The 57,671-nt window shown below is 43.7% G+C and carries 45 protein-coding genes and 1 tRNA gene (2 of these 46 only partly in view); 14 read left to right on the top strand and 32 right to left on the bottom strand.

From position 1 onward, the window contains the following. Positions 1–658, bottom strand: partial view of a hypothetical protein gene (locus ACEN82_RS27385; RefSeq protein ID WP_090534752.1) — the 5' portion only. It extends 152 nt beyond the left edge of the window; 658 of the gene's 810 nt are visible here — the first part of the coding sequence; its start codon is at positions 656–658; its stop codon lies beyond the left edge, outside the window. A 224-nt stretch (positions 659–882) separates the two neighbouring features. Here ACEN82_RS27385 and ACEN82_RS27380 point away from each other — a divergent pair, with 224 nt between their 5' ends. The 3 genes from ACEN82_RS27380 to nadD all read left to right on the top strand — a co-directional run bounded on the left by ACEN82_RS27380 (position 883) and on the right by nadD (position 3,080). Then, positions 883–1,758: a YicC/YloC family endoribonuclease gene (locus tag ACEN82_RS27380; RefSeq protein WP_413321204.1), complete on the top strand. Its 876-nt coding sequence runs from the start codon at positions 883–885 to the stop codon at positions 1,756–1,758. A 79-nt stretch (positions 1,759–1,837) separates the two neighbouring features. Then, positions 1,838–2,419, top strand: a complete 582-nt coding sequence (gene gmk, locus ACEN82_RS27375) for a guanylate kinase (RefSeq protein WP_090534749.1) — start codon at positions 1,838–1,840, stop codon at positions 2,417–2,419. Positions 2,420–2,507: 88 nt separating this feature from the next. After that, on the top strand, positions 2,508–3,080 hold the full coding sequence (nadD, locus tag ACEN82_RS27370) for a nicotinate (nicotinamide) nucleotide adenylyltransferase (RefSeq protein ID WP_091173065.1): 573 nt from the start codon (positions 2,508–2,510) through the stop codon (positions 3,078–3,080). A gap of 71 nt (positions 3,081–3,151) precedes the next feature. On the opposite strand, the gene ACEN82_RS27365 is transcribed toward nadD, so the two are convergent. The 4 genes from ACEN82_RS27365 to ACEN82_RS27350 all read right to left on the bottom strand — a co-directional run bounded on the left by ACEN82_RS27365 (position 3,152) and on the right by ACEN82_RS27350 (position 7,529). Beyond that, positions 3,152–3,613 (bottom strand): MaoC family dehydratase, encoded by a 462-nt coding sequence (locus ACEN82_RS27365; RefSeq protein WP_090534746.1) that lies wholly within the window; start codon positions 3,611–3,613, stop codon positions 3,152–3,154. Between the two features lie 64 nt (positions 3,614–3,677). Beyond that, complete coding sequence (locus ACEN82_RS27360; RefSeq protein WP_413321205.1) at positions 3,678–5,294, bottom strand: ATP-dependent DNA ligase; 1,617 nt, start codon at positions 5,292–5,294, stop codon at positions 3,678–3,680. Then, positions 5,291–6,388, bottom strand: coding sequence for a ligase-associated DNA damage response exonuclease (locus ACEN82_RS27355; protein WP_413321206.1), 1,098 nt, complete (start codon positions 6,386–6,388; stop codon positions 5,291–5,293). Before ACEN82_RS27355 ends, ACEN82_RS27360 begins: the two co-directional genes overlap by 4 nt. Positions 6,389–6,590: 202 nt before the next feature. Further along, the gene (locus ACEN82_RS27350; RefSeq protein ID WP_413321207.1) at positions 6,591–7,529 is read right to left on the bottom strand and encodes a S66 peptidase family protein; all 939 of its coding nucleotides are present in this window, start codon (positions 7,527–7,529) and stop codon (positions 6,591–6,593) included. A 121-nt stretch (positions 7,530–7,650) separates the two neighbouring features. On the opposite strand from ACEN82_RS27350, the gene metG reads away from it, so the two are divergent. Continuing rightward, complete coding sequence (gene metG / locus ACEN82_RS27345; RefSeq protein ID WP_413321208.1) at positions 7,651–9,720, top strand: methionine--tRNA ligase; 2,070 nt, start codon at positions 7,651–7,653, stop codon at positions 9,718–9,720. A 138-nt stretch (positions 9,721–9,858) separates the two neighbouring features. Then, positions 9,859–9,930 (top strand) — tRNA-Arg (locus tag ACEN82_RS27340). A 161-nt stretch (positions 9,931–10,091) separates the two neighbouring features. On the opposite strand, the gene ACEN82_RS27335 is transcribed toward ACEN82_RS27340, so the two are convergent. The 3 genes from ACEN82_RS27335 to ACEN82_RS27325 all read right to left on the bottom strand — a co-directional run bounded on the left by ACEN82_RS27335 (position 10,092) and on the right by ACEN82_RS27325 (position 16,655). Then, positions 10,092–13,181 carry an ABC transporter permease gene (locus tag ACEN82_RS27335; RefSeq protein ID WP_413321209.1) on the bottom strand — a complete coding sequence of 1,030 codons (3,090 nt, stop codon included), beginning with the start codon at positions 13,179–13,181 and terminating at the stop codon, positions 10,092–10,094. A gap of 761 nt (positions 13,182–13,942) precedes the next feature. Continuing rightward, a complete protein-coding gene (locus tag ACEN82_RS27330) occupies positions 13,943–15,577 on the bottom strand; it encodes an ABC-F family ATP-binding cassette domain-containing protein (protein WP_413321210.1) in 1,635 nt (544 codons plus the stop codon). Between the two features lie 313 nt (positions 15,578–15,890). Further along, positions 15,891–16,655, bottom strand: coding sequence for a DUF4382 domain-containing protein (locus ACEN82_RS27325; RefSeq protein WP_413321211.1), 765 nt, complete (start codon positions 16,653–16,655; stop codon positions 15,891–15,893). 217 nt (positions 16,656–16,872) lie between these two features. Between ACEN82_RS27325 and ACEN82_RS27320 the strand changes: the two genes are divergently transcribed. From ACEN82_RS27320 to ACEN82_RS27305, 4 genes are all read left to right on the top strand, one after another. Further along, positions 16,873–17,466: an FMN-dependent NADH-azoreductase gene (locus tag ACEN82_RS27320; RefSeq protein WP_413321212.1), complete on the top strand. Its 594-nt coding sequence runs from the start codon at positions 16,873–16,875 to the stop codon at positions 17,464–17,466. Between the two features lie 8 nt (positions 17,467–17,474). Beyond that, positions 17,475–17,813: a YciI family protein gene (locus ACEN82_RS27315; RefSeq protein WP_413321213.1), complete on the top strand. Its 339-nt coding sequence runs from the start codon at positions 17,475–17,477 to the stop codon at positions 17,811–17,813. 20 nt (positions 17,814–17,833) lie between these two features. After that, the gene (locus tag ACEN82_RS27310) at positions 17,834–19,060 is read left to right on the top strand and encodes an RNA polymerase sigma factor (RefSeq protein WP_413321214.1); all 1,227 of its coding nucleotides are present in this window, start codon (positions 17,834–17,836) and stop codon (positions 19,058–19,060) included. Between the two features lie 179 nt (positions 19,061–19,239). Next, complete coding sequence (locus tag ACEN82_RS27305) at positions 19,240–20,280, top strand: methyltransferase (protein ID WP_176628812.1); 1,041 nt, start codon at positions 19,240–19,242, stop codon at positions 20,278–20,280. A gap of 46 nt (positions 20,281–20,326) precedes the next feature. Here ACEN82_RS27305 and ACEN82_RS27300 read toward each other — a convergent pair whose 3' ends face one another. The 3 genes from ACEN82_RS27300 to ACEN82_RS27290 form a co-directional block, all read right to left on the bottom strand. Continuing rightward, the gene (locus ACEN82_RS27300) at positions 20,327–21,103 is read right to left on the bottom strand and encodes an SDR family oxidoreductase (RefSeq protein ID WP_413321215.1); all 777 of its coding nucleotides are present in this window, start codon (positions 21,101–21,103) and stop codon (positions 20,327–20,329) included. An 84-nt stretch (positions 21,104–21,187) separates the two neighbouring features. Next, a complete protein-coding gene (locus ACEN82_RS27295; protein WP_413321216.1) occupies positions 21,188–21,508 on the bottom strand; it encodes a DUF7677 family protein in 321 nt (106 codons plus the stop codon). 107 nt (positions 21,509–21,615) lie between these two features. Continuing rightward, positions 21,616–21,873 (bottom strand): hypothetical protein, encoded by a 258-nt coding sequence (locus tag ACEN82_RS27290; protein ID WP_188834707.1) that lies wholly within the window; start codon positions 21,871–21,873, stop codon positions 21,616–21,618. A gap of 158 nt (positions 21,874–22,031) precedes the next feature. On the opposite strand from ACEN82_RS27290, the gene ACEN82_RS27285 reads away from it, so the two are divergent. Then, positions 22,032–22,646 (top strand): DUF1349 domain-containing protein, encoded by a 615-nt coding sequence (locus ACEN82_RS27285; protein ID WP_354486983.1) that lies wholly within the window; start codon positions 22,032–22,034, stop codon positions 22,644–22,646. Positions 22,647–22,888: 242 nt separating this feature from the next. Beyond that, positions 22,889–24,478 (top strand): ribosomal protection-like ABC-F family protein, encoded by a 1,590-nt coding sequence (gene abc-f / locus ACEN82_RS27280; protein ID WP_413321217.1) that lies wholly within the window; start codon positions 22,889–22,891, stop codon positions 24,476–24,478. Between the two features lie 67 nt (positions 24,479–24,545). Here abc-f and ACEN82_RS27275 read toward each other — a convergent pair whose 3' ends face one another. Continuing rightward, positions 24,546–27,203 (bottom strand): ligase-associated DNA damage response DEXH box helicase, encoded by a 2,658-nt coding sequence (locus ACEN82_RS27275; RefSeq protein WP_413321218.1) that lies wholly within the window; start codon positions 27,201–27,203, stop codon positions 24,546–24,548. 84 nt (positions 27,204–27,287) lie between these two features. Between ACEN82_RS27275 and ACEN82_RS27270 the strand changes: the two genes are divergently transcribed. Then, complete coding sequence (locus ACEN82_RS27270; RefSeq protein ID WP_413321219.1) at positions 27,288–27,956, top strand: hypothetical protein; 669 nt, start codon at positions 27,288–27,290, stop codon at positions 27,954–27,956. 165 nt (positions 27,957–28,121) lie between these two features. Here ACEN82_RS27270 and ACEN82_RS27265 read toward each other — a convergent pair whose 3' ends face one another. The 4 genes from ACEN82_RS27265 to nagB form a co-directional block, all read right to left on the bottom strand. Then, positions 28,122–30,983 carry a M16 family metallopeptidase gene (locus ACEN82_RS27265; RefSeq protein WP_413321220.1) on the bottom strand — a complete coding sequence of 954 codons (2,862 nt, stop codon included), beginning with the start codon at positions 30,981–30,983 and terminating at the stop codon, positions 28,122–28,124. Positions 30,984–31,054: 71 nt separating this feature from the next. Further along, the gene (locus ACEN82_RS27260) at positions 31,055–31,600 is read right to left on the bottom strand and encodes a DUF2059 domain-containing protein (protein WP_413321221.1); all 546 of its coding nucleotides are present in this window, start codon (positions 31,598–31,600) and stop codon (positions 31,055–31,057) included. Between the two features lies 1 nt (position 31,601). Further along, complete coding sequence (locus tag ACEN82_RS27255) at positions 31,602–32,714, bottom strand: acyltransferase family protein (RefSeq protein WP_413321222.1); 1,113 nt, start codon at positions 32,712–32,714, stop codon at positions 31,602–31,604. Between the two features lie 203 nt (positions 32,715–32,917). Next, positions 32,918–34,837: a glucosamine-6-phosphate deaminase gene (gene nagB, locus ACEN82_RS27250; protein WP_413321223.1), complete on the bottom strand. Its 1,920-nt coding sequence runs from the start codon at positions 34,835–34,837 to the stop codon at positions 32,918–32,920. Between the two features lie 442 nt (positions 34,838–35,279). Between nagB and ACEN82_RS27245 the strand changes: the two genes are divergently transcribed. Continuing rightward, positions 35,280–36,473, top strand: a complete 1,194-nt coding sequence (locus ACEN82_RS27245) for an anhydro-N-acetylmuramic acid kinase (RefSeq protein WP_413321224.1) — start codon at positions 35,280–35,282, stop codon at positions 36,471–36,473. Positions 36,474–36,555: 82 nt separating this feature from the next. On the opposite strand, the gene ACEN82_RS27240 is transcribed toward ACEN82_RS27245, so the two are convergent. The 9 genes from ACEN82_RS27240 to ACEN82_RS27200 all read right to left on the bottom strand — a co-directional run bounded on the left by ACEN82_RS27240 (position 36,556) and on the right by ACEN82_RS27200 (position 50,118). Continuing rightward, positions 36,556–37,458: a glycosyltransferase family protein gene (locus ACEN82_RS27240; RefSeq protein WP_413321225.1), complete on the bottom strand. Its 903-nt coding sequence runs from the start codon at positions 37,456–37,458 to the stop codon at positions 36,556–36,558. A 122-nt stretch (positions 37,459–37,580) separates the two neighbouring features. Continuing rightward, complete coding sequence (locus ACEN82_RS27235) at positions 37,581–39,533, bottom strand: OmpA family protein (protein WP_413321226.1); 1,953 nt, start codon at positions 39,531–39,533, stop codon at positions 37,581–37,583. A gap of 1 nt (position 39,534) precedes the next feature. Continuing rightward, on the bottom strand, positions 39,535–40,533 hold the full coding sequence (locus ACEN82_RS27230; RefSeq protein WP_354486972.1) for a PorP/SprF family type IX secretion system membrane protein: 999 nt from the start codon (positions 40,531–40,533) through the stop codon (positions 39,535–39,537). Continuing rightward, entirely contained in the window at positions 40,530–43,364 is a 2,835-nt protein-coding gene (locus ACEN82_RS27225; protein WP_413321227.1) for a T9SS type B sorting domain-containing protein, read from the bottom strand. The genes ACEN82_RS27230 and ACEN82_RS27225 overlap by 4 nt, the downstream gene beginning before the upstream one ends. Positions 43,365–43,899: 535 nt before the next feature. After that, positions 43,900–45,384: a lipopolysaccharide biosynthesis protein gene (locus tag ACEN82_RS27220; RefSeq protein ID WP_413321228.1), complete on the bottom strand. Its 1,485-nt coding sequence runs from the start codon at positions 45,382–45,384 to the stop codon at positions 43,900–43,902. Then, complete coding sequence (locus ACEN82_RS27215; RefSeq protein ID WP_413321229.1) at positions 45,381–46,517, bottom strand: glycosyltransferase; 1,137 nt, start codon at positions 46,515–46,517, stop codon at positions 45,381–45,383. The genes ACEN82_RS27220 and ACEN82_RS27215 overlap by 4 nt, the downstream gene beginning before the upstream one ends. Before the next feature lies 1 nt (position 46,518). After that, positions 46,519–47,286 carry a class I SAM-dependent methyltransferase gene (locus ACEN82_RS27210; RefSeq protein WP_413321230.1) on the bottom strand — a complete coding sequence of 256 codons (768 nt, stop codon included), beginning with the start codon at positions 47,284–47,286 and terminating at the stop codon, positions 46,519–46,521. A 442-nt stretch (positions 47,287–47,728) separates the two neighbouring features. After that, positions 47,729–49,744: a TonB family protein gene (locus ACEN82_RS27205; protein ID WP_413321231.1), complete on the bottom strand. Its 2,016-nt coding sequence runs from the start codon at positions 49,742–49,744 to the stop codon at positions 47,729–47,731. Positions 49,745–49,746: 2 nt separating this feature from the next. Beyond that, positions 49,747–50,118, bottom strand: a complete 372-nt coding sequence (locus tag ACEN82_RS27200; RefSeq protein WP_090534685.1) for a BlaI/MecI/CopY family transcriptional regulator — start codon at positions 50,116–50,118, stop codon at positions 49,747–49,749. A gap of 156 nt (positions 50,119–50,274) precedes the next feature. Here ACEN82_RS27200 and ACEN82_RS27195 point away from each other — a divergent pair, with 156 nt between their 5' ends. Then, positions 50,275–51,678, top strand: coding sequence for an MBL fold metallo-hydrolase RNA specificity domain-containing protein (locus ACEN82_RS27195; protein ID WP_413321232.1), 1,404 nt, complete (start codon positions 50,275–50,277; stop codon positions 51,676–51,678). Positions 51,679–51,820: 142 nt separating this feature from the next. Here ACEN82_RS27195 and ACEN82_RS27190 read toward each other — a convergent pair whose 3' ends face one another. The 7 genes from ACEN82_RS27190 to ACEN82_RS27160 form a co-directional block, all read right to left on the bottom strand. Then, positions 51,821–52,675: an NAD(P)-dependent oxidoreductase gene (locus tag ACEN82_RS27190; protein ID WP_413321233.1), complete on the bottom strand. Its 855-nt coding sequence runs from the start codon at positions 52,673–52,675 to the stop codon at positions 51,821–51,823. Positions 52,676–52,762: 87 nt separating this feature from the next. Next, complete coding sequence (locus ACEN82_RS27185; protein ID WP_413321234.1) at positions 52,763–53,335, bottom strand: Crp/Fnr family transcriptional regulator; 573 nt, start codon at positions 53,333–53,335, stop codon at positions 52,763–52,765. A gap of 151 nt (positions 53,336–53,486) precedes the next feature. Continuing rightward, positions 53,487–53,912: a hypothetical protein gene (locus tag ACEN82_RS27180; protein WP_413322244.1), complete on the bottom strand. Its 426-nt coding sequence runs from the start codon at positions 53,910–53,912 to the stop codon at positions 53,487–53,489. A 107-nt stretch (positions 53,913–54,019) separates the two neighbouring features. Beyond that, entirely contained in the window at positions 54,020–54,772 is a 753-nt protein-coding gene (locus ACEN82_RS27175) for an SDR family oxidoreductase (protein WP_413322243.1), read from the bottom strand. 146 nt (positions 54,773–54,918) lie between these two features. Then, a complete protein-coding gene (locus tag ACEN82_RS27170) occupies positions 54,919–55,659 on the bottom strand; it encodes an SDR family oxidoreductase (RefSeq protein WP_413322242.1) in 741 nt (246 codons plus the stop codon). 440 nt (positions 55,660–56,099) lie between these two features. Beyond that, positions 56,100–57,035 (bottom strand): helix-turn-helix domain-containing protein, encoded by a 936-nt coding sequence (locus tag ACEN82_RS27165; protein WP_413322241.1) that lies wholly within the window; start codon positions 57,033–57,035, stop codon positions 56,100–56,102. Positions 57,036–57,156: 121 nt separating this feature from the next. After that, positions 57,157–57,671, bottom strand: the 3' end of a protein-coding gene (locus ACEN82_RS27160) for a DUF4097 family beta strand repeat-containing protein (RefSeq protein ID WP_413322240.1). The gene runs 946 nt beyond the window's last position; 515 of the gene's 1,461 nt are visible here — the last part of the coding sequence; the start codon falls outside the window, past its right edge — the gene reads right to left on this strand; the stop codon is at positions 57,157–57,159.

Raw genomic sequence — 57,671 nt, 5'->3', positions numbered from 1 at the left:
GCTTTATCAGGTCATAATCAGTCCAGGCTTTGATATCCTTATAGGTAGGCGTATAATAATTCATGAACTTACGGGCAAGGCTATCGGTAGCCAGTCCGGTATATTGCTTCACAAATGGGATATTGTAATGTTTGTGAATTTCGGCCTGTTCCAATTCGCTTTGGGCGTTTTGAGCAAAGCGACGTGCGCGATTGGGAGTTGTTCCTAAAAGCTCGTAAAGGCCGGTTACTGGATTACTTAAAAAAGATAACGCGGGCGGCTTGCCATTATAATAAGTTCCCTGTTTCTTATAATCGTTTAACACCTGGTTTATCTCCTGCCTCTTGGTTTGGCCAACAACTTTTACCTCGTCAAGTTTTATAATGGGCTGCATGTAAACGGGCATGTCGCTATTGTTCAGTACCACTACTTTTTGAGGGGTATAGTCATCGCGGGAAAAAAGCAGGGTATCGCCAACACGTGTCTTTATGCTAAACCAGCCAACATCATCACTAAGTATCAATGTTTTGGTATTCAGATCTTTAACGAAAACCTGCCCCACGCGCTCGTTGGTTACCTTTTTTGAGATAACCCCTTTTACCGTAAACTCCTGGGCCGAAACATGAACGGTTATAAGGCATAGAACGCCTGTTACAAGCAGGTATAAATAGTTGCGCATCAGTGATAATTGAACGTAAATATAGGAAGTGTATTTTATTTGAAATGTGAAAAAGTGTTAAAGGGCTGCGCCCTGGTGGTTAGAGGTTAGAGAATGGAGGTTAGTTTTACTTTTTTTGAATGATAGATTCTCTCTAGTGAATTTATTTCAAATCCGAAATTTAACAGTGACCTAACCTCTAATCTCCGATCTCTAACCTCTAACTAAATTTGCTATCTTTGCGCATGATAAAATCCATGACAGGGTATGGAATTGCCAGTTTTGATTCGGGCAGTACGAAATATACCGTAGAGGTTAAATCCCTGAACAGCAAATTTTTAGAATTATCGCTTCGTTTGCCGAAGATTTTTGCCGAAAAAGAGTTTCAGCTGCGTAATGACTGCAGCAAACTTATCGAACGCGGTAAAGTTAATTTATCTATCAATACCGAGCAGGTAAGTCAATCAGTAAAAGCGGCAGGCATTGATAAAGATCTGCTCAAACATTATTACAACCAGCTAAAATCAGTAAGCGAAGAGCTCGGCGAGCCAACCGGCAACCTGCTTCAGCTGGCATTGGGCTTACCCGAAGTTGTTAAATACGAAGAAGATACCATATCCGAAGATGAGTGGAAAGCCGTTGAAAAAACTTTTCAGCAGGCGATGGCCGCTTTCCAGGACTTCAGGGCTCAGGAAGGTAATGTTATTGAACAGGAAATCAAAGGTCGTATCAATACCATATTAAAAAACCTTGAGCTTGTTGAACTGGAAGATCCAAAACGTGTTCCTTTGGTCCGCGAGCGCCTTAATACGTTTTTAGCCGAAGCCGCAAGCCGCGAAGCTATAGATCAAAACCGGTTTGAACAGGAACTGATCTACTATATCGATAAGCTTGATATTACCGAAGAAAAGGTAAGGCTGAAAGCGCATTGCGAATACTTTATCGAAACATTAAAAAACGCCGATGCAAACGGCAAAAAGCTGGGCTTCATTTCGCAGGAGATTGGCCGCGAGATCAATACATTAGGATCAAAAGCCAATGATGCCAACATCCAGAAACTGGTAGTAGGCATGAAAGAAGAGCTTGAAAAAATTAAAGAACAACTGTTAAACGTATTGTAAAGTTCATAGATGATGGTTCATAGTTCATGGATTACTTCCATTGCCCTATAACCAGCTATGAACCATGAACTAATGAACGATGACCAAAGAAGGTAAACTCATCATATTTTCGGCTCCCTCAGGTGCTGGTAAAACCACAATAGTACATCATTTGCTGGGGAAAATTCCTGATCTTGAATTTTCCATTTCGGCCACCACGCGTGAGCGCCGCGGCGATGAGGTGCATGAAAAAGATTACTATTTTATAAGCAAAGAAGAGTTTTTGCACCGCATTGCCAAAAAACAGTTTGTTGAATTTGAAGAGGTTTATACCGGTACTTTTTATGGCACGCTCCGTACTGAAATTGAGCGCATTTGGGCAAAAGGCAAAACAGTAATATTTGATATTGACGTTGAGGGTGGCCTTCACCTTAAACGCAAATACGGTCCCCAGGCTTTGGCTATATTTGTACAACCGCCATCGTTGGAGGTTTTAATTGAAAGGTTGACCGGCCGTGGCACCGATAGCGAAGAAAAACTAAAAGAACGCTTTGCTAAAGCAGAAAAAGAGCTTAAATACGCTCCGCAATTTGATATTATACTCAAAAATTACGATCTTGAAACGGCTTGCGCAGAAGCGGAGGAATTGGTGAGTAACTTTATTAGCCCCCCGGCCCCCTGAAGGGGGAGTGCAAAAAACTCATTTTGTACACCGGGAGCATTTAATCTACAAAACTTTTAATTTCCCCTTTAGGGGTTAGGGGCACAACATGAAGATAGGCTTACTGTTTGGTTCATTTAATCCTATACATATAGGGCATTTGATTATTGCCAATTATATGGCAAACCATACCACGCTTGATAAGGTGTGGCTGGTTGTATCGCCCCAGAATCCGTTAAAAAAGTATGGCGATCTGATCAACACTTATGACAGATTGGAGATGGCCCGCCTGGCTACTGATAATGCGACCAATATTAGTGTGAGCGATGTTGAGCTGAAGTTGCCCCAGCCATCGTATACCATTGATACCCTTGCCCATTTAAAGGAAAAATATCCCGAGCATGAGTTTGCCCTCATCATGGGTTCGGATAACCTTGGCTCCCTGCATAAGTGGAAAAACTATAAGCTTATCCTGCGCGATTATCGTATTTACGTGTACCCGCGCCCCGGCTATGAAAACGCCGAACTGGCCGACCACCCTTCGGTTACCATCACTATGACGCCGCTTATGGAACTTTCAGCAACGTTTATCCGCAAATCAATAGCCGAAAAAAAGAACGTACAGTTTTTTGTACCAGACCCGGTATTGAAATTTATTGAGAGCAAGAGCTTGTACAGGTAACTCTGTAAATCTAAATCGCCCATCATTGCTTCGTACCTTACAGCAATGACGGGCGATTAATAAGTGTGGGTTTACCCAATAAAATGATACAAAAACACTACTTCGCCGGTGAAAGCCGGTTTGCGTTGGTCTTTTATTTCAAGTTCGATGGCCATGGTGGATTTCGTTGTGCCACGAAGGTTAAGCAAGCTGGTTAGCTTTACTTTTAACCGTACCTCATTATCAACCAGCACCGGTTGTGCAAAACGAAGGTTTTCGATACCGTAATTAATTTCCATTTTCAGGTTTTCGATCTTTACGATCTCTTTCCATAGGTGAGGGATAAGTGAAAGTGTAAGGTAGCCATGTGCAATGGTTGACTTAAACGGACTTTCAGTTTTTGCCCTCTCCGGGTCGGTATGGATCCATTGATGATCGAGCGTTGCATCGGCAAATTTGTTGATCTGCTCCTGCGTAATGGTGTGCCATGATGATACGCCAAGGTCGTTGCCTACCTGCTGTTCAAACTCCTGAAAACTGCTGATTACAATCATATTGGGTTATTGATAGTTAGGTTTTTTTTAATATTGAAGCCGCAAAGGTATTAAATTATAGTGTTTATTCGCCCAGTAATGCCTTTAAGCTTTCCAGTGTATCAGCCTCTTCTTTGGGTTTATCATGCCGCCACCTCAATATCCGCGGGAACCGCAATGCTATGCCCGATTTATGACGGGTGGACTTATTGATCCCCTCAAAACCTATCTCAAACACTAACTCGGGCTTTACGGTACGTACGGGACCAAATTTTTCGATGGTATTGCGTTTTATAAAATAATCAACCTTGTTGATCTCCACGTCGGTAAGGCCCGAATAAGCCTTGGCAAAAGGCACCAGCTTATCGCCATCCCAAACGGCAAAAGTATAATCTGTGTACAGGTCGGCCCGGCGGCCATGCCCCTTTTGCGCATAGATCATCACAGCATCAACCGATAGCGGATCGATCTTCCATTTCCACCAATCACCCCTGCGGCGGCCTACCTGGTAGGCCGCGCTTTTGCGTTTCAACATGATCCCCTCGGCTATCATAGCGCGCGACTGATCCCTGATACTTCCAAGCTGCTCCCAGCTTTCAAACTGAATCAGCGATGAAATACGGAACACTTCGGAATATAGTGTTGCTGTTTGTAACTGTTCCAAAATTTCCCGTCTTTCGGTTTGGGTTTTATAGCGGATATCTTCACCTTTATGTTCCAGGCAATCGTAAGCAATAACGGCTACCGGGCTTTCTTCCAGAATTTTTTTGCTAAGATTTTTTCTGCCGATCCGTGTTTGCAACACATTAAACGGCATAGGCAAGCCATTTTGGAAACTGAGGATCTCACCGTCAATCACCGTACCATCGGGGAGGGCATTTAAAAAGAGATGCAACTCAGGAAACTTTTCAGTAGCCAGATCTTCGCCGCGGCTCCAGATAAATATTTCCCCATTACGCTTTATCATCTGCGCACGGATCCCATCCCACTTCCACTCAGCCTGCCAATCGGATGCATCACCGAGGGCGATCCCTACTTCGGCAGGAGTTTTTCGTTTTTCGGACGTTTCCTGGATAGGATAAGCCAGGAAAAAAGGGTAAGGCCGGGAAATATTTGCTTCGGCATCCTGCTCTGCCATCAATTGCGAAAACTGGTAAGTTTCGGGCAGCCAGCTCCCCATAATGCGATGGGTAAGTACTGCGGGTTCGAGTCCGGAAATATCCGCCAGCGCCTTGATTACCAGATTTTGCGATACCCCAACCCTGAAACTGCCGGTAAGCAGTTTGTTAAAAACAAAGCGCTCCTGGCTATCCAGCATGGCCCATGAATCCATCAGCCATTCTTTTTTCTGCTCTTCGGTTTTATCGTTAAGGGCATTGATCTCGGCTATCCATTCGGTGAGTGTTTTGCTGCTGCTTGCGTCACTTTGGGGCATAAGCAGCGCCATAGTTTCTGCCAAATCTCCCACTACATGATAGCTTTCCTCAAACAGCCAGGCAGGAATGTGTGATGCCTCGATGGCCCAGTTTCGTACCAGCGTTGAATTGATCTGCCGCTTTGGCCGGCGACCGGTAAACAAAGCAAGCATGTGCATTTTATCGGTATCGGGCACCGTATTAAAATAGTCTTTTAATACTTTAACCTTTTCGTTGGTTTTATTGGTTTCGTCAAGCGAAAGAAAGAGTTGGGCGAAGGCTTTCATGAATCGGCCCCTCCAACCTCACCTAAATCCTCTCCAAAGGAGAGGACTTCCTTTTCTGGTTCTCCGGCGCTTGGAGCCTCCCCTTCGGGGAGGTTGGAGGCTTCTTCTTCGCCTCCATACAAAGTATGCACCTCCCGGGCATTAAAACCGATCTCATTTAAATATCTCGAAAACGTGGCTGTGTATCCATGGGTTAGATAAACGCATTCACAGCCAGTAGCGTCGATAGCACTAATCAAACCGTCCCAATCAGCATGATCGGACAGAACAAAACCCCTGTCGGCGGCACGACGGCGTTTAGCCCCGCGGATAGCCATCCAACCCGAACAATAACCAAAACTATACGGCTGAAACTTACGCATCCAGGGCGTACCTACTGATGAGGGTGGCGCTATGATGATGCCTTTCCTAACTTCTTCTTTTGAGCTTTCCTGCGTAATTCTTTCGGTTGGGTTTAACAACACGCCATTACGGCGCAGGGCTTCATTGGTATTTTCGATAACACCATGAGTATAAACCTTGCCATTAAACAGATCGAGGTTTTGCAATATTCGTTGTGCTTTTCCTAAAGAATAACCCACCAATACGGTGGCCAGTCCGTTATCAAGGTTATTACGCCACCAGCTATTGATTTCGTTAAAAGTTTGTACCTGCGGCTTCCATTGGTAAACCGGCATCCCAAAAGTACACTCTGAAATAAAGTGATGGCATTTAACCGGCTCAAAAGGTTCGGAAATTCCGTCGTTCTCTACTTTATAATCGCCGGATACTACCCAAACCTCGCCTTTGTATTCAACCCGGATCTGCGCTGAGCCAATCACGTGGCCTGCAGGGAAGAGTGACACAGTAACACCATTCTTGTGTACTGTTTCATCATACTCAACAGTTTGCAGGTTGATTTCGCCAAGTCGGTACAGTAAAACCTCACGTGAGAGATGGTGGGCGAGATAATGTTTATGCCCCCAATAAGCATGATCGGCATGGGCATGGGTTATTACAGCATCATCAACCGGCTTCCATGGATCGATATAAAATTTGCCCTGCGCGCAGTAAATCCCTCTATCTGTAAATTCAAGCAGCGGTTTTTTAGCCATGATATATAAACTACTGATAAGCAAATTGGTTTGCCCCCCGGCCCCCTAAAGGGGGAGCTTTAAAGCGGGGGTATGCGCGATTCCCCTCTTGAGATGGGCGGAGGGGTGTGTTTATGCAAAGCGCTGATGAACGCAGCCGAAACACACCCCTGCTACCGCTCATTCCTTCGCGCACCCTCTCAAGAGGGGATTTTAAAAAATCTCACTTAAACCACAACCGCGCCTGCTTTTCATCCACCTGCAGCCCTACTTCCCGCCCCAATACCAAACTGTTATTATCCGGAATATGCCCGGCCGGGAAATCGAAACATACAGGGTAGTCGTATCCTTTAACTATATCCATCACTATTTGCGAAACAGTTTGACCGAAAGGGATATCATTATCTTTAATATCAGTAAAGCCGCCTACTACCAGGCCGGCAAGATTTTTTAGTTTACCGGCCCTGCCCAACATGCGCAGCATCCTGTCTACCGAGTAAAGATATTCGCCGACATCTTCAATAAAGAGAACCTTATTGTTATAATCCAGGTCGGACACCGAACCTGCCGCTGCTACCAACAGGGATAAATTACCGCCAACAATAACGCCGGTGGCTTCGCCGGACTTATTGGTATCATGTGTTGTAAATTCATAACTCAATTCTTCGCCAAATAACGCCCGCCTTAAAGTATCAATCGAATGTTTGGATGCATCGGGAATATTAACCGGCATTTGCCCATGTATGGTTTGTGCGCCATAATTGGTAAACAGGTGAGTGTGTAACAGGGTTATATCACTAAAGCCAATAAGCCATTTTGGATTTTGTGCAAAGCGACTGAAATCAACCTTGTCAATCATCCTGACTGTTCCGTAGCCTCCCCGGGCAGCAATGATGGCTTTGATACTGTCGTCATCAATAAACCGCTGCATATCGGCAGCCCTAAAATCGTCATCGCCGGCAAATTGGTGAAATGAGGCTTCTACAGTATCTCCCAAAACAACTTCCAGTCCCCAGCTCCGCAGAAGCTCGATAGCATCTGTCATGGGGTTGGGCAGTTTTTTGGCAGGGCAGGTGATGGCTATTTTGTCGCCTTTTTTGAGGTATGGAATTAGTCCGCAAGTCCGCAAGTCCGCAAGTCCGGAAGATTTTATATTATTCATTTGTAAATTATAGTAAAACTATGTGTTCGGTCTTCAGACTTTTCCGACTTTCGGACTTCCGACTTCCTCACTCCCACTTAAATCAATTATCTTTGCACACTATTTACCAAGGCGATATTTAATGTCACAACTCAACAAATATAAACGATTCACCATTACATCGGCCCTGCCTTATGCCAACGGCCCCTTACATATTGGTCACCTGGCGGGCGCTTACTTGCCGGCAGATATTTTTGTGCGGTATTTAAGGCTGAAAAAGAAGGACGTGGTGTACATATGCGGCTCGGATGAGCATGGTGCTGCTATTACCATCAAAGCCAAAAAAGAAGATACTACCCCGCAAGCCATTATCGATAAATACCACAAACAGATAAAAGATAGTTTTGAAGGGTTCGGTATCGCATTTGATATTTATCACCGTACCTCGTCGCCTATTCATCATGAGCTAAGCCAGGAGTTTTTCCTGAACCTGTATGAAAAGGACGAGTTTGTTGAGAAATTCTCTGATCAGTATTTTGACGAAGACTATCAACAATTCCTGGCCGACCGCTATATCATCGGTACCTGCCCTAACTGCGGTAATGAAAATGCCTACGGCGATCAGTGCGAGCGCTGCGGTACCTCCCTTAGCCCTACCGACCTTATCAACCCGATCTCGACCCTAAGTGGCAAAACGCCCGTGCTTAAATCAACCAAGCACTGGTACCTGCCCTTGGATAAATACCAGCCATGGCTGGAGCAATGGATAGATGCCAAAGAAGGCAGCTGGAAAGTGAATGTTTTTGGCCAGTGCAAATCATGGCTAAAATCTGGCCTGCAACCCCGCTCCATGACCCGCGACCTTGACTGGGGTATCGACGTTCCATTAGCCGAAGCCAAAGGCAAAAAGCTTTACGTGTGGATGGATGCGCCTATCGGTTATATTTCGGCTACCAAGCAATGGGCTATTGATAACAAAAAAGACTGGAAGTTATACTGGAAAAAACAAGCCGACGAGCAGGACGATGCTTGCTTATTGCATTTTATCGGTAAGGATAATATCGTATTCCATTGTATTATTTTCCCATCGATACTGCATGCGCACGGCGAATATATTTTGCCGCAAAACGTACCGGCCAACGAGTTTTTGAATTTAGAGGGTGATAAACTTTCCACTTCACGTAACCACGCGGTTTGGCTGCATGAGTACCTGGAAGAGTTTCCGGGCAAACAGGATGAATTACGCTATGTACTAACCTCCATCCTACCCGAAACCAGCGACAGCGAATTTACCTGGAAAGATTACCAGGCCCGTGTTAACAACGAGCTGGTAGCCATATTAGGTAACTTTGTGAACCGCGTAATGATATTGATGCACAAATTTTACAATGGTAAAATTGAGGCGGATACCGACAGGATTGAATTTACCGACGAAAGCCTGAGCAACGGCATCGGCGAATATTACGACGAGATAGAGAAGAACCTTGAAGCTTACCGCTACCGCCAGGCTTTGCAGGCGGTAATGGATATGGCCCGCTTAGGTAACCGCTACCTGACCGAAAAAGAGCCGTGGAAAACCATTAAAACAGACCCTGCCGCTGCCAAAGAAGCGCTGCACAACTGTTTGGTACTGATTGGTCATTTGGCTACTGCTGCGCAGGCGTTTTTACCGGCTACAGCTAAGAAGATCATTACCATGCTTAACCTGCCAAATGAGCCAATTGCTTATGAGCAGGAAATGTATTTCAACAACGGTCACCAGTTGAACCCGGCTGCGCTGTTGTTTGAAAAGGTAGAGGACGATGTGATAGAAGCCCAGCTTAAAAAACTTGCAGATAAAAAGGTAGTAGCTCCACCAAAATCGGCCGATGTGCTGCCAGCAAAGGAAAACGTTAATTACGAAACCTTTGCCACCATGGATATCCGTACGGGTACCATTTTAGCTGCCGAAAAGGTTGCCAAAACCAAAAAGCTGCTTAAGCTCACAATTGATACCGGTATCGACGAACGCACCGTAGTATCAGGCATTGCCGAATATTACGAGCCGGAGAACATCATCGGTCAAAAAGTGAGCATCCTGGTAAACCTGGAGCCAAGGGAGATCAAAGGCATTGTATCGCAAGGCATGATCCTGATGGCCGAAAACAGCGAAGGCAAGCTGAGCTTTGTTGCCCCTACTGAAGATTTCCACAATGGCGCAGTAATCCGTTAAATGTGCAGATTTCAGATGCGAAGATGCGCAAATGAGCAGTTTTTAAATTTTGAATTTTAGGGTGTGATTTTTCATCGAAAAATTGCACCTTTGCAAACTAAATAAAAGATCGGCCTTTTTTGAGGCTGATTTTTAAACGGTCCCGTAGTTCAACGGATAGAATAGGAGTTTCCTAAACTCTAGATATGAGTTCGATTCTCGTCGGGACCACGTATACTTATTTCAAGAGCAATCATAAGCCTGTAAATGTTTAATTTACAGGCTTTTTAGTTTTGGTAAAATGACCATTTTAACATCATTTATTATAAACCCTGATTGCCTTAACTTTTACCCGTAGATTAAGCTATGCAATCGTTCTTTTTGGTACAAGCCTATTCAGAACGGAGTGTTTTCACCGGATTAGCCATTGCAGCCTTTATCGCCTGAAAGCTTACGGTAATCAGCGCAATGGCTAAAGCGGCAAATCCAGCTATGGCGAACATCCAATATTGTATTGTTGTCCGGTATGTATAGCTCTGCAGCCAGTTGTGCATCAACCACCATGCTACCGGAAAAGCAATAACACATGAAACAGTTACCAATTGCAGAAATTCTTTAGCCAGTAAACCGGTTAGTGCTGTAACAGATGCGCCGAGTACTTTCCTTACACCAATCTCTTTTGTACGGCGTTCGGCCGTATATGCAGCCAATCCAAATAAGCCCAAACAGGAAATAAAGATGGCGAGCATGGCAAACAATCCTGCAAGGCTACCAATAAGCGTTTCGGAGGAAAACAGATCATTAAAATCTTTGTCGGCAAACCTGAATTCAAAGGGGAAACCCGGGTTTTCCTTCATCATTACCTCACGGGTTTTTTCCAACCCCTTCGACAAGTTTACGTTTGGTTTAAAGCGCAAGGCCATCACAGTGGCTGAATAATTACCGTTAAACATTACTAAAGGGGCTCCACTTCCATATACATCATTGTATATAAAATCTTTAATTATGCCAACTATGGATAGTTTGTATCGTCCCGTGGCTATTATGCTTCCAAGTTTACCTTCTTTACCCATCAATCTGGCCATGCTTTCATTGATAATCACACTTGTACTATCCACCATACCGGGGTAAAAATCCCGCCCTTCAACCAATTGCATATGCATGGTCTTCACGTATTCAGCACTAACCACGTTTGAATGAATTGCAAGTTTAGCATTTGGATTTTTTCCCTGCCAACTAAAGCCGTCGCCAACACTATACACGTGCAATGCATCGTGTAAACTTGTTGCTGCGTTTTCAACATACCCCGTTGCAGTAAGATCGTTTTTTATGGTGCTGAAGTGGTCTTTCATGTTGCCTTGCATATCCATATAAATGAGGTTATTCTTATTATAACCCAAATCTCTTTCCTTTATATGCTGAACTTGCCTGTAAACCACTATAGTGGATATAATCAAAATAACGGATGAGGCAAATTGTATGATCACCAGCCCCTTGCGAATAAAAATAACACTTGCGGCGCTTTTTACTTTAATGCCTTTTAAAGCTGTTATCGGATTAAATGACGATAAATAAAAGGCCGGATAAAGTCCGGCAACAATCCCGGCTATTATACCGATACCCAGCAGTCCCCCGAGATGGGTAAGGCCAAACAAGTTAACTGATAGCTGTTTTTGTACAAGGTTATTGTAAAATGGCATTAATATGTACAACAGGGCTACGGCCATTATTATTGCAATAAATGACATCAGCATTGATTCGCTGATAAATTTTCCTATTAAATTTACCTTGTTTGCTCCTATGACCTTAAGCACGCCTACCTCTTTACCACGCTGCTCCGAACGTGCTGTGGATAGATTCATAAAATTGATGCAGGCTATAAGCAGAACAATAATCGCTATCATTGAAAAAAGCTTTACGTACTTTATACTGCCTCCGTTTTGCATGCCGTTTACAAAATTGCTTCGCAAATGCCAGTCATTCATGCTAAACAAAAAACACTGATTGGTTGCTTTATCAACTTTAGTGGCTAAATAGGTTTTTAATTTTTTATTAATGGTTGCAGTGTCGGCCGTTGGCGAAAGCTCAACAATGGTTTCTGTAAGGTTATTGCCCCAGGGCTTTAACCAGGTATTTGCATTTTCCCATGTGGTATACGGAGAAAGCCATTGAAAATGATAATAGCAATTTGCAGGCAGATCTTTGTATACACCGGTAATCTTATAAAGCCCGTCAACGCTATATGCTCCTTTAGCATTCATTCTGATGGTTTTCCCAACTGGATTACTGTTACCAAAAAATTTGCGGGCCCTGGTCTCACTGATTACCACATCATTAGGATTGTTCAATGCTGTTGTAAGGTCCCCATAAATAAAGGTTAACGAATACATAGAAAGTACCGAAGGATCAGCGTACATACCGTTTTCTTTAACAGTTTTTTCACCTAATACAACAAGTTCATCCATTGCCCAACTGAGCCGCCCGCTATTAACAATCCCGGGGATCTCCGCTTTCAAAGCTGCAGCGAGCGGCCCCGGCGTTGAACCGTTAGTATTTATGCCTGCATCGCTTTTTTCATTTTGCATAACATGATACAAGTGGTCGCGCTTCGCGAAATTGTGGTTGAAATTCAATTCATCTTCAACCCACATAAAAATTAGCGCGGCACTAACTATACCTGTCGCCAAACCCACAATGTTTAAGGAGCTATAAACCTTATTCTTTTTTAAATTTCGCCATGCGGCTTTGAAATAATTTTCAAACATATTGTTGCGATTTAATTTGTAAGCAGGCCACTTAGTTAGCGGATCATGACTCAAAATTAACGGCGCAAGTTGGTTGCTACCTCCCAGGTTATAAGATGGGAGTACTTTTTGAAGGTGATTTTTATATTCAAGCGGGCTTTTTCCGGTTAGCTGCTTAAAAATACGGTGAAAGCTACTTTGCGAATTGAAGCCCGATTCAAAAGCGATTCCGAGAACGGTTATATGATCATAAGCAGGGTCTTGCATTTTACGGGTCGCCGCCCTAACACGGTACGCATTGATGAAATCATTAAAGGTTTTTTTTAGCGCCTGATTGAGGATCCGCGATAGTTCGTGTGCGGTAATGCCCAGCTTTTCTGCAAGAGAACTTAAACTTAATTCAGGGTCCTCGTAATACCGGTTCTGTTCAACAACCCTTTTAAGCCAGATTCCTTTTTGCTTAAGATCCGATGTTAGCAAAGGCGTTAAATTTAAAACAGCGGTTGACTGTACTTCAATTTCCTGTCTTAAAAATGCCCTGGCTGCCATACATATCAAAGTCACCATCAAGAGAAAATTGATGGGATAGTAGGCTTGAACGCTTAATTCGTAACGGTAAAAGCAATAGTCGGCAACCGTAAAAGGTATCCACAGCAACCATATTAACCCCAAGCCCGAAAGTAGGTTTTGAAGCCATCGAAACTCGTGCCGGTACCGGTCCCCGCCATTGAATTTCATTTCCTTATAAAAGTTTTGGCTCAAAATATAACATCGGTATAAGTAAACAATGACCGAGATGAATGTTAAAAAATGAATGCCAGAGTTTGATAATTGAAATAGAAGTGAATTGTAATTTATCAGCCCTGTTTTAAGGGCTTTGTTTGCCTGTAAAAGATAAAAGCTTAATTCCAGCAACGAGGGAACAAAGTGTAGTAAATCCTGGCGTTTGAGTTTTTGTTTAGGATAAATTATGCTTCGTGCGTAGAAATAAAGCAGAGGCCCCAGCGCCAGTGAATAGTGCAGGGGCAGCAAGTTCCAAATCGGATTATAGCTGAAGAGTTTACTACCTATCCCAACAATTTGCCCCATCCACAACGCTGCTATAGTAACGAGAATTGCCAAAAAACGGTTTGCTAACTGATTGCCTCTCCTAACGAACAATAGGAGGAACGCCAAAGTAAATGCGATGAATAGCATTCCGAAAAAGGCGAGATCATAAAGGGTAATATGAAACGTATAGGTTTTCAACTAATACAAAATCTCAATTCACGATCCAGAAACGCAATTATCTAACCAGCAAAATGTTATCTGATATTTCAAGTATAAACTGTATCGAAAGCGAACAAAATAATGTCCGTTTTTGAATTAACTTTTAATCACATTGCTTGTATCCTCTGAAAAGGTATTCGGCTCTCATATTTTAACGGCTATTAAAATAAACAAAAGCCTGCAAATGTTGATTTGCAGACTTTTATTTATTCATCAAAGCAATAAAAATTTTACCCCTGCTCAATCTGCTTCAAACTATCCATCTTCTTATACGCCAAAAACCCTTTGATGTCCTCAAAATGTTCACGTACGCGTTTATTGCCAAACTCGAATACCTTTTGCACCAGCCCGTCCAGGAAATCCCTGTCGTGAGATACCAGGATCAGCGTTCCGTCAAAATCTCTTAGGGCATCTTTGATGATATCCTTGGTCTTCATATCCAGGTGGTTGGTTGGCTCATCCAGGATCAGTACGTTTACAGGCTCCAGCAATAGCTTGATCATGGCCAAACGCGTTTTCTCGCCGCCCGAAAGTACCTTTACCTTTTTGGTGGTGTCATCACCGCTAAACATAAATGCACCCAAAAGGTCTTTAATCTTTACCGTGCCATCACTTAACGGGATCTGGTCGATAGTTTCAAAAACCGTTAAATTCTCATCTAATAAAGCTGCCTGGTTTTGGGCAAAATACCCGATCTTGGCATTGTGACCTACTTTTAAACTTCCTTCAAAATCAATCTCGCCCATAATAGCTTTGATCATGGTCGATTTGCCTTCACCGTTTTTACCAACAAAAGCTACTTTTTCGCCCCGCTCAATCACCATGGCTGCCTTTTGGAACACCACATGATCGCCATAGGTTTTTGTCAGGTCTTCAACCATTACCGGGTACTGACCAGAACGTGGCGACGGCGGAAATTTCAAGCGCAATGCCGAAGTATCCACTTCGTCGATCTCGATAACCTCAAGCTTTTCGAGCATTTTCACGCGGGATTGTACCTGTAAAGTTTTAGAATATGTACCTCTGAACCGATCTATAAATTCCTGGTTATCGGCTATAAAACGCTGTTGTTCTTCGTATGCTTTTAATTGATGTACCCGGCGGTCGGCACGCAGCTGAAGATAATGGGTGTATTTGGCTTTATAATCGTAGATTCTGCCCATGGTTACCTCGATGGTACGGTTGGTGATGTTATCAACAAAGGTACGGTCGTGGGAGATAACCATCACTGCCTTTGCCGAGTTTACCAGGAAATCTTCCAGCCATTGTATACTCTCAATATCCATGTGGTTGGTGGGCTCATCCAGCAAGATCAGGTCTGGTTTCTTTAACAGAATTTTGGCCAGCTCGATGCGCATTCGCCACCCGCCCGAAAATTCAGAAGTTTGGCGGGTAAAGTCTTTCCGCTCAAAACCTAATCCTTTCAACACCTTTTCTACTTCTGCATCATAATTCACCTCTTCCTGCGAGTAAACTTTTTCGCTCAGCTCCGATACCCGTTCAATAAGCTTCATGTAGTCGTCACTATCGTAATCGGTGCGAATGTTCAGCTGCTCATTCACTTCGTCCAGCTCTTTCTGCATCTGATTGGCCTCGTCAAAAGCTTTCATCGTTTCCTCAAAAACGGTAACGTTATCCTGGGTAAGCAAGTGCTGCGGCAAATACGCTATTACCGCGTCCTTTGGTCCGGTTACGTTGCCGGTAGTAGGTTTGGCCGCGCCGGCGATGATCTTGAGGATGGTCGACTTGCCTGCGCCATTCTTACCCATCAGGGCTATCTTATCGTTCTCGTTTATAGAGAAGGTTACGTCACTAAATAAGGTGGTTCCGCCAAATGAAACGGAGATGTTGTTGACATTGATCACTGTATCCTAATATTGAATTTTGCGCAAAGATAAGTGAAAGACATAGAATTATGGCAGGAACTATGAAGAGGCTATCGGATCGCGGTTGACTATACCGATGTTGAAGATTTGCAATCCACCTATATCAAAAAAATAAATAGCAAATGGCCCAATCTAAGCTATGAGCTTAGAAATATCCTCGCTGAGGCAGAATTATCAGTAAAAAGCCTTCAATCTTCAGATCAAAGGCTTCTTACTGATATAGGTTAACGGTGCGGAGATCATTTAACCATCCGCTGAATCTCCGCTGTTTCCTTTTAATAGTAAACCAGGGTTACTGGGTAATATTCACCGTTCCCATATCAGTGACGGTGCCGTTTGTTACCGAAATGTTAGTTACTGTTTTGATGGCATAGGGGCTAACCGGCACAAATTTCACCTGGTAACTGCCCGCTGCCAGGCCAGGGAAATAATATTTGCCGGTGGCATCTGTAGTTGAGCCAATGGTGTCGGCACCCGTAATAGCATATACCTTCGGTGAGGATGCTGCCGGGCTAACCACACCGGTCAGCGCACCCGAAGCGGCAGTGGCAATTGCGCGGATCACCGGTTTGAGGATATACTTGCCGTTACCGGTCAGCACAACAGATTGCGCGGCGTCAAAGTCCAAACGCATGGTATAGGCAATACCGGCGGTAAGCTTATCATGAACGTTCAGCTTCACGCCGGAGGTCTGGCCACTTGGCGTGGTCAGGTCATATGACACTCCAGCTACAATTACACGGTTACCGCTGTCGTTCAACACCAGGCGCACCTGCTGAATAGTCCCTGCGGGGATATCCTGATCGGCCAGCACAGTATCACGGCCAGAACGGAAACGCAGGATATCAACCGCGCCTCCATTCACATTGAGCGTTTGTTCACCTTTGTCGGTTACTATGATCACACTTTTGATATTCAGGATCACGGCGTCAAAAGCGCCAGGGGCATCGGTCATTTTCACGGTCACGTGGGCGGTACTCCCGTTATTGGTACTATCCTTTTTACAGGAAAAGAGCATAAGGCTTAGGGCTGCAGTAAATAAAAATAGCTTTTTCATGATTTAAAAAGTTTGTTTATTGAGGGAACAAATCCGCCTATTTTTTGTGCCAATGTGACGATGAATGATGTGATTGTGTCGACGAATAGGCTCATAGCAGCTTGCAGCAATGCTTTACACCTCTTTCCCGGAAGCACAATTCATTCTTTTCGCAAGAAATTATCATGCCATGTCCCCTTTTACCAAAGCCGATCGTCAATAGCACAAACAATAAACTATGAAAAGTGCATTACATATTATTTCAAGCGCGCGCGGCGCGTTGTCGTACAGCCGGTGTCTCAGCACAGCAATCATTAATAAGCTCATCGATAAAGGTGAAATCGACAAGGTAGTAGAAAGGGATTTGGCCAAAGCATCTCCGCCGTTTTTGGATGAGGCATTGATCTGGGAGTTCTATAAATTTCCGGAGATGATTGACGAGAGAGGGAAAAGATTGCTTAGCTATGCCAATGCTATTTTCAACGAGATGAACGAGGCTGAAATCATTGTCATAAGTACGCCTATGCATAACCTGGGAATATCTTCTCTTTTAAAAGCCTGGCTCGATCAACTGGTACGTATGGGTATCAGCTATAAGTTTAATGCGGATGGCACAAAAACAGGCTGCCTAACCAGCAAAAAGGTATATTTGGCTATAGCATCCGGCGGAAGACTGGCATATTGGCCCAGGGAGTATGAGTTTATCGAATCATATATAAAAGCAGTATTTAGTGCCTATGCCGGAATTACCGACGTTTGCACCTACAGAGTTGAGGGTACTGCCGAGCCAAATTTCAGAGTAGATTACGAAGGCATTATACAAAACCTTTAGTTACAGATATGAAAGAGTTTATGCTGATTTTCAGGATGAAAGACGTTGAGGATTTTAAGCCGACACCGGAACAGATACAGGAACGCCTGAACTGGCTGGCCGGTATTGCCGCTCAAAATAAGTTGGTAGACCATGGCAATTCTCTATTACCGTTTTCGGGAAGCGCGGCAACTATACGGGCTGGCGGCGTAGTGACCGATGGGCCATATACCGAAATTAAGGAGTTTATAGTAGGCTATGTTATTATAAGGGCAGAAACAATTGATGAAGCGGTTGAATTGGTTAAAGATAGTCCAATCTTCAAGCTTGGAGGAAACGTTGAAATCAGGGAAGTTTTAAAACGTTAGCGATATTGGAGGCTACGCAATTGAACAATAATACTTTATTGACTGAGCTTTACAGGCAGGAATACCTTAAGATGATTGCTGTGTTGTGCCGCTATTTTGGATTGAAGCATATTGAAATTGCAGAAGATATCATTGGCGAAACGTTCCTTAAAGCATCTGAAAGCTGGACCATCGCCGGTGTCCCTGAAAACCCCGTGGCCTGGCTTTATACTGTTGCTCAAAACAAGGCGAAAGATCATTTTAAACGTGCTACGATTTTTGACACGAAGATTGCAGCCAACATTAAACAGAACACAGTAGAATCGGAACCAGATGTTGAATTCGGGAGTGAGCCTATTGGAGACAGCCAGTTGGCTATGATCTTTGCAGTTTGTGATCCGGATAATTCTGCCGGGAGCCAGATCTGCCTGGCGCTCCGGATCCTTTGCGGTTTTACCATAGAAGAAATCGCCAATGCTTTTTTGACCAAAACAGAGACTATAAAAAAACGCTTGCACCGGGCCAAAACCAGCCTTCGCAACAGCCATTTCCAGATCGGGGTATTAACTGAATCCAATATTAAGTTTCGCTTAGATAACGTACTTAAAACATTATACCTGTTATTTAATGAAGGTTATTTTTCAAAAACAAATGATCAACTGATCAGGAATGAACTCTGTGCAGAAGCCATAAGACTAACACTTATCCTGACAGCAAACCCGTTAACCGATACAACGCAAACCAAAGCGCTCCTGGCTCTGATGTGTTACCAAAGCTCGCGGCTTGAAGCACGTACTAACAATAGTGGCGAAATTATTCTTTATGACGAACAGGATCAAAATCTGTGGAATAAAGATCTCATTGAAAAAGGTAATTACTATTTTGTACAATCCTGTCAGGGTAATCAAGCCTCAAAATATCACCTCGAAGCGGGTATCGCCTATTGGCATACCAAACCTGCAGATCGCGATAAGTGGCAGCCTATTTTACAACTTTATAATCAGCTTATTTTAATAGAATACTCACCTATAACCGCATTGAACAGGGCATTTGCCATTGCCAGGGTTTACGGACATGAAAAAGCTATACGGGAGACAGAGAAACTAAAACTGATTGATAGCGATCACTATCACAAGCTATTAGGCTATTTGTATGAAACGGTAGATGTTAATAAAGCGGTTGAACAATACAGCCGGGCGGCTCAAATAACCAGGGCTAAAACAGTAAAACAAGCTTTGAATAAAAAAATAGAACAATTAAGACGCTGAAGCTGCCATAAGAAAGAAGCCCTTTAAACGGTTAACGAATAAATACATTCTTCACAATTATCAATCCCTCTTTCTTTTAAAATTAAATACCTGTATTTTAGATAATTAATTTTGCCCGCCCGGGTAGAATTCGCCGAAAGGCATTACCAGTTTTAAACCGATATTTAATAATAACAAAAATGGAACAGCAACCTAACCAGCCATCACCCGAAAACATTATGAAAATTGGCACAGGATTTTGGGCCTCAAAAATCCTTTTAACCGCCGTCAGTTTTCAATTGTTCACCCGGCTTGCCGAAAAGAAAACCATGAAAGCCAACGATATCAAAAACATTTTAGGGCTTAAATGTACCGACAGGAATGTTTATGATTTTTTAGATGCTTTAACCGTGTTTGGTTTTTTAAAGCGTGAAGGCATCTTAGATACCGCTATTTATTCAAATACGCCGGACACTGATACATTTTTAGATAAAAACAAGCCATCATACATTGGCGGCATCCTCGAAATGATGAACAATCGCTTATATACATTTTGGGGTAGCCTGGGTGAAGGGCTGCTTACCGGGCTTCCGCAAAACGAAATAAAAAAAAGCGAGGATTTTTTTGGCTTAATATATTCAGATCCTGAAAAATTGAAAGGGTTTATTAATGCAATGAGTGGCATTCAAATGGGGAATTTTATGGCCTTTGCTCAAAAATTTGATTTTACCCAATATAAAACACTGATTGATGTAGGCGGTTCGGCCGGGCTACTTTCATTGATGGTTGCCAGGCATAATGCCCATATGCGTTGCACCAGTTTTGACCTCCCGCCGGTTGAACCAGTTGCAATCGCAACTATACAGCAATTCGGGCTATCCGAACAGGTAAAAGCAGCAAGCGGCGACTTCTTCACTATGCCGATACCCAATGCTGATGTGGTTGTAATGGGAAATATCCTGCATGATTGGGACGAGGAAAATAAAATATCATTAATGAAAAAAGCTTATGACGCGCTCCCCGCCAACGGAGCATTTGTAGCTATCGAAAACATAATAGATAGCGAGCGGAAGCAAAATGTTTTTGGAATGATGATGAGTTTGAATATGCTTATTGAAACAGGCACCGGGTTTGATTACACATTTGCCGACTTTAACAGATGGGCAAATATTGCCGGGTTTAAATCAACTTCAATCATTCCATTAACCGGGCCATCAAGCGCGGCAATTGCATACAAGTAGATGAGTGGTTCGATATTACAAATACATGCAATAAGTTCGAACTTTATTAAAAAATAGCACGGCTGGCACCTCCGTCTACCTGTATGGTTGTCCCGCTGATGTATGCCGCCTGGGCAGATGAAAGGAATGCTACCAGGGCTGCAAATTCTTCCGGCTTGCCAATGCGTTTGAGCGGAATACTTTCGGCTTTTTCCTTAATTGCCTCTTCGGGGTCCACGTCCTGGGGTAGTGTGTGCCTGATCCGATCTGTCAGAATAAGGCCCGGCGCAATGTTATTGACAGTAATTCCATAAACGCCTAATTCGTCGGCAAGCATTTTGGCCGTACCAACTACGCCCATACGCATCGCGGTAGACAGCACCGAGTTGGTCAATACAGACTTGACCGAGCCACTAACGATATTGATAATACGGCCGCTGCCTGCCGTTTTCATGAATGGCAATACCAACCGGGATGTGCGAACGAAACTGAGCATGTTTTGTTCATAGGCCTGTTGCCATTGTATGTCGTCAAAGCTCTCAAACTTTCCAAACGGTGGGCCGCCGGCATTATTAACCAATATATCTATCCGTCCATATAAGCTGCCCGCCCGATTTATAAACGAAGCCAATTGCCCGCTATCGCTGACGTCTACCGGGAAGCAGGCCACTTCATTGCCCGTTTTTGAGCTAATGTCTTCTGCGGCCTCGTTAAGTTCTGCCGCGTTCCGCGAACCGATGATGACTTTCGCGCCTTCTGCTGATAAAGCCATTGCCGAGGCTTTTCCTAATCCTTTACTCGCAGCCAATACAACAGCTACCTTTTGATCTAATCCGAGGTTCATAAGGCAAATCTTTTAAGAGGCAAATCTCCTGAATTTTTAGTTATGAGGACTGTTATTCCGAAAAAATGATCCAAACATCATTACTTAGTTTTGATCTTTTAATGGTGGAGGCTCATGAAGCGCAAGTTCCCAATCTTCAAACGGAGGTTCTACAACAAAAGAGTGATCACAATATGCCCGAAGATAATCCGTTGCCCTTTTTTCTGCGTATTTGGCGTTCAGTACCTTTCCGGTATCATCCAGTTCAATCACATTGGCATAAATTGCAAATACCTGTTCAATGGCACCTGGCTCATTACCATATAACGTAAGATAATCAATTCCTTCAAGTGTGTACTGACTACCGCTTGCCATGAAATAGGTAAACGTTCTTAATGCGCCGCTAAATGAATTGCTTAGTTTCATGCCATAAATTTAGCGTGTTTCTTTATAAGAATTGAAAGTCCGCTAAATGAGAAATAAAACAATGCGATAACCGGCCGATTAAATTCTAACGGATAATAGCTACCCTTTCACCTGTTTGCCCTGCTCAGTTTCCTTCTAAACCTTGAAGCCAGGGATTCCAAATCACGTTTCTCAATGTCTTCGGGCCTATGAAACTGGGATAAAACAAGGGCTCTTGAAAGTTGAATAGTGCCGTTACTTGTTTTAACAACTACTTGATCCCCGCGTTCCGCATGGTTTTTATAATTCCCAATTTGTGGATTAATGCCGGTAACGCGCATCAATAGTTCAACTATAGCATAAAGTGGCAGTTTGTTCTTCGACATACATTTTGCTTATGTTGTTTAATACTAAGTTAAGCATATTTTAACAATTAGTAAATACCCCCCTCTGACGTTATCAAGCCTGGTATGATCCGGGCCGATCGAGCAAAAGTTTATAAACTAAAACGACCTTCATTCTTTATTATCATAAATTTACCTCCATGAAAAAACTAACCTTTTTAACCTTATTTGCCCTGCTCAGCAAATTTGGTTTCGCACAAAACTTAAACAGTATGCAGTGGTACAGTAAACCCCAAAAATCATTGATAGAAGGCAGTACGCTGCACATGACCGTTGACCCCGCAACCGACTACTGGCGGGTAACACATTATGGCTTTATCAGGGATAACGGTCCATTTTATTTTACCGAACAGGAAGGTGATTTTGAAGCCAGCGTAAAAATTACCGGGGCCTACAAAGAGCTGTTTCACCAGGCCGGGTTAATGGTAAGGATAGATAACAAAAACTGGATAAAAACCGGAATTGAATATGTTGACGGCGTACAAAACGTAAGCGCAGTGGTTACCCGCGAAGTTTCAGACTGGTCGGTAGTGCCAAGGCATGACAGTCCCAAATCGGTTTGGCTGAAACTGCTGCGCAAAGGCGATTTTGTAGAGATCAAATATTCGTTCGATGGTGAAAAATATGATATGCTCCGCCTGGCTTATTTTCCGCCCAATGTAAAAGCGATGATAGGAATGGTGGCGGCAGCACCGGGCAAACAAAGCTTTGATGTAAAGTTTGAAGATTTCAAAGTACAGAAGATCAGCAAGTAACTTTGCCGGAAGATGGATAGAGCTAAGCCTTTGAACTGGAGTTTGAAGGCTTTTTTATTTTAAAAGTATTATGGTGGAAAGAGGAATGAATATCGCTTTCATTACATTTCAATCATTTTTGTTATTTTTGCCCCGGTAAACAACCATTCCCTCTATGTGATAAATAATTTCTTTCAGGACAAATAAACAGCGCCGTTACCACAACGCCCCTGCAATTATTCACCTTTTTAAAGAAAGAAATTATGCTTATTCTGCACGATATCACTTATATACACCCTAACCGTGATCTTTTATTTGCCGGTATAGATTTCGTAGTCAATAAAAACGATAAAATAGCCCTCATAGGCAACAACGGCACGGGGAAATCAACCCTGCTTAAAATATTGGCCGGAAACTTACAGCCCGCAAGCGGCGTGGTAAAAACCGGTTCGAAACCATATTATGTGCCCCAGATTTTTGGACAGTACAACCAGTTTAGCGTTGCCGAAGCCCTGCAAATAGCCGATAAACTAAATGCCTTAAAGCAGATTCTTGAAGGCATTGTTACCGACGAAAATATGACCCTGCTCAATGACGACTGGGCTATTGAGGAACGCTGCCAGGAAGCGTTTATATATTGGCAGCTTACGGATATTGATCTTTCGCAAAAAATGGGCACGCTTAGCGGCGGGCAAAAAACAAAAGTATTTTTAGCAGGCATCGCCATTCATCGCCCCGAAATAGTTTTGCTGGATGAGCCGAGCAACCATTTGGATAATTCAAGCAGGGAGCTGTTGTATAATTATATCCAATCAACCAATAATACGCTGGTGGTGGTTAGTCACGACCGTACCTTACTCAACTTACTTACTACGGTTTGCGAACTTAGCAAGCGGGGCATAACCGTTTACGGCGGAGATTACGATTTTTATGCCGAACAAAAAATGATGGAGAGCGATGCCCTGAACCAGGATGTAAGAAGCAGGGAGAAAGCGCTCCGCAAGGCTAAGGAAACAGAAAGGGAATCAGTTGAACGGCAGCAAAAGCTGGATGCCCGCGGTAAAAAGAAACAGGAAAAAGCCGGTGTGCCCACTATCATGATGAAAACGCTTAAAAACAGCGCCGAAAAAAGCACCTCGAAGATGAAGGGTGTCCATGCCGAAAAAACTGACGCTATCGCACAGGAACTAAGCCAGCTGCGTACACGGTTGCCGGATATTGATAAAATGAAGATGGGTTTTGACAATTCGGCACTTCATAAAGGGAAGGTACTGATTACCGCTAAGGACCTCAACTTTGGATACGGAGATCAGGAGCTTTGGACCTCGCCGTTAAGTTTTCAAATCACCAGCGGCGAAAGGCTGGTGATCAAAGGGGCAAACGGCTCAGGCAAAACAACGCTGATAAAGATGCTGCTGGGCTCACTAAAACCACAATCCGGCACAATAGAACGCGCGGCGGTTAAAGCCATTTATATCGACCAGGATTATTCACTCATCAATAACAAGCTCAGTGTTTATGAACAGGCGGAAGAATATAATTCGGGCGTATTGCTGGAACATGACATCAAAATTCGCCTCAACAGGTTTTTGTTTACTAAGGAGTATTGGGCTAAGTCATGCAGCGCCCTAAGCGGCGGCGAAAAAATGCGGCTGATGCTCTGTTCGTTAACCATCAGCAACCAGGCACCAGATATGATCATCCTGGATGAGCCCACCAATAACCTCGATATTCAAAACATCGAAATTTTAACAGCAGCTATTAACGATTACCAGGGAACGCTCATCGTTGTATCGCACGATGAATATTTTTTAAAGGAGATAAACGTAGAACAGGAGATTTTGATAAGGTAAAAAGATAGAAAAAAAGGGGGCCACCGTTTGCTTCGCATACAGCTGGCCTCTTTTGTTTTTCATTTATTTAAAACCCCTTCTTCCTTGTGATCCCCGGCTTTCTGCTTTTCCGCTCTGCAGGTTCAGGAACACCTTCTGCTCCGTAGCTGCGGGCCATTTTGGCTATGCGCTCTTCCATGGTCTCGGTAGTTAGTCTTTCCCGGCCGAGGCTGTCAACCATGATCGGAAAGGCAAAAGGTGTTGGTCGCTCAATCACTTTCAAAATGATATTTTGTGTTTGGATCCGTTGCAAAGCAGCCCTTAGCCTGAACTCTTCTAATTGAAAGGCCAAAGCCTCGTTATAGGCCTGGCGTACCAGTAAGTTATCCGGCTCATACTCGCTGAAGACTTCAAACAATAATGAAGTTGATGCCTGCAAATGCTTGTTCTTAACCTGCTGACCGGGATAACCCGTGAAAACCAAGCCACCGATATGTGCTATATCCCTGAAACGGCGGCGGGCCATTTCATTGGCGTTTAAACTGTGCTGAATATCATCTATCAGGTTATCTATCGAAAAAAAGCCGGTATCCTCCAGTGCTTCTTCAATAGGGATATCTTCGTCAGTAAGCAATTCAAAGCCGTAATCATTCATGGCGATAGAAAAACTTGCAGGCCTTATTTTACTGATGCGATAAGCCAGCAGCGATGCCATACCTTCGTGAACCAACCGTCCCTCAAAAGGGTAAAACAGCAAGTGGTGCCCCTCTTTTGATTTAAATGACTCGATCAAAAACTCATGGCTTTGCGGCAGATGTGATAATTGCTGCTGCAAATCAAAAAGCGGTTTTAAAGCTTTAACTTCTACATCTTCTTCGATGCCGTGCGCCACCTCATCCAGCTTAAGCCTGAATACGGCTGCCAGTTGTGATGACAGCGGCATGCGTCCCCCGTTCCAACTCGGGATGATGCCTTTGGTTGAGTTGGATTTTCTAACGTAAGCTGTCATTTCCTTCACACGTACAAACTCCAAACTCCGGCCCGCGAACCAAAAGGTATTACCGGGTTTTAACTTCGATACAAAGGACTCTTCAATAGTACCCAAACTACCACCGCTGAGCCATTTTACGCGGATGCTTAATTCACTGGTAATGGTACCAATACTCAGCCGGTGGCGCATGGCTACTCTGCGGTTATTTACTTTATACAATCCGTTTTCAACCTCAACTTTTAAAAATTCATCATACTGGGCAAGTGTTTTACCGCCGCTGGTAATAAAATCAAGTAATTGTCCAAATTCGCTCCTGCTCAAATCGGCAAAGGCATAAGTGGTTTTAACCTCCTTAAAAAGTTCGTCGGCGTAAAAACCATCAGACACGGCCAATGTCACCATGTACTGGATCAGCACATCCATGGTAAGCAGCATCGGATCGCGACTTTCAAAAATCTTATCCTTAATAGCTTCCTTCAGCGCCGCGCCCTCCAATAACTCGAGCGAGTGCGTGGGTACAAAATAGGCCAGAGATGTCGCTCCCGGATGGTGCCCGCTTCGCCCTGCGCGTTGCATAAAACGGGCAACACCTTTAGGACTGCCAACCTGTACAACGGTATCTACAGGGCGAAAATCAACCCCCAGGTCCAAACTTGAGGTGCACACCACCAATTTTAGGGCTTCGGCATGCAGGGCGGCTTCTACCCAGTTGCGCAGCTCGTTGTCCAATGAGCCATGGTGCATAGCCATGATGCCTGCATATTCCGGGTAATTATCCAAAATGGCATGGTACCAGATCTCCGATTGAGAGCGGGTATTGGTAAATATCAGTGTGGTTTTACTTTTGGCAACTATTTCCATCACCTCGGGGAGCAGCTTTAACCCGATATGCCCCGCCCAGGAGTAATTCTCAATATTCTGTGGAATAATAGACCGGATATCCAGCTTCTTCTCCAGGTTAGCGCGTACCATTTTAACTTGTTCCGGCGGAAAATCATTTCCTAATAAAACTTCGGCGGCCTGTTCAAGATTGCCAATAGTTGCGGAGATGCCCCAGATTTTGAGTTGGCGGTTTTGAGTTGGCAGTTGGCAGTTTTTGGTTCCGTTTACACTCTCGTTTGGCACCCTATTCCCTGCAAACGGCAAACTGTCCACTGCAAACTGATTATTACTGCCTACTGCAAACTGCCCACTGCAAACTGTAGCGAGGGCCTTAAGGCGGGATAGGCCCAGCTCCACCTGCACTCCCCTCTTCGTACCCAACAACTCGTGCCATTCATCAATCACAACCACCTGCAGCTGATTAAATAATTTAGGATATTCCTTTTGGGCAAGCATGAGGTGCAAGCTTTCGGGGGTAGTAAGCAGCACTTCGGGCAGCTTTTTTTTGAGGGCCTGTTTTTCGGCAGCTGGGGTATCCCCTGTGCGGGTAGCTATGCGCCATGGTAAGCCGATCTCCTCGCAGGCTTCCTGCATGGCTTTACGGATATCGTTGGTAAGCGCCCGTAATGGGGTTATCCAAAGCATCAGCAAGCCATTATTTTGTTTTGTTTTATAGGTATCGGGATGTGTGTTAATGAAAGCCGCTAAAAAAGGCAGGAACAGGGCAAAAGTTTTACCGCTGCCAGTAGGAGCATTCAACAAGCCTGAATAGCCGCCAAGGTACGCCTCCATCATTTCGGCCTGGAAAGGAAACTGCTCCCAGTTTTTTTCCGTGTACCATTGCTGTATAACCTGTTGGCCGATGCTTGTCATTATCCTGTTAACAAAATTTTTGTTGTTTGGTTATAGGTGAACCAAACATGCCAACAAAATAACTATTAAATTGGTTATGCTTGTATGATCAGAAATAGCTTAATAATTATCTCTATCGCCGTGTGCCTTTTAGCCTGCGGCAACAACTCCAAAAAAGAAACCACTTTGGCTGACACCAATAAAGTGCCAAAGGATACAACAGGACAACACCTCGGAGACAAAAATGATACCACCGTTCATCATACCTTGGCATCGGATACCGGCACCACCAATACCACCCAACCCGACTGGCTGATAACCCCCGGCAAAAGCATCGGGCATATTATTTTAAATGATGATGTTCAAAATGTGATAAAGCAATTGGGCAAGCCTGATAGCTCTGACGCGGCCATGGGCAGTTCATTGATGGTCTGGTTTGCCAAACATGATATTACCCGTTACCGTACCGCTGTTTTTTCGCACCGCAACATGGGCGGTAAGGATGAATCAATAAGTCACATACAAAAGATCCTCATAACGTCGCCACGGTTTAAAACCGGTGAGGGCGTAGGGGTAGGTTCAACCAAACAGGATGTTCAAAAATATTATGCATTAAAGCCAACCTCTACCTATACCAACAATGGCGGCAAGGTGCAGATTTACACCGATCCGGGTAAAGGGATTTCTTTTGAAACAGATAGCAGCGGCCGTTGCGTTGGCGTGGTAGTACATAAAGCCAATGATATTGCAGTGGCTTATTTGAATATGCATTGATTGTTTTCGACGTAGAAACACATAATTGCGTCCTGGGCATACAAATCACGATAATTAGGCAAAGCCGCCTGTCCTGCGGGAGACGCATGTGATGCGTCTCTACCAAAAAAAGAAGGCCTTCCCAAAACGGAAAGGCCTTCTTTTTTATTATGATATCGACTATCCCTATTTCTTTTCGGGCATCAATATCAATTTAATCAAATTCTTTCCGCTCAGGTATTTATTAGCTGCATCTTTAGTGCTTTGAGGGGTTATTTGTTCAAGGCTGCTTACATGCCCCAGGATTTGGTCCGGGTTTTCGCCGTTTTGCGATGTAGAGGCAAGATATCCTGCCCAGAAAACATTTTGCTTTAGCTGCTGCTGGGTTGAACGGGCTTCTTCGGCAACAAATTTCTGGATATCTGCCGGTAAGGCGCCGTTCTGTTTAATTTTGGCTATCTCCTCCATGGTAGCGTTGATCAGCTTATCCACATTTTCGGGTGCGCAACCAAAAGATATGGTAAAAGTGTAACGCCCCCCCGGAATTTTATGGTAGCCGGCCCTTACCCCGGGAGCATATACACCGCTTTCCTGCTCACGTAACCGTTCAATCAGTTTAATGTTCAGTACTTCTTCCAGCGCATCTACCTGTATATTGTTAGCTTCATTGTAATCATAATCGCCGCTAAAAACCAATTGTACTGTGCTTTTTTCACCTACCCCTTTATTCACCGTTTTGGTGATCAAACCTGCAGGCGGCTCAATATTCATGTTTTTATAAGTTTCCTTGCTATTGGTTGAGGGCAGGCCGCCAAGGTAATGTTCCAGGTATGGCTTAATTGTTTCCACGTTAAAATTACCCACCAGGGTAAAGGTAAAACCACTGGCGTCGGCAAAGCGTTTTTTGTAAAAATCGTAAGCTTTATCAAGTGTTGCCGCATTTAACCTTGGTAACGTAGTTACCATACCACGGAAATTATAGTTACTTAATACAGCCGATACCGTATCCTGGTAAACACTTCCGGGATCAAGCCCACGGGTACTCAATATCGACCTGGTTTGATCGATGTTGGCATCCCAGATGTCTTTGTCTTTACGCGGCTGGGTAAAGTATAGGTAAATCAACTGAAGGGCTGTTTCAAAATCGGCTGGTGAGGTATTTCCCGAAATACCCTGTGCAAACTCACTGATATACGGCGAAATACTCAGGTTTTTGCCAGCCAGCTTTTTATCAAGCATGCCCTGGTTAAACTGCGCTATACCGCTACCGCTGATAATAGATGAGGCCAGGTTTGCCGACGTAAATTCATCGTCACTTGCCAGTGATGTACCGCCAAAAGCGTAACCGTTTATCAGGATCTGATCGTTACGGTATTCAGTAGGTTTTAAGATCACTTTTAAACCGTTGCCTAAAGTAAGCGTGGTTGTTCCAAGAGCCTCATCTGTTTCTTCTTTGGCAACTTTAGTACCTTCAGGAACTTTGGCCAGCAGCGGGTCACTTGATACATTATCAATATAAGCAGTTACATTTTGGCCGCCTGTGGCAATCCAGTTCAGTAAGGTTTTTTCATCGGGCAAATTGGCTTTTTCTTTATCTGGGGCTTGTACTACCACCACACGGTTTTGATCGCTGATAAATTTACCTGCCATGGCGTTCATATCGGCCAGGCTTACTTTATAGATATTGCCTATATAAAAATTGTATTCATAGCTGATGCCCGGGATAGCTTCGCCGGTTAAAAAGTTGGCCTGGTATTCACGTACAAAATTTGCCGAAGGGGTTTTATCCCTCTCCCGGTAAGCATTCCCAATACCAACCAGCGCATCCTGCTTGGCGCGTTCCAGCTCGGTAAGGGTAAAACCAAATTTGCGGGCGCGTTCAGATTCGGCCACTACGGCTTTAACCGCTTTTTCAAGTTCGCCGGGTTTGGCGACAACCAGTGAAGTATAAGCATCCTGGTCGCCGATGAAATTACCATAGCTGGTACGGCCATATAAAAACGGTGGATTAGGTTTTTGCAGCAACTCGTTTATGCGCGAATTAAGCATCTGGTTAAACAACTGTATCCTTACCTGCTGCATGTAATCGCCGGTAGTTTTAGTAACCGTGCCGGGATGTTTTACAATAATCTGTGCAACAGTGTATGGATACTCGGGATCCGTAACAATTTTTACCGCGGTACCCGGTGTTGCAGGTACGGAATATTTTGTCCTCGGCTTTTCGGCGGCCGGGTTTTTAAGCTGTGAAAAGTTTTGTTTAATGAGTGCCTCAACACGTTTTGGGTCAAAATCGCCCACGGCAACAACAGCCTGCAAATCGGGGCGATACCAATCCTGGTAAAAAGCTTTGATGGTTTCCGGCTTAAAGTTTTTCAGGATGTCTTCTTTACCTATAGGCAAGCGCAACGCGTACCTTGAGTTGTTAAGCAGTACGGGCAATGTTTGTTGTTGTAAACGTTCCTGGGCATTTTTGCCACGAAGGCGCTCTTCTTCCAAAACAACGCCGCGTTCTTTATCAATTTCGGCAGGATCAAAACTTACATACCCGGCCCAGTTAGCCAGTATATTAAAGCCTTTTTCAAACACACTGACGGTATCGGTTGGTAGAGGTAATTGATATACAGTTTCGTTAAACGAAGTGTAAGCGTTTAAATCGGCGCCAAATTTTACGCCTGCTTTTTGCAGGTAGTCAACCATCTGATTTTTTGGAAAATCGCGTGTACCGTTAAAAGCCATGTGCTCGGTAAAGTGGGCCAGGCCCTGCTGATCGTCATTTTCCAAAACCGAACCGGCTTTATTAACCAGATAAAGTTCGGCCCTGCTTTTAGGCTCAACATTCGCACGGATATAATAAGTTAAGCCATTGGGTAATTTACCAATGATCACATCCTTGTCAACCGGTAATATATCGCTCTTGGCAGCAATGGCCTGGGTGCCGGGTTTATTTTTAGGCGACGGAACAGGTTTCTTTTTTACTTGTGCAAAAGCACTTCCGCCCGAAAGTGTTAAAGCCAATAGGGCCAGCGGAACGTATTTGTTCAGGTTCATTATAAAGTTTAAATAGTCAGGGTACTAAGATGCAAAACGAAAATCTTAGTTACAAAGTATTGTTATGAAAATTAATGTTTTGTAGCTGATTTTGAGGCCGGCTTTTTAGCCGGAGCCTGATTAGCCGGAGCCTGGTTAGAAGAACCAAAAGCATCCTGCATCATTTGCGTTAGTTCATCTTTATGTTCTGCAACGGCATTCTGGCCAACCATCATCCCCCTTTGCATTAACGCAGGCAATTTTGAGCTTACTTTTTGCCCTATCGGTGAGCTATAAAACACAGAAATCTGATTAAGCTCATCTTCAGTAAATTCTTCAGCATAAATAGCTGCCATTTTATCTTTGAGCAAATCCCAGGTAAAGTATTTGCTCATAAAGATTTTCATCACATCAATGAATTTGGCACGCTGCTCTGCAGGCATTTGACTACTTGTGGAGTTAATGATATTATCCATCATTCCGCCAAACTGTTTATCTATACCAATAGAAATTAACAATTGCTCAGCGGCCTTTAAATGTGATTGGGTAATAGTTTGAGTGGTTGTTTGCGCTTTTAAGCTTGAAAAAGAAAACAGGATGATTCCTGTTAATGCGATAAGTTTAAGTTTTAGGTTCATATTAAATTTTGATAAAGATCTTTTTGATGTAGAACACCCACATCACTACCCATAAAATGAGCACCGTAAATATAGCACTTATCAATGAAGCATTTACAGGTGAAAAATAAGGCGCAAAAAATGTTTGATAAATCGATGAGCCGTTTATTTTGATCATGCCCATATAATGCGGTATAAAGCCCGACAGTACATAAGCTGTTATAGCATTGGTGCCAAATACCACAAAGGGATAAGTAAAGCGTTTGTACCCTTGTATGTCGATAAGCCAGTAGCATAAAGCCAGCCCAATGGTTGCCAGTCCGCCGGTATAAAGCACGAAGGAGCTTGTCCACAAGGCTTTGTTAATAGGAAAAAACAAATCCCAAAACAAGCCTGCTATAACCGCGATTATTCCGTAAACAAACATCCAGTTAGTTTTGATGTTGTCATCGCGGTCTTTACGTTTTAGCCAGCTGCCCACCCTAATACCAAAAAGGGCTGTGGCAACGGCGGGAATAGTTCCCAGCAAACCTTCCGGGTCCCAGGTATGCGATTCGCGCCAGAGGTGATCGGGCGTAAATACCAGCCTGTCTATCCATGCCCCTATATTGGTTTCAGGCTCAAGATTGGCATAGCCTACACCCGGTACAGGGATAAAGGTCATGATGATAAAATAACCGATAAGTGCGATGGCAAAAATCCAGTCGCGCGTTTTTTGTGATGTCTTGAGATAAAGTACTGTGCTGATGAAATACACCAGGGCTATGCGCGGCAACACACCCGGCAAACGTAAATGAGCCAGCCCTGTATCGGGGTGCAAGGTCAGTTGAGTTATCCAGGGGATCAGCAGCAAGATCATGGTACGGCGCAGCGCCTTCAGGATGAGTTTACTGTGCGATACCGTAGCCTTTTTACTTTCCATGGCATATATAACCGATACGCCAACCATAAACAAAAAGAAAGGAAAAACCAGGTCGGTAGGTGTACAGCCGTTCCATTTGGAATGTTCGAGCGGTGCATAGATATGCCCCCAGTCGCCGGGGTCATTGACGAGGATCATCATGGCGATGGTAATACCCCGGAATACATCAAGGGAAAGAAGCCGCTTTGATTTTTCGGTTATAGTTGAGGTCATAGGTTACATTAAAGAAATTCCCTCCCAAGGGAGGGGTGCGTTTGGAATGTGCATTGGCAGGGAGGGGTTTATACACCCTGTCAAAAACAAGGCTAATCGATGAAACCCCTTCCTACACCCTCCCAAGGGAGGGAATCGCACAAGGCCTCCAATTATTAACCCCATTGTCCGCTTCCACAGACAATAGGGTTCAATCCAAATCCTTAAAACATATATCGTTTAAACGCTTCCATGGCCTCATATTCCGCAAGGCCAAGACGATCATAACGCTGGGCGGTGTCGCGGGTGCGGTCTTCTGCCCTTACCCAGAACTCCCTTGCATCATCGCCTGGAAACACAGGCCTGTCCTTTTGCGACTGGTGCTTGAAGATGGCGTTACGCTTGCGGATCACCTCCTGTGGCGACAATGGTACCGCCATCTCTATCTCATGAGTCTCAAACTCATGCCATGCGCCACGGTACATCCACAGCCAGCAGTCTTCAACCCAGGCTTCTTTACCTTTTAATCTTTCCAGTGCAGCTAAGATGATTTTGAAGCATACTAAGTGCGTACCATTAGGATCGGCAAAATCACCGGCAGCAAAGATCTGCTGTGGTTTTACTTTTTGAAGCAGGTCGATAGTCAATTGAATATCTTCCTCACCTACCGAGTTCTTTTTGGTTTTACCGGTTTCGTAAAATGGCAATGCCATAAAGTGGATATGATCATCCTCTAAGCCTGCATACCTTGCACCAGAGATAGCCTCGGTTTTCCTGATAAAGCCTTTTACATTCCTGATCTCCTGGGTGTCGATCTCGTTTGGCTGTTTGGTTGGGAAGAAGGCACGCATATCTTCATATGATTTTTGAAGATGAGCTGTGTCTTCGCCAATGCTTTTTGTAAAGTCGATCGCAAATTCCATGTACCTTAGCACATCATCATCCCATACAGCGGTATTGCCCGAGGTTTGGTACGCCACGTGTACGTCATGCCCCTGGTCTACCAAACGGATAAATGTACCGCCCATCGAGATCACGTCATCATCCGGGTGTGGTGAAAAAATGATACTTCTCTTTTTAGCAGGCAGTGCCCTTTCCGGTCTTTGAGAATCATCCGCATCCGGTTTACCACCCGGCCAGCCGGTGATGGTATGCTGAATTTGGTTAAAAATATCAATATTGATATTATACACAGGGCCTTGCTCTACCGCAAGTTGTGCCATGCCGTGGTTATTGTAATCTTCTTCGGTTAGTTTCAGTACCGGTTTGTTAACCTCATTGGCAAGCCAGATCACCGCTTTCTTTTTTAGCTGATTATCCCACACGCAATCTTTTACCAGCCATGGAGTATCAAACCTGGTCAGTTCTGACGCTGCATCTGCATCCAGTACAAACTCTACATGTTGTGATAATTGCAGGTAAGTTGCAGGTACTTCGCCCGAAATCTCCCCTTCTACCGCTTTCTTGATGATTGGCGCTTTCTTCTTATTCCAGGCCATCAATATGATTTCTCTGGCTTTGAAAATAGTACCGATACCCATCGTGATCGCTTTGGTTGGCACATTCGCCTTACCACCAAAATCTCTTGAAGCATCACTCCTGGTCAGGTCATCTAAAGTAACCATCCTGGTACCTGAGTTTGGTGCCGAACCCGGTTCGTTGAAACCGATGTGGCCTGTACGACCGATACCCAGGATCTGAAGGTCTAAGCCGCCCAATTCTTCTATCTGCTTTTCGTAAGCCAGGCAGTAGCCTGCTACGGCTTCTTTATCCAGTGTACCATCCGGGATGTGCACATTGGCTTTATCTATATCAATATGGCTGAACAGGTTTTCATACATGAAGGTTACATAGCTTTGTGCTGCTGTAGGCTTCATGGGGTAGTACTCATCCAGGTTGAAAGTGATCACATTCTTAAAGCTCAAGCCTGCTTCTTTGTGCTGCCTTACCAGTTCGGCATATACCCCTATCGGGGTTACACCGGTGGCAAGTCCCAATACCGCTTTTTCGCCTTTAGCTTGTTTTGCGCGGATCAGATCTGCTATACGGTTCGCTACCGCTACCGAGGCTTCCTGCTGATTGTTGTAAACGCTTACCGGTAACTTCTCGTAACGTGTCTCTTCCAATAAATTTAATCGTGCCATGAATCTTAGGAAATGAAAATGAGGTTAGTTGTTCAAAACAAATATATCAGATATTTACATAGTGCCGTTATTATTTTAACTTTTGCGGTAATGTAAACCCATCCTAATGGGGTTAACATAGGTTAACACATTTCAAATCTTTAAAATACAAAACATTAGTAATCAATAGTTTAAACACAACATAGAGTTACGCTAAAACTGCTATTTTAAGTAACTAAGCACATGCTTACGTTTATGCCTGCTGTTAGCGAAAGCAGGTGATGAGGAAATCCGGCCCGTTTAACCGGCATCAGGCCATAAGACAAGTATCATTAAATACTGATAGTTTGCAGACATCATTATCTTATTTCGTTGCTATGTTAACAACAAGTCATCGTCACTAAAATATTAAATGCATTGCCCCAACTTTTGCGGGTTGCCGCACAAATAGTAATTTAAGCCCATGATAGCATTGAACCATAACCTGCAGCACCTGTTTAGCATCGCTCAAAAACCATCAAAAACGGGCATCGGCCTAATGTCTGGCACCTCATTGGATGGGCTTGACATTGCCCTGTGCAAATTTACCGGTAATGGTTTAAGCACTCATTTTGAGCTGGTACAATTTATCACAATCCCCTATCTGGATGACTTTAAGCTGCAAGTTCAGCAGGTATTTGCCCAGCGTAATGCAGATTTGGAAAAGGTAACTTTACTTAACGCTTATATCGGCAGCTATCACGCCGAACTGATATTGCAGGCACTTGCTCAATGGAAAGTCGACCCACAGGAGGTTGATTTTATCGCCAGTCATGGTCAAACTATTTACCATGCCCCCCAGCGTTTACATCAGCATAAAAACTACTCTAATGCCACTCTGCAAATTGGCGACGGCGATCATATCGCCGTAAAAACCGGCATACTAACCATCAGCGATTTCAGGCAAAAGCATATTGCTGCCGGAGGAGAAGGCGCTCCGCTGGCCTTATATGGTGATGTATTATTGGGCAATAAAACCGGCCAAAACCGGGTGCTGTTAAACATAGGAGGCATTGCTAATTTAACCTGGCTTCCTGGCGACGGTGATTTTAACCGCGTGCTCTGCACAGATATTGGCCCCGGCAATACACTCATCGATGCTGCCTGCCGAAAATATTTTGATAAGCCTTTTGATGAGGATTCAGCCATAGCTTACAGAGGGCAGGTAAATGATGATCTATTAACGGCGCTCCTCTCCCATTCGTTTTTTGATGAAAAAGCCCCTAAAACCACCGGACCCGAACTGTTCAATCTTGCCATGGTTGCTGAAGCACAGCAACGGTCAGGTACCGGGCAAATTAGTGGTGAAGACCTTATTTGTACCCTAAGCGCCTTCACCGCGGCATCCATAGCCGGTTTTGTTAAGGAAAATATCACAGGGGATCATATTAAAATTTTTACCAGCGGCGGCGGGGCACGAAATCCATTTGTTATTGGGGAATTAAAAAAACTATTGCCCCAAGCGGCAATAGAGGATAGCAGTTTACTGGGAATCAACCCCGATGCCAAAGAAGCTATATTATTTGCTTTATTAGGTAATGAAGCCTTATGCGGTGAGCCGATCAGGATCGGCGTTAACCCGGCAGTGTTGATGGGGAAATTCTGCTTCCCGGTTTAAGCGGGGAGTTCAAATTGATTATTTCCACGCAGAGCGGCATCACATACGTCTATACACTTGCGCTGTAAACGCATTAAATAGCTTATCGCCCCATCTGCTGCTTCATGAACCTTCTGATCCGCTGCAGCAAGGTGCCCTTTCTGTTTGCCAGGAAATTTTTAATAGCTTTATAAGCCTCCTCATTCTCCTCTATGGTGTCGGGAAATTGCGTTACCTGTTTGCGTCCCATTTGCACATGGTACATATCCTCTTTATTGGAGTGTACGCCAGTACCATCATGACCTATATTTTGAATAAGCGACTGCGACGGGTTCAGCGTCAACCCGTTCTTCAAAAAAATAGAGGCATACCAGCGAATGGCCCATGAATTATTTTTACCGGCCTTAAACTGCTCTATCTGCTTCCAGAAATTCATTTTGCCTTCTATCGAAAAGCGGGCTATTTTCAGCGTATCAAACTGAGCAATCAGCTTATCAACATCGGGTTCAAAGCTTTTCCAGGCGCGGGCCCAGGTTGCCCAACCCCAGCTGGTGGCTGCCCGATAAAAGAATGTTTCGGGCAGTTTTTTATCGTGCAGGTTGTACATATAGGCACCGATATGCATTACCTGTTCCTGGTTTGCATATTTTGTTAATGCGTCATTAAAATACTGCAAGGTATATGGCGAAGATAACAGATCGTCTTCAAAAACAATCACTTTGCCATATTCATACACCAACTGTGTTACCCCGCTGATGATGGATTCGGCCAGACCGAGATTATGATTACGCAAAATAATTTTTACCGATTTAAAACCGCTTACATCTTTTACCAGTTGCCTCACCTGTTCAACCTTTGGCTTATCGGCATCGGTTTTGGCTGAATCGCAAAAAATATACAAGCGCGACTCATCGGCCAGCAAATTTTGCTGCAAATAACTGATGGTACGGCGGGTATGGTCGGGCCGGTTATAAACAAAAAGAGCTATTGGGGCAAGATTTTGCATGGTATGATTTCAGCAGATCAGGTATTGCAATTTAAACACCTTGAATTAAGCGGGGGCGTTTAATTTGCAAGGCAAAATTATACCATAACCTTCCGATTGCAAACAAATAAAACAATTTGTTTTTATTCTGCCGATTTTACCGTAAATGTAGTACGACGGTTAAGTTGCCTGCCCTCGGGGTTATCTTTGCCATTTGGTAATTTGTTTGGGGCGATGGGCATTCTTTTGCCATAGCCGCGGGCTGTAATACGTGCAGACTTAATGCCTTGCAGTAACAGGTAATCAACACAAGCCTCCGCACGGGCCTGCGACAACTTCATGTTCGCTGCGTCAGTGCCTATCCCATCGGTATGCGAGCCAAGCTCGATCTTAATTTTAGGGTTATCGTTCATGATGGCAACCAGTTTATCCAGCGTATCAAATGATTCGGACCGGAGATGGGCGTTACCAAAATCAAAATAAATATTTTCGATAGTTATCTGAACATTGATCTTATAATTCTGCAGGCAAATTTCGGGGTTAATGAGCGTATCAATACCCGGCTTTACTATCGGTGCAGGAATAACTTTGGTAAAGTATCCCTTTTGCGAAATCTCCAGTTTATACCTTGGCAGTTTTTCCTTTACCTGGAAAACATAATCGCCTTTGGCATCGGTTACTTTAACAGCCAAACCCATTTTTACGTCCGGATCTTTAAGGATCACCCTTGCCCCTGCCATACCACCATTAGTGCGGCAATCAATTACACGGCCACTGATATATAAAAACTTATACTGCCCGGTAAACAGGCTTAAGCAGCAGTCAGAGCCGCGTGCCGAACTCAGGTAAAATTTATTTGGATTGGTTGGATCAAGGCTGTAGTACAAGTCGTCTTTAGATGAGTTAACCGGGTAACCTAAATTAACCGGGGCCGACCAACGACCAAAATCTCCTTCGCTGCGGTAAACATCAAAGCCGCCCATACCGGTAAAACCATTCGAGCTAAAAAACAACACTTTATCAGCCCGGTCATAATATGGCGACTGTTCATCATATGCTGTGTTTACCGCATCGCCCAGGTTACTTACAGTTTTCGGCTGCCCGGCATCATCAAGGTTACTTTCCCAAATGTCGTCACCGCCTTCACCGCCGGGCCTGTCGGATGCGAAAAACAATCGCCGGCCATCAGCGCTAACAAAAGGGTGCTTGGAATTATAGCCTTCGGCGTTAACAGTATTATTCAGCCTTACCGGCTGCTGCCATATGCTGTTTACCAGTTGACTAAAATAAATGGCAGATACTGTTTTCCCGTTCTTTTTATACCAGCGGGTAAGGTACATCCTGGTGCCGGTACCATCAAGCGCAGGTGTAGCATATTCAATTTGTCCTTCTTTATCAAACGCGTTAAAGTTTGTGGCAAGCGCTTTAGTTGAATCGAGGATGGCCGAACTGTAAACCCTGTTGGTATAAAGCTTATCCTTATCAACCAAGCGTGATGAGGTAAACCAATACCTGCCCAGGTTAACGGTAAGGGCGTAGTCGCCCTGGTCTTTATTTAAAAACACCAAAGCCGATACATCAACGGCGCGTGGGTGTTCCAATTGCTTCAAGGCATATTCGCACGAGATTATTTCTTTTTTAGCGAGAGCGGCATACTGCGGATCGGGGGCGTTGCCTGCAAACTGCTTTAACTGGACCAAAGCTTCATTATACTTCCCGTTTGCCTGCAGGCAGATGCCGTACCAAAGCGGTACTAACGGATATTGGGCAGTTGGTGCTTCCTTAGCCAATTGGGCATACCATATGGTAGCATCAGTATAATCTTTATACAGGCGGTATGATTCGGCCAGGCGATAAATAATGTATTGATTAGTCTCAGCTTTTTTTGAACTGATTTTTTTTACTGCTGATGAACGCTGCACACTGCCTTTTGGTTCATCGGTTGTACCATCGGCAATATGCTTGTAATAATACGCGGCAGTATAGTACTCATGCCTGCTAAAGGCGGTGTCGGCCAGTGCCCTGTAGTTTTTCGCCTGTCCAAATGAAACCAACGGAAAAAACAATAGTAAGAAATAAGGTAATAGTTTTTTCATATTATATCCTTGGGCAAATTGGGGCCGGGGAATCAGTGTAGCGACTAAATATATAGCTTATTGATAGTTCAAAACCGCCGCGGCCTGATGTAACCGCGCGAAGCCCTGAAGTATTAAAATCATAACTGGCACCAATCACCATCCTGCGGATATGGTAACCAACGTTGGCAATTGCAGCATCCTGTACCCGGACCATACCACCGAGTACCAGGCCGTTATCATCGGCAAACTTAAGTTCAGAATATAGTCCGAAAGCTTTGATCTCGCCTTTGCCTTGTTTAACGTAAACTGCGTTTGGGATCAGGTCAAAAAAATCAGACGCTTTTATACGCACACCGCCATGTGCAGTAAACCGCATAGGCAATTTGCTGGCTATACCACCCGCGGCAAATGGATCTGTTACATCATTGATATGGTTAATACTAAGTCCGCCAAACAAATTGGCTTTATTCATTGGGTCGGCATTGTAATAATAGATACCGGCGCCTGCATCAAATACCGTTTTTGACGAATAACCAAAATTTTCGAAATTGGGCAATGTAGGGTCGAAGCCGCTGTTCGGGTCGTACTGGTTATCAGACTGGAGCTTACCCGGATCAAAACTACGGCTGATAACACCCGCCTGCAAGCCGAAATGCAGCCGCTGATTACCATCACCTGACAGCGTTATGCCATAACCGAATGAACCATAAGCTGTAAAGTAATTGTACCCGGCAGTGCCTGCTTTTTGATCAAGGATATTAAGGCCGATGCCCACTTTATCGGTTGGCTTGAAATCGGCCGATACACCTGCTGTGCGGTAGCCATTGTTGATGTTTGCCCACTGGTCCCTGTAGTTGGCAGATAAGCGCGTATCGCCGTCAAAAACGCCCGTAAGCGCAGGGTTGAGCCAAAGCGGGTAAGCGTAATACTGTGAAAAATGCGGATCAACCTGCGCCTTCACCGTTCCTGCAACTGCAAACTGCAGCGCTATTGTAATAATGAGTAGTAGTTTCTTCATCTTAATAGCGTAATTGTTCCTTTTTTATTCAATTGCGCCCCGTTATTCATTGCCGCTTTTAAATAGTATACGTATACACCCACGGGCATCAATGAGCCTTTATAATAACCATCCCATCCTTTGTTAACATCGGTTGATGTAAAAACCAATTGTCCCCATTGGTCATACACATTAAAAGAAAGTGTCTTTATATTTTTTCCATGTGCATAAATAATGTCGTTATTTCCGTCGCCATTGGGGGTAAAGTTGTTGGCTACATATATTACATTGTTATTATCGATGGTGGCGGCGGTAACCGCGGCCGAAGCCCCGCTAAGCGTACATGACGATGCTCCCAACGCCTTCACTGTGATGGTAACAGACTCGTTTAGGCCAAGGCCGTTCACTTTATGCATTAAACCGTTACTGCCCGAACTTGGCGCAGTATAGGTTAAACCATTGTTGGTACTTACCAGGTAACTGGTAGCGCCGCTTACCGCACTCCACTCAAAAGCTACGCTCGATGAGGTAACTTCGCCAACCGTTACCACCGGCGCATCAAGCGGCTTGGTCATCTGTACCTGCACTGTAACTCTTCCGCTGCTGTTGCACCCGGTGTTGTTGGTCGCTTCCAAATAATAATTTTTTGCCGATGTTAAGTTAGCCGTAACATATGTATTGCCCTGAGCAAGCAGGCTTCCACCGGTCGGCGCATCATACCAGGAAATAACTGCCCCGCCTGATGCGGACGCGGTTAATGTGGCACTGGTGCCCGGGCAAACAGAAGTGCCCGAACTGCTTACTGTAACCACCGGCAACGGAATGATAGCTACACTAACCGTCCCCCGGGCCGAAGAGCCGCATCCTGCAGTGTTAACGGCCTGTACATAATAGGTTGTTGCCGCTGTTACGTTGCTGATTGTATAACTGGTCCCGCTATGTAAAATGTTAGCATCGGTGGCGCTGCCGTACCAGTTATAAACAATACCGCTTTGCGCGTTTTGTATGGTAATTATTGTTGTGGAGCCGGAGCAAACGCTAACGGTGCTTTGTGTAAATTGCGGCACCGCCGGTAATGGCGAAACAGTTACCTGTATTGTTGTTAAAGGACTGCTGCAGGCGCTGTTAGATGCCTCAACATAATAACTTTTGCCTGCGTTTAAAACAGGAGTTTTGTAGGTAGTACCCGTGGCAAGTATTGTAGTTTTAGCAGGCGAATCATACCAGTTGTAAGTTAACCCGGCCTGCGGCGAACTAATCGTTAACGTGGCTGCGGTTCCCTGGCAAATGGTTAGGCCCGATGCTACGGGCGACGGTGCAGGCGGAGGTGTTAAAACCTGAACACTAATCACATTACTCACCATGGGGGTTGTACAGGTACCTGATGATACTATACGGCGGTAGTAAGCGCCCTTACTTAATACCGGCGGGTCATAACTTTTTAATGTGGCCCCGGCAATATTAGCAAAGGTTATATTATCGGCAGATGACTGCCATTGGTATGAAAAAGTACCATCACCACCGGCAGGTGTGCTGCCCGTAATTGCCGAAGGGTTACCGGTTACACAAAAATCAGTAACTGTGGGCGCTGTGATCTGGTTATTGGTTACCGCTATCACGGGCTTAACAGTTAAACTTATCTTTCCGCGTGATGTAGAACTGCAACCTGTTGAACTAAGTCCCTCTACATAATAAGTTACCGCTGATGTTACATTTTGCAATACGAAAGTGCTGCCGGTATGCAAAATATTGGCATCAGTTGCAGTACTATACCAATTATAAATAACGCCGCTTTGCGAATTTTGCACGCTGAGTGTCACTGTTGAGCCCATACAGGCTGTAACCATTGTTTGAGAAAACTGAGGCACAGCAGGCGCCTGGGTAACCTTTACCTGTATAGTTGCTAACTGGCTGCCGCAAGTGCCGTTTGATGCTTCGACATAATAATTTTTGCCTGCGTTTAAAACAGGAGTAGTGTATGAGGTACCTGTAGCAAGCACCGTGGTTTTAGCCGACGAATCATACCAGTTGTACGTAAATCCGGCCTGCGGCGAGGCAACCGTCAATGTAGCCGGGGTTCCCTGGCAAATGGTTATTGTTGACGCTGCAGGTGATGGAGGTGGTGGCGGCGTTGAAACCTTAAGGAGCACCACATTACTAAGCGCCGGAGTTGTACATGCACCGGAAGAAACCATACGGCGATAATAAGTATCATTGTTTAAGACCGGCGGATCGTAGTTTTTTGATACAGCACCCGAAATATCATTAAATGTTGCGTTATCTGTGGATGATTGCCATTGATATGAAAAAGTTCCATCGCCCCCTCCGGGCACGCTACCCGTAATAGCCGCCGGATTGCCTGTTGAACAAAATTGGGTAACAGGTGGCGCTACTATCGTATTGTTATTTACCGCTGCTATCGGCCTTACGGTAACATCGTAATAAGAATCATAATCTACTACGCCGGCGGTAGAGATCCTGCGGCGAAGGCTGTATACAATACTTGAAGCAGATGTATTTGTTAACGAAGATGTGATATAATCTTTTTGAGTATTTGCCGACGGTGCATTTACCCAGTTCCCGTTGTTATTTATTTGCCATAGATAGCTGTCGGGCACGGGGTTTTTTATATCGCCGTTAAGTACAGCTGCAGCAGCGGAGCAAATGGTGATTGCCTGCAGCGGGGCAACCGTAATATGGTATGGAGTAAACCGTGGTTCAACAGACCGCGGCTCCGTGTTAACAGGCAATGGGGTTTCAAATGCCCGGCTAAAACCAGCGGACGGGAGAAAAAACAGGCAAAATATTGCCCATAATACTATTTTATATAGAAGTGCAGGTTTAGGGTGCATAGCTTAAATTAACGGATAATGATAATAATTATCTTTCATATTACTAAATTTTCAAAATATTTAATCACTAACCAAACGGTTTCAACGCCAACCAGCGCTGAGTTGACCCAATCAGTTATGTTAATTAATTATTTTATTGTTAATCCAGGTTTATTAATAACGTTATATTAAAACGGTATCCTAAGCTCTTCTACGATACAATTAATTATAATGTTCACATTATCAAAAAATTTCAAAATATGCTTTACTGCAATTGAAGCTATCACAAGTTTTTACCTTTTAAAGGATAGGGCAAAGCCGTACCGGTTGAGTGCATGATGTAAAAAACCATGAGTTATCGATAATTCAATTTACATGAAGTACATTCAATAAGGGACTGATGAAGGGCAACCTGCGCCGGTAGCGGTTTTATTTAATTAACCATAAACGGTAAATGCAGCCCGGCTAATAACATAAACGGCAATATTATTGTGAACGCGGCGGCAATAAAACTATATAAAGGCCTGGAATACTATAGCAATTAATACAACTTAACTCATACCTTTTTCAGGATGCGATCAAATACTATATTAATATCTTCTGAAATTTTTAAAATATATGCCAAAAACACGTAAACCACGCCCACGATAACCGATCTGTAAATCATATCTGCAAATACATTCTTTAACGACGGAAGATAAAGCCCGATAAGCAGGCAAACCGTAAAGATCAGTAATATATATACGTGTGCCATTGCGAGAGGCTGCAGGTTAAACTTAATTTTAACAAACAGCCAATAAGCAAAGTTTAGTACAAACATGGTGATCAGGTATGATAAGGCAGCACCCATCATGCCTAACATAGGTATCAGGACCAAATTTGACAGCACACAAAAAACCACCCCCGAAACAATAAAAACAGTGGTAAGCTTGTAATATTTAGATACATTCATGATGTAGCCATTTAACCCTCCTGTCATATCAACCAGAAAGGCCACGCCCACTATAATAAATACATTGAAATAATTGGCGTACTCAGGTTTATGTAACAACATTATAATAAACGACCTGTTAATAACCAAGCCTATGAAAAGCAGGCAACCGATAAGCATTTGCACTACTGATGTCTTATAATAAATTTTACCAATCTTGGCCAGATCATTGGTAACCCATGACTGGGCTATGATCTGCAGTGAGGTGCGGCCCAATGCCTTGGCCGGTAAACTTATCACTACCGCAATGGCGAAAAACGTACCATAAATACCTACATAACTAAATGACTCTTTGGTAAGCATGCTCAGCATCAGGGTATCAAGGTTCTGGATCATCACAAAGGAGCTGCCACTTAATACCGTAAAAATGCCATAACTCAAAAACGTTTTTCTTTCGCTTAGCAGTTGAGCGCCAACAGTCGAAAACTTAAAGTGCCGGCCTTTGCTAATATAGGCAAGCAACACCAATACAGCTACCAGGTTAGCTGTTATATATATCATCAAAAAAAAATGGTAATCAACCAGCTTAATGGCTATCAGCAAAACGCCCGCCGTTGTGAACAAACGTAACCCTACTTCGCGCAAAAAGGAAGAAAGTACATTTTTAAATACTGTAAGCGCCAGGTTTTCCAGAACAGAAAATACCAGCGTAAAAAATGACAAAGGAATAAGGTAATAGAAATACCTGATCAGTAGCGGAGCTCCATCCTTATTCTTATAGTAGCTAATAATAAAATCCTTAAAAATTACAAAAAGCACCGTGAAGATCGCAAAACCTATCAGGCTCCAAACAGTAACAAAAGATGCGAAACCGCCATGCTTCTTATCGTCGCTGCGATAGTAAGGGAAATATTTAAGAATGATATTACCAATACCTAACCCTGCAAACTGTGCATAAAGCAGCGATATGGTCCCCATTAAAATAAAAAAACCGATCTCTTCTGTGGTAAGGATCCGCTGAAAAAGAATGATAAGGTTAAAGAAACCTAAAGCAACTCCCGCATACAATATGAGGCTGTTAAAAAATCCCTGTTTTTGTAATAGGTTCATTTAATTTTGTTATTGCTGATGCTGCTTTGGATAATATGATCAAGCAAAGCGATGCGCATGTGAATATCATAATTATTAATCATGTGGTTCCGCGCCGCTTTACCCATTTGCACGGATAATTCAACCGATTCCGCAAGGATGCTCATTCTTTCGGCCATTCCGGTTATATTGTATTCATCAACCAAAAAGCCAGTCTCGCCATTAATAACAGCTTCCTTGATTCCCGAATGGCGGGTTGAAACTACCGGCAAACCTGATGATGATGCTTCGAGCACGGTAACCGGGGTACCTTCTTTGTCGCCATTGGCCGCTGTAACCGAGTGTTGTACAAATGCCCGCATGGTTTTCATTAACGTGCGTATTTCTTCAGGCTTTAATACCCCGGTAAGCGTAACCTGCTCATTAAGCCCAAGGTCGGCAATCAGCTCCCGGGTTTCATCAAACAGCGGTCCGCCCCCAACCATCCACAGCCTGGCATCGGGGTGTTTTTCCTGTAAAATTTTAAAGGCCTCAACTAAGGATTGAGGAGATTTCTTTTCAACAAAACGCCCTACGAATAAAAAATCTTTAGCGGAGGCTGATGTATCAAGTAAAGGGAAAGCAGCAGTATCCACTCCGCATGAAGCGGTAAACACTTTATCGGCAGGAGCGCCCATTTCTTTCAAAGTAGCAGCCATATCTACCGATACAGCAATAAAGGCACTCGCGTACTTAAATGCATCCTGGTAAAGTTCGGCATACTCGGCAACTGTATCGCGATGATAAACATCGGCTCCATGAAAATGAATAATCAGGGGAACTCCGGCTAATTTACAAGCTTCAGTAACAGATGCACCAACCATGCCATATTCAGCAAATACAGCATCTATTTTATGCTCTTTTAAATATTTATACAAGGCACAGGTACGTACCTTAATATTTTTCCTCTTAAAGATTCTTTTTTGGATGAGATAACTTAGCAGGCCCAGTTTTGAGCGGATCAGGGTTTTGCCTTCATGATCATAAACAGGAAAGGCGCCGCCGTATAAAACTTTTTTATTACCAGCCAGGCCATCAATATGCGCTTGTATAAAGGTCTCGGAAAAAGCAGACTTATTTGGCTTTATGATGCATAAATTATACGCCTGGCTCATTTCAACCTAACTTTTTACGGACATAATACCGGCGGAAGAAACTGCCCATTTTATACACCGCCTTATTAAAGATCCTTCGGCTGCGTTGTGACGCGGTTACCGGTTTTGGATGAAAGAACGCGGCTTCGAAATCGTCATTTTTTTCCAATACGATGTGTGCATAATCGCCTACGTTCCACACGTTTTTGAGTTCGTACAGGATTACCTCAGTACCGGTATCTGCAGCCAATTTACCAATAACCTCAAAAGATATATGCTCATCAACAGGCTGCATGGTTTCGGGCTTATTAACTAACGACCATTTTAAGTTAGCCGGTGTAGGGACCGTTAAAACAATGCGGCCTTTATTGCGTAATATTTTTGCAAGCGCGGCATGAACAGCAGGCCTGTCTGTAACAGCTATATGTTCATACACATCCATAAAAACAATCAGATCAAACTGTTCATTAAAGGTATCGGGGGTAAGGATGCTTTCCTTAAAATTGAGCTTGCTGTCGCCAAAAAGCTTTTGAGCAATCTGAATAGACATTGTGCTGATATCAATTCCAGTAATAACGGCATCGGGCCAGTATTTACGCATCCGCGAACAGATATTGCCCATACCACAACCTACTTCCAAAATGCGGGCCGGTGTTGACGGCGTAAAACGTTTAATGGTTTCCCAACCAAACTCAATACGGGGGTTAACTACAATATAATCATTAAGCTTGTTTTTAACGTGCTCGTCATAATAAGACACAACATTTTCGCGGTTCGGATTTTCAGTCATTACAGATTACAGAGAATATAAGGCTATGCTTTGCAGGCACAAAGTTAATAAATAATATCAAAGGAGATTTTGGGCAATAATAACATAGATAACACCATCGCGGCCAGCCGGTACCTGAATATATATATTATTGAATAAATACTTATCTGTGTGACAATCAACTCGCAGTTAAGGATAACGCAGTGGTTAAAATCGATACCTGGTACTTGCTAATACCGATCCTTAAACTGTTTTTATCATTTCAATAGTTTTATCCTCCAATTTCAAAGGGAAGATATCCGCGTGCAAAAAAAGAAGGGGACGGTAATTAGTGGTTACATTTCATGCGACTAATTTAACAGTTTTACGTAGCTTTTCATCTTTCGGTTTAAAACAGAACAGGTTTCCCCGCATGAGAAAACCTGTTCTGCCTTAGGCGATCATAATCAATATGCTGTTCACATCAATTGCTCTTTATTACAGATCCTTTGATAGTCCCTTCAGTGGCTTTCCTTTTTGCTTCTGCCTTGGTAGTGATCAGTATAACACCGTTTGCGCCCTGCTCACCATAAATGGCAGTTGCGTTTTTATCTTTCAAAACAGATATGCTGGCGATATAATCCGGATTAAGTTGATGCATAATCTCATCTGTTGTCTGAGCTTTGCCATCAACTATCAATAATGGCTGATTAGAGTATTTGAGCCCATCGCGAAGAATTATATTTGACTTTTTTGCAGTATCAATAACCAACCGACCGGCATATATTAGCCGATTAGTGTTAGATGGATTTACAACAGCACCGGTTTTATTTTCGCCTGGTTTTGCAGATTTATCATCGGCCAATGTAAAGCTTATCGGCACAGAATACTGTACTTTCACCGGCTTGCCATTCTGAATTCCCGGTTTCCAGGCGGGTGACATACTTAGCACCCTTACGGCTTCTTCGTCGCAACCTGAACCTATCCCTCTTACGACCTTCATGTTCGATAAAGACCCATCTTTTTCAACAACAAAAGTTATGATCACCCTGCCCTGAACATTATTATCACGGGCAGCTTTGGGATACCTGAGATTAGTCATCAAAAACTTACCGAAGGCTTCTATCCCTCCATTAAACTCCGGTACCTGCTCAACAGATGTGAATACGGCATCTCCTGATTGACCCGAAGCTATAGAAAATTTTGCCGGAGCAGTAGTCTTTGTAGTATCATCGCTGGGAGCAAGCGTAAAACTGATAGGCACTGAATATTGAGTCCTTACCGAACGATTTCCCTGCATACCGGGCTTCCAGTTAGGCGATAGTTTTATCACCCTTAATGCTTCGTTATTCAGATCATCCGTAATACCCTTTACAATCCTTTCATTTGAAAGCGTGCCATCCTTTTCAACAACAAAGGTTATGATCACCCTTCCCTGGATCTTTTGTTCACGGGCTGTTGCAGGGTATTTTATATTGGTAGATAAAAATTTACCAAAAGCCCCCGGCCCGCCCGGAAACTCAGGCAAACGGGCAACCGCAGTATATACCGGTGAGGTATCAGCTGCTACAACCTGCCTTTCAAGTTTAAGAGGCTCATCAATAGTAATCTCCGCCACTTTACTGGCCGGCGTCGAGAAAACTTTATCGGCCTTAGTGTTGATGACCGTAATGGTATCACTATTATTAATTGTAGCTGATGACAGTACCATCATCAAAATAAACAGAGGGGCCGACAGTCCGTATTTAATAAGCGTTATCCGGTGCGATTTATTTTTTTGCAACATGATAATACGTTCTTTCAACAAACTTTTGTTAAAAAATGAATTAACCAAGTTGTGTGAAGGCGTATTAAATGTTTGGCTTAAAAGCAGCATGGCATAATCGGCCTTATCAGTACCGGCTTCAACAGCATGCCTGTCGGCTATAAATTCGTGAATATGCTTGATCGCCCGACGATAGAAATAAACAATCGGGTTAAACCAGTTAATGATCATCACCAGTTCAACCAGCAACACATCGGCCGAATGCCATTGTTTGGCATGTACATCCTCATGCGTGGCAATTGCTTCATTGGCCTCCCCATCGGCATTTAATTTCACGGTTTTGAAAAAGGAATAGGATACCTGTGATTGCGGCTGACTAATCACCTTTTTTAGCTTAAACAACTGCCAGATCAATCTGAGCGATAAAAAAACGATACCCACGGCGTATATAATAAACAACACCTCCCCTATACTAATAGGCGATTCTTCAATAGGTTTAAAGTGATAAACCAATACCGGGCTACTGTACAGGGTATACTTTACCTGCTGGGTAATAAATAGATTTTGCACCCAATCGGCCTGGATAACGGGTATCATAAATGATAGTAAAGCGGCACTTACCAGGTAAAGCCTGTTAAGCTGAAAAAAGGTTTCTTTACGAAGCAAAAGCACATAAAACCCGTAAAACAGCAACAGGTATATGTTTACCAGTAATAAATATTGCCACCAGCTCATAATTACTTTTCTTTTAGTTTTTCAATCAGTTTCATGATCTCATCGGCCTCTTTCAGGTCGATCTTTTCTTTCTTTACAAAAAATGAAAGCATACGGTTAACAGAGTTGTCAAAATAACCGCTCAGTAATTTGTCGGCAGCAAAATTCTGGTATTGCTCCTTGCTGATTACCGGGTGATACTCATGACTTTTACCAAACGCTTCATGCCCAACAAAACCTTTTGTTTCCAGGATCCGGATAATTGTTGATACCGTATTGTAAGCTGGCTTAGGCTCAGGTAACTGTTCGATAACGTCTTTAACATACCCTTTTTTTAATTGCCATAGCACTTGCATAATCTGCTCTTCGGCGCGGGTTAACTCTTTAATTTCCATGTGCGTACTTTTAAATTAATACCTCGTGTATTAATATATTTAATTGGTTTAACTAAGGTAAGTGATGTATTTTTAATTTGCAACTAAATTTTTAGTTATTAATTTCTTAAACTTTAAATCATCATATTCGTTGTGATACTTCATACCATTTTATAAATGAACATAACCTTCCATGGTGCTGCCCGTAACGTAACCGGCAGCAAGCATTTACTCCGCTTAAACGACGGTACCAGCATATTATTAGACTGCGGCATGTTCCAGGGACTGGGCGAGCAAACCGAAGAAATGAACGAACATTTTGGCTTTAATCCCAAAGGTGTAACGCACATGATCCTTTCGCACGCCCATATTGACCATTGCGGCTTAATTCCACGGCTGGTTGCCGAAGGGTTTGAGGGGAACATTTACTGCACCCCGGCCACGATGGACCTTACACGCATCCTGCTGCTCGATTCGGCAAAGATCCAGGTACAGGACACCGAGTATAGTAACAAACACCGCATCCGCAAAGGCTTGCCGCTGCTTAATCCTTTGTACACCGAAGAGGATGTGATGGAGGCCCTTCGCCTGTTCAAAATTGTTGAATATGGCGAAGAGTTTGAAATTACCCCATCCGTAAAATTCAACTTTACCGACGCCGGGCATATTCTGGGCAGCGCGGCAGTGCATATTACTGTTGCAGAAAACGGTAGGGATACCCACATTACTTTTAGCGGCGATGTTGGCCGTTATGACGATCTGCTGTTGAAAAACCCGCAAACATTTGAGCAGGCCGATTATATTTTACTGGAATCAACCTATGGCGATTCGCTGCATAAAGAACTGGGGCCTATTGAAGAGTCACTACTGGAGATCATTAAACAAACCTGCGAAGTAAAAAATGGCAAGGTGATTATCCCGGCATTCAGCGTTGGCCGTACGCAGGAATTATTGTACGCCTTAAACGGCCTGGAACTGAAAGGCATCCTGCCGGATGTTCCTTATTATGTAGATAGCCCGCTATCGGAAAAAGCAACCGAAGTATTGATGAACCACACCGAGGTTTATAATAAAAATGTGCAGGAAGTTTTAAAAACCGATGCCAATCCTTTTGGATTTAAGGGTTTGCGCTTTATTGAAAGTGTGGAGGAATCAAAGGCGCTGAATAACGATCCGCGGCCCTGCGTCATCATTTCCTCATCGGGCATGGCCGAGGCCGGACGGGTAAAGCACCACATTAAAAACAATATTAATAATCAAAAGAATACCATTTTAATGGTTGGTTACGCAGAACCAAATTCATTAGGCGGCAGGTTATTGCGCGGTGACCATGAGGTACACATTTTTGGTGAAATGTATGAGGTAAAAGCCGAGGTCCGCTCCATTAAATCAATGAGCGCCCACGGCGATTATGACGACCTGCTCCATTTCCTGGCCTGCCAGGACCCCGCATTGGTAAAAACCATATTTCTGGTTCACGGCGAGTACGAAGTGCAGCAACATTTTGCCGGGAAAATAAAGGCGCACGGTTTCCATCATGTTGAGATCCCGTATCAGCATCAGAAAATTGTTTTGGAGTAAATCATTACTAACAAGTGCTTTATCTTAACCGTCATCCTGAACTTGTTTCAGGACCCCACAGGACAGGTCGTCCACACGCATGGCTTACACCTTGCATGTGAGGTGCCGAAATAAATTCGGCATGACGCGTAGTAGGTTTTTACTACTTTCCCACCTGCTTTATCACCGCGATAATATCCTCTTCGCCAAAAGCAGCTTCGGCGGCCTGATAGGTTTGATAAGCAGTTTCGCCAAGCGGGGTAGCCAAACCGAGGTCTTTGGCCAGGCGCAGATCTTTAGCGATATGTTTTAAGGCGAAAGCTGCCTGGTAATTATTGTTAACAATGGCATCGCCTTTTATTTTGATGAACGGGCTGCCCAGGGCACTGTTACCAATCAGCGTAGTTAGTGCTTCGGCTTCAATGCCATTTTGTTGTGCCAGCGTTATTGTTTCGGCAAGGCCTTGTGCAACAATGCCAAGCAAAGTATTAATGGCCAGCTTAGCCGCGTTACCTGCGCCGGTACCACCAACCAGCATAACCAGTTTACCCATTTTTTCGAGGATAGGTTTAGCCTGCTCAAATGCACCGGCCTCGCCTCCCGCCATGATAACCAGCATGGCATCCTCCGCCTGTTTGACACTGCCTGATACCGGGGCGTCCAGGTAATAATTACCTTGAGCCTTGCATGCGGCTGCCATTTCTTTACTGATAGCAGGCGAAACTGTGCTCATGTTAATGATTATTTTGCCGCTTACTTTTGCGGCAAGTAAACCTTCATCACCATGAAAAATATCATTAATGGCCTTATCGTCTGATACCATGATGAAAACAACATCAGCAGCATTCAACAATAAGGCGGGCGAAGCAGCTATACCAATGCCCTGTGCCTTAAACGCCTCTTCCTTATCCTTGCTTCGGTTATAAACACTGAGCGGATATCCGGCTTTAATTAATTGCTGTGACATTGGAACGCCCATTTTACCTAATCCTATCCATCCTGTTTTAACTGTATTCATAATAGCTATTTTGTTTTTGTTTTATATAGATTTTATTGATGTCAATTTCTCTCTTCTAGTCGTCTAAACAGACGACAAAAAACCTAATTACCGAATATTTTTGCGGATGCGGCTCAACGATTGAGGCGTTACGCCAAGGTACGACGCAATATCGGTAAGTGACACTCTCCTGGCAACCTCGGGCTGCCGCTCCAAAAACAACCGGTACCTTTCCGACGAGTCGTAACCAAGATAGGTGTTGCGCGTTTTTATCTTCTCCATAAGCGTATGCTGCGAAATCTGATCGATCATTCCTTTGAGATAAGGCAGCTTTTCATATAAAGCCAGCAGGTTGCTTTTGCTAACAACCAATAGTTCTGTATCGCAGGCGGCCTGAATACTTTCATCAGCGATCACGTTGTTATTAAAGCTATACAGAATGGTGCAAAACTGATTGTCCTTTAAAAAGAAATAAGTAACCTCATTCCCCTTGTCATTTCGCGCCATGATACGCAGCACGCCATCGGTTATGAAAAAAAGTTGCCGGGCTACATGCCCCAGCTGCAAAAGCGTATCCCCTTCTTTAAATTTCATTGGCTCAAAGGCTTTTAGTATGAGCTCCTGATCATCAACCGGAATAGGTTTTAACTGCTGTAACCTGGCTATAAGTTGCTGTTGCATGATACAAAGATCAGGTAAAATTGAAGTAAAAGCATCAATAAAAAAGTCCTTGCGAGGAACGAAGCAACGAGCCTCCTCTAAATCTCCCCGGAGGGAGACTTTTATTTATCTCATTTTAAAGCCCTTCCTTCCGGGGAGGGTTTGGGTGGGGCTAACCCGCCTGCCCTATTTCCAATTTACTGATCTTATTGCCGGCACCAATCGTAAACTTAAAATAGGTTTTAAAATCACCCCACTTGTCACTGTGAAATTTGCCGTATAGGTGCAGGCCGTTTTGTTCCACCTTATCGATACTGGTAAAACGTTCATGGCCTAAAGCTTTTTCAAAAAAACTTTTAAAGTCCATTTTATTACCATCATCAAAAAGCTGGGCATCGTTGGTGAACAAGCTAAACCAAGCCTGCTTATCTCCGCTTTGCAGGGCGTCGATGGCTTGTTTTACTATCGGGTTACTTAACTTTTCGGTGTTCATGGTATTCATGTTTTGGATAGTTGCAGCAGGTGTTTTTGCAGCCTGAGCGTTTACTGCAGAAGTAATTAATGTGCCGTATATGATATAATGATTAAGCGTTTTCATGACATGGTAGATGTATAATCAAATAATGCTACTTTTTGAATTTTAAACACAGGTAGCAGCTTATAGCTAAGACTATAAGCTGCTACCGTATGTTACTAAACTGACCATTAATTTGTTGCGCCGCCGTTTACCAACAGGTGTTGTCCGTTCACAAATGATGAAAGATCGCTGGCGAAAAACTCGGCCACATTGGCCACATCTTCAACTTCGGCCAGGCGGCCCATCGGACAACTGTCAAGCAATTGTTTTCTTAATGCGGGGTAACTATCAGCTTCGGCAAAGATACCTGAATGATCAACAGCAAACGGTATGATAGAGTTAACTGTTACACCACGGTGACCAATCTCTTTCGAAAGAATATCAACCAAATACCTTGGCGTAGTTTTGCTGCCACCATACACTGCCATTCCGGGTACAGGGAATGAGGTTGTGCTTGAAGCGATGTAAATAATGCGGCCATTATCCTCAACATTTTTGGCAGCCTGCTGCATAGTAAAGTAAGTGCCTTTTGTATTAATGCCAAACACATGGTCGAACTGTTCTTCGGTAAAATCAGTTACCGGGGTTTCCACCAGTTCGATACCGGCGTTAGCTACTACGATATCTATTTTACCAAACGCTTCTTTAGCTTCTTTAAAAAGCCTTTCAATATCAGCTACTTTACTTACATCGGCCTGCACAGCAATTACGTTCGCCCCCATCGCTTTGATGTTGCTGACCACTTCATCGGCCGATACTTTATCGCGCGAATAGTTGATCACGATGTCGGCACCTAATGCCGCATAACGTTCTGCAATTGCTTTACCTAAACCACGGGCCGAGCCGGTTATTACCGCTACTTTATTATTTAATGAGTTCATGATTGTTTTTTTGATTACACCGATGGGATTTGATTTCACCGATGCTTGATTAATGATTCTATGATTATTATTCCTGTCTCTTGCTTCTTGACTCTTGCCGTCTTGCCGTCTTGCTTCTATCATTCCTCCTTCAGGGGGTTAGGGGCTTACGCCATTGCACCATTAGCCCCGATATTTTGTGCTGAAATCCATTTAGCGTCGTCGCTTGCCAGGAAGGTTACTATTTTGGCAATATCTTCAGGCTCACCGATGCGGTTAAAAGCTGATAATGACGCCAGGCGGTCGATCAGCTCCTGGGGTTTGCCTTTGGTAAACAATTCGGTATTTGTTGGGCCGGGAGATACCGTATTTACATTGATGCCCCTTGCGCCCACTTCTTTGGCAAATACGCGGGTTAATTGTTCAACCGCGCCTTTGGTGGCTACATAGGTAGCATAAGTTGGCATCATAACGCGGGTAGTGGTTGATGAAAAATTGATGATACTGCCGCCATTGGCCAGTTTAGTTGCGGCTTCACGCATGGTATTAAATGTTCCGCGAACGTTGATCTCAAACTGGCGGGTAAAATCCTCGTCGGTAGTGTCTTTTATTAATTTGGTGATCATGATGCCGGCATTGTTTACCAGCACATCTATTTTGCCGTAATGGGCAATTGCTGCGTCAAACATGACCGCTACTTCGTCTGCCTTGCTAACGTCGGCCTGCAGGGCAATGGCGTCGCCGCCTTGTTGTTTGATAGAGTTTACTGTTTCGTCGGCAGCTTCTTTACCGCCTGCATAGTTGATAATTACTTTAGCGCCTTCGGCTGCTAATTTGTGAGCTACTGCTGCACCGATGCCTCTTGAGGCGCCGGTTACTAATACTACTTTTGATGCTAATGTGTTCATGGTTTCCTTTGTTATTTTGTCTATGTTTTGTTGTCGTTGATTGACAATACAAAGGTGGCAAGGGCGAGGCCCCTGAATGATACACATATCAAAGCATTACATACGAATATCTAAGATTGGGTGATAAAGAAGAATTGTTAAGATAATCCAACTGACTTTCTTACCCGAATTAGTGCAAAAAAAAGCTCGTACAAACTGATTTGGCTAAAGCCGCACTGAGTTAAACATAATCCCGTCGGTTAAAACCGACGGCAATGAATTTAAATCTATAAGATTTCAAAACAGCGAGACACACAGTCAGCTCGGCTATCGAGCCAATTAAAGAACTTAGTTGAACAGCTTGGCATAATGCAGGTTTCTTCATTGCCGTCGGTTTTAACCGACGGAACATTAAGGTACAAATGTGGCTTTAGCCCAAATCACTTTGACAGAAACGTTGGCTATGCTATCCCCGCATGCCCCTTCCTGAACAGCACCGGCGACATATCCGTATGCTTTTTAAAATAATTACTGAAATGGGTAGCTTCAGAAAAACCCAGGCGATATGCAATTTCTTTAATGGAGAGTTTCGAGTTCTGCAACAGGGCCTTGGCCTCAGCTATAGTTTTTTCGGCAATCCAGGTGCTGATGGTTTTGCCCGTTTTTATTTTGATAACGTTACTCAGGTAGTTGGGATGAAGGCTTTGCGCGTCGGCGTAGTCCTGCACTCTGAAAGCCTGTTCGGCTGTACCATTGCTCAGGTCGCGGTAATGTTTTTCAAGCAGGCGTTTAAAGTTTTTTACAATTTCCGAGCTCCGGTTGCCTTCATATATCGGGTTATAATCTTTCCAGAAATATTCTTTGAATTTTAACAGTACCACCACAAATAGGTTACCGATGATCCGGTAACGATATGGGCTATCTGAATTGTACTCTTTCAGGATTTGGTGATATAAAATATCAAACTCCTCAAAAACTTCGGGCGTAAGTACACGGGCCGGAAATGTTTCGGCCAGCAAAAAAGGGAACTCATCAAAAATATTGGCGTGTACGTTTTCCTTTAAAAACGATTCGCTGAGCGTGAACAGGTATACATCGCCAATACGCTCCCAGTTAAACGAACGGAAATGGCCCGGATTGGTAAAATAAATGGCACGCGGCTGCAGCTTATGATTTTGCTCATCAATGGTATAATCACCACTCCCATCTTTAATGAAGGCAAAAACAAAAAAGTTAAGCCTGCTCAAGGGCGATTTAAACGGCATCAGCTGATTAATATCTTTCAGGTTAAAAACCGTAAAATCGGTATGTTTTATCAGTCCGAGTGGCAAGCCCAGGTGCTTGTATTGATCATAAAGGGTATTAAAGATTTGTTTTTCATTATCCTGGTGATGCATGACGAGATGTTTGCACCAAAGCTATGAGGGATACGGTAGATTTGCAAGACGCAGGCGAATCAATAAAAAAACGGCGTATCAGTTACGATACGCCGTTTTTTATTTTACATCTAATATATTTTTAATCAAAACTTACGCTGCCGTAACTGGTACTGATGGTAATGGTTTTATCACTACCACCTTTACCTAAATGACCTTTGTAGGTTTTTGTCGGACTATAGCCACGTTCACCGTCGGCAGGGGTTTTACTGGTGATGTTAACATCATGGCCGCTATAGTTAAAGCTACCGTAGTGAACAGTGATATCAAAATCAGCATTCTGGCCGTCGCTCACTCCCAGTTTTACACTTGAATATGATGAATTAACCGAAAGATTTTTCACATTTTTATCAACCTCTTCAATCTTTAACGCCCCACTGAATTTAACGTTGATATTACCCGAAGTAGTAATACGGCCAATTTTGGCCGAGCCGTAGCTTACATCAGCATTGAGTTTATCACAATCACCAAGATTAAGGCTGCCATAGGCTACATCCAAATCGCTGCCGGTAAGGTTGCCGATAGTTGCACTGCCATATTTAACCCTGATCTGGCAAGCTGGGTTGCTTAAGGATTTGGCGCTAAGGCTGCCATATG

It is taken from the genome of Mucilaginibacter sp. Mucisp73 (genome assembly GCF_059491465.1).
Note: the sequence above shows the minus strand (reverse complement) of the source record. Positions and strands in the feature narration are given on the sequence as shown.

Excerpts from the sequence above, each read along its gene's own strand:
- ACEN82_RS27380 (WP_413321204.1), top strand. The coding sequence starts at position 883 with ATGATAAAATCCATGACAGGGTATGGAATTGCCAGTTTTGATTCGGGC.
- gmk (WP_090534749.1), top strand. The coding sequence starts at position 1,838 with ATGACCAAAGAAGGTAAACTCATCATATTTTCGGCTCCCTCAGGTGCT.
- nadD (WP_091173065.1), top strand. The coding sequence starts at position 2,508 with ATGAAGATAGGCTTACTGTTTGGTTCATTTAATCCTATACATATAGGG.
- ACEN82_RS27365 (WP_090534746.1), bottom strand. The coding sequence starts at position 3,613 with ATGATTGTAATCAGCAGTTTTCAGGAGTTTGAACAGCAGGTAGGCAAC.
- ACEN82_RS27360 (WP_413321205.1), bottom strand. The coding sequence starts at position 5,294 with ATGAAAGCCTTCGCCCAACTCTTTCTTTCGCTTGACGAAACCAATAAA.
- ACEN82_RS27355 (WP_413321206.1), bottom strand. The coding sequence starts at position 6,388 with ATGGCTAAAAAACCGCTGCTTGAATTTACAGATAGAGGGATTTACTGC.
- ACEN82_RS27350 (WP_413321207.1), bottom strand. The coding sequence starts at position 7,529 with ATGAATAATATAAAATCTTCCGGACTTGCGGACTTGCGGACTTGCGGA.
- metG (WP_413321208.1), top strand. The coding sequence starts at position 7,651 with ATGTCACAACTCAACAAATATAAACGATTCACCATTACATCGGCCCTG.
- ACEN82_RS27335 (WP_413321209.1), bottom strand. The coding sequence starts at position 13,181 with ATGAAATTCAATGGCGGGGACCGGTACCGGCACGAGTTTCGATGGCTT.
- ACEN82_RS27325 (WP_413321211.1), bottom strand. The coding sequence starts at position 16,655 with ATGAAAAAGCTATTTTTATTTACTGCAGCCCTAAGCCTTATGCTCTTT.
- ACEN82_RS27320 (WP_413321212.1), top strand. The coding sequence starts at position 16,873 with ATGAAAAGTGCATTACATATTATTTCAAGCGCGCGCGGCGCGTTGTCG.
- ACEN82_RS27315 (WP_413321213.1), top strand. The coding sequence starts at position 17,475 with ATGAAAGAGTTTATGCTGATTTTCAGGATGAAAGACGTTGAGGATTTT.
- ACEN82_RS27305 (WP_176628812.1), top strand. The coding sequence starts at position 19,240 with ATGGAACAGCAACCTAACCAGCCATCACCCGAAAACATTATGAAAATT.
- ACEN82_RS27300 (WP_413321215.1), bottom strand. The coding sequence starts at position 21,103 with ATGAACCTCGGATTAGATCAAAAGGTAGCTGTTGTATTGGCTGCGAGT.
- ACEN82_RS27295 (WP_413321216.1), bottom strand. The coding sequence starts at position 21,508 with ATGAAACTAAGCAATTCATTTAGCGGCGCATTAAGAACGTTTACCTAT.
- ACEN82_RS27290 (WP_188834707.1), bottom strand. The coding sequence starts at position 21,873 with ATGTCGAAGAACAAACTGCCACTTTATGCTATAGTTGAACTATTGATG.
- ACEN82_RS27285 (WP_354486983.1), top strand. The coding sequence starts at position 22,032 with ATGAAAAAACTAACCTTTTTAACCTTATTTGCCCTGCTCAGCAAATTT.
- abc-f (WP_413321217.1), top strand. The coding sequence starts at position 22,889 with ATGCTTATTCTGCACGATATCACTTATATACACCCTAACCGTGATCTT.
- ACEN82_RS27275 (WP_413321218.1), bottom strand. The coding sequence starts at position 27,203 with ATGACAAGCATCGGCCAACAGGTTATACAGCAATGGTACACGGAAAAA.
- ACEN82_RS27270 (WP_413321219.1), top strand. The coding sequence starts at position 27,288 with ATGATCAGAAATAGCTTAATAATTATCTCTATCGCCGTGTGCCTTTTA.
- ACEN82_RS27265 (WP_413321220.1), bottom strand. The coding sequence starts at position 30,983 with ATGAACCTGAACAAATACGTTCCGCTGGCCCTATTGGCTTTAACACTT.
- ACEN82_RS27260 (WP_413321221.1), bottom strand. The coding sequence starts at position 31,600 with ATGAACCTAAAACTTAAACTTATCGCATTAACAGGAATCATCCTGTTT.
- ACEN82_RS27255 (WP_413321222.1), bottom strand. The coding sequence starts at position 32,714 with ATGACCTCAACTATAACCGAAAAATCAAAGCGGCTTCTTTCCCTTGAT.
- nagB (WP_413321223.1), bottom strand. The coding sequence starts at position 34,837 with ATGGCACGATTAAATTTATTGGAAGAGACACGTTACGAGAAGTTACCG.
- ACEN82_RS27245 (WP_413321224.1), top strand. The coding sequence starts at position 35,280 with ATGATAGCATTGAACCATAACCTGCAGCACCTGTTTAGCATCGCTCAA.
- ACEN82_RS27240 (WP_413321225.1), bottom strand. The coding sequence starts at position 37,458 with ATGCAAAATCTTGCCCCAATAGCTCTTTTTGTTTATAACCGGCCCGAC.
- ACEN82_RS27235 (WP_413321226.1), bottom strand. The coding sequence starts at position 39,533 with ATGAAAAAACTATTACCTTATTTCTTACTATTGTTTTTTCCGTTGGTT.
- ACEN82_RS27230 (WP_354486972.1), bottom strand. The coding sequence starts at position 40,533 with ATGAAGAAACTACTACTCATTATTACAATAGCGCTGCAGTTTGCAGTT.
- ACEN82_RS27225 (WP_413321227.1), bottom strand. The coding sequence starts at position 43,364 with ATGCACCCTAAACCTGCACTTCTATATAAAATAGTATTATGGGCAATA.
- ACEN82_RS27220 (WP_413321228.1), bottom strand. The coding sequence starts at position 45,384 with ATGAACCTATTACAAAAACAGGGATTTTTTAACAGCCTCATATTGTAT.
- ACEN82_RS27215 (WP_413321229.1), bottom strand. The coding sequence starts at position 46,517 with ATGAGCCAGGCGTATAATTTATGCATCATAAAGCCAAATAAGTCTGCT.
- ACEN82_RS27210 (WP_413321230.1), bottom strand. The coding sequence starts at position 47,286 with ATGACTGAAAATCCGAACCGCGAAAATGTTGTGTCTTATTATGACGAG.
- ACEN82_RS27205 (WP_413321231.1), bottom strand. The coding sequence starts at position 49,744 with ATGAGCTGGTGGCAATATTTATTACTGGTAAACATATACCTGTTGCTG.
- ACEN82_RS27200 (WP_090534685.1), bottom strand. The coding sequence starts at position 50,118 with ATGGAAATTAAAGAGTTAACCCGCGCCGAAGAGCAGATTATGCAAGTG.
- ACEN82_RS27195 (WP_413321232.1), top strand. The coding sequence starts at position 50,275 with ATGAACATAACCTTCCATGGTGCTGCCCGTAACGTAACCGGCAGCAAG.
- ACEN82_RS27190 (WP_413321233.1), bottom strand. The coding sequence starts at position 52,675 with ATGAATACAGTTAAAACAGGATGGATAGGATTAGGTAAAATGGGCGTT.
- ACEN82_RS27185 (WP_413321234.1), bottom strand. The coding sequence starts at position 53,335 with ATGCAACAGCAACTTATAGCCAGGTTACAGCAGTTAAAACCTATTCCG.
- ACEN82_RS27180 (WP_413322244.1), bottom strand. The coding sequence starts at position 53,912 with ATGAAAACGCTTAATCATTATATCATATACGGCACATTAATTACTTCT.
- ACEN82_RS27175 (WP_413322243.1), bottom strand. The coding sequence starts at position 54,772 with ATGAACTCATTAAATAATAAAGTAGCGGTAATAACCGGCTCGGCCCGT.
- ACEN82_RS27170 (WP_413322242.1), bottom strand. The coding sequence starts at position 55,659 with ATGAACACATTAGCATCAAAAGTAGTATTAGTAACCGGCGCCTCAAGA.
- ACEN82_RS27165 (WP_413322241.1), bottom strand. The coding sequence starts at position 57,035 with ATGCATCACCAGGATAATGAAAAACAAATCTTTAATACCCTTTATGAT.